The sequence below is a fragment of the Paraburkholderia sp. BL21I4N1 genome, assembly GCF_002973525.1.
GTDB lineage: Bacteria > Pseudomonadota > Gammaproteobacteria > Burkholderiales > Burkholderiaceae > Paraburkholderia.
The window spans coordinates 1-55,352 of record NZ_PVEN01000017.1 but is presented as its reverse complement, the minus strand read 5'-3'; the positions used below and the strand labels follow the sequence as shown (position 1 = coordinate 55,352).

Below are 55,352 nucleotides of genomic sequence, written 5' to 3'. Positions count from 1 at the left end.
CCGCCGCCGCATTCAACGGCGCCGGCCGCAGCGCGCTAAATATATTCAGCGTCGCGTTCACCACCAGCGAACTGGCATCGCGCTTGACCGTCACGTCGACGGGAACGGTCAGCACCGGCAAATCCGAGAGCCCACGCAGAAACGCCATCAGGTGGACGAAATCGGTGCGCGCGGTGAACTGCAGCGGGCGCATGCTCTCAGCGCCGACGCCGCTGGCGGCGCCGGGCTCGAGGCTCAATAGCGTGACGTCGTTCCGCGCGGCCAGTTCGGAAACGACGCGCACGTCGTCCGCCGACGTCCACGACACGCCCGGACGCACCGCGCCCAGTGCCGCAACCTCCCGCCGCAATGTGGGCAACTGCGCGAACGAATGCCGCGCATCGGCGAGGCGTTGCGCGCTCGCCGCCAACGCCGACCGGCTCGCGTCCACGCCAGAAAAATCCGCGACGATCCAGCCATGCGTGCCGAGAGCGAACACTATCGCGGCAATCAGCAAGGCAACCACCCAACGGCGACGTCTGCTCCACGCATCGAACGGCACGCGCGCACGCTTTATCCAATGCGAGAAGAAAGACCGCGCACTAGCCGCGCCGCCAAACTCAACGAATGTCGTGCTCATTTCACACCTCTCGATAGTTCGGACTTGAGAGCAAGTGATGGCGCGGAGCCCCCCTTGCCAGCCGTCTTCAACACCACGTCGTCCCAACGCAAATGCGCGCCGAACTCGACCGGGCCGGACACGCCAACAACAGCGCCGGCGCCAGCAACCGCGCGCCCCGCGGCCCGCGTCGCCGAGCTATGCAGGTCGCTCACCTCCGCGCCTTTCACGCCGCGAATGCCGCTCAAACGTTTGAGCCACGCCGCCGACGCCGCATGTCCATGCGACGTCGCCAGCATTTGCGTCTCGTGTTCACGCTGACGCATCTGCTTCAACACCACGCCCTCACCCGGCCCGGAACTCAGCGCATCGATCAGATCGCGCAAATGCGTAAGCGGGTCGGACAAACGCCTTGCGCGGGCGGCGTTCTTGCTCTGCTCGTCCCGCGCGCGCAGCAGGGTCGCGTGCTCCGCGAGCGGCGCGCTCAGACGCGTGAACGCTTGATCGATCGACGCGCGCCGCGCATCGAACTGCATGCGCTCGAACGTTTGCCACCCGTTCACCGGCAGCACCGCCGCGCAACCGGTGAACGCTGCGGCCGTCCATTCAAGCAGCCGACGCCGACGCGCAAGCCGGGCATTGCGCTGCCGATAAGGCAGCAGATTGAAACCCCCGAGCCACGACCGCACGAAACGCACACCGCGAGAAGGCGAAGACGAAGATGAAGGCGATGACGAAAACACCGGCGGATGCGAACCCGCTCCCAGCAACAGACCGCCCATCATTCGAACACCCCGCGCAACGCCAGCCCGAACGCTACTGCGCCTTCCGGCTCGTGCAACAACGCATCGGTCTGCGGCCGCTCGAGGCCGCCGAGCATCGCCAGGTCGAAGGGCAGTACCGGGCAGCTCAACACATCGGCGATATCCACCATCGAAAAGCCCACCCCATCGAGCAGATCGACTTCGCCGCTCAGGAACGCGCAACGGATCACTGCGTCATGACCCAGATCGCGCAACGCGTCGGCGAGATCCGTGTGTTCGGGCGCCGGATAACGCATCTCATGGACCAGACAGTCTTCGGCGAAACGCCATCCGTACACGCCGTCCGTACCGATCCACAGCGCAACGTACGGCTCGTGCGGATCGAGTTCGCAACTCGCCGCATAGCGCATGGCGCGCAGGGCCGCATGGGGCTCGCCGTCGACGGCGGTCAGCGAAATGCCGGCGGCCGCCGCGCATTCCATACGCGCCTCGAGATGCTGGCGCGCGGTCGCGGCAATCGTCACCGAGCGGCTCGTGCCGGGCCTGTCGTCGACGTACCAGTCGACCGCCAGCGCATGCCACTCGAGCCCCGCGATCCGCTCGACCTCGTTCATCACCGCCGGCTCCAGTTCAATCAGTTCATGGCCGCCGTCACCCGCGCCGCCGCTTTGCGCGGCAAGCCGCGCGAGCGGCACCGTGGTCATGAGCGTGGCCGATGCCGGCACCGCCATCGCGCAACGCAGCGCCTGCACGGCACACGCGCGCGGCAAACCGGCAAACGCTTCGCGCAACGCGCGCGCCACCGCATGCCGGTCGGCGATCTCGGTGCCCGCCATCGCGCCCGGCGCGAGCGGCACGGTCGACACGTATTCGATACGCAGCGCCGAAGCCGGCAACGCGCGATGACTGATCACGACCAGACGCACGCTTTGCGAACCCACATCGATCCCCGCCGCGAAACGCAACGAGCCTGCCTGCAAGGCCTCAAACCAGGAATTTTTTAACGACATATGCCCTCCCTCAAACTCGCGCGGCGAACCATTCGAACGCGAGTAGCGAGGAAGAATTGTGCGCAAGCGCAGCGTCGAGCGACACTCAGCCGAATGGCTAACGTTGCGTGGCGCACGCCCCACACGGCATCAAAGCGTCTACAGTGAAGTCAATCCCGCGTGGCGCGCCGGCTTGTCGGGCAACATCCGTAAGCCGGCCGAAAGCTGAAAAGCGAGGCGGCTATAATCGCGGGACTGTTTTTTGGTGCCACTATGCAATCCACGTCTCCTACGTCCCCGCCGCCCGCGCCGCAGAAGCGCAAACGCCCGTTGTGGCTGAAGCTCGTCATCGGCTTTGTCGGTCTGATCGTCGCAGGCATTCTGTGCGTGCTGCTGGTGCTCGGCTATGCGCTGGTCGTGGCCACGCCGAACCTGCCGTCGCTCGACGCATTGACCGACTATCGGCCCAAGGTGCCGCTGCGCATCTACACGGCGGACCACGTATTGATCGGCGAATTCGGCGAAGAACGGCGTGACATCGTCCATATCCAGGACGTGCCCGATAGCCTGAAAAAAGCGGTGCTCGCCATTGAAGACGCGCGCTTCTACGATCACGGCGGCGTCGACCTCACCGGTATCGCGCGCGCCGGTATCGTCGCGCTGACCAATGGCCATGCCACACAGGGCGCCAGCACGATCACCATGCAGGTGGCGCGCAACTTCTTCCTGTCGAGCGAGAAGACCTACACGCGCAAGATCTACGAGATGCTGCTCGCGTACAAGATCGAGTCGAAGCTGACCAAAGATCAGATTCTCGAGGTGTACATGAATCAGATCTATCTCGGGCAGCGCGCCTACGGTTTCGCGAGCGCGGCGCGCGTGTATTTCGGCAAGGACCTGAAGGATCTGACACTGGCCGAGTCGGCCATGCTCGCCGGTCTGCCGAAAGCGCCGTCCGCGTATAACCCGGTGGTCAATCCAAAGCGCGCGAAGGTGCGTCAGCAGTACATCCTGCAGCGCATGGTCGAGCTGCACTACATCACCCAGGAGCAGTACGACGAGGCGAGCAAGCAGCCGCTCGTGGTCAAGGGCGCGGGCAAGGAATTCAGCGTGCACGCCGAATACGTCGCGGAAATGGTGCGCCAGATGATGTACGCGCAGTACCGCGAAGAGGCGTACACGCGTGGCCTGAACGTGGTGACCACGATCGACTCGGCCGATCAGGACGTCGCCTACCGCGCGCTTCGCAAAGGGCTGATGGACTACGAACGGCGACACGGTTATCGCGGCCCGGAGGCATTCATCGACTTGCCGTCCGACGCGGACGACCGCGAACAGGCTATCGACGACGCGCTACTCGAACATCCGGACAACGGCGAAATCATCGCCGCGGTCGTGACCTCGGCGAATCCGAAACAGGTGCAGGCCACGTTCATCGACGGCAATGTCGCGACCATTCAGGGCGACGGCCTGCGCTTCGCGCAAGCCGCGCTCGGCCCGCGCGCGCAGCCGAATCAGCGGGTGCGGCCCGGTGCCATCATTCGCCTGATCAAGAACGACGACGGCAACTGGTCGATCACGCAATTGCCGCAGGTGGAAGGCGCGTTCGTTTCGGTGATCCCGCAAGACGGCGCGATTCGCGCGCTGGTCGGCGGCTTCGACTTCAACAAGAACAAGTTCAACCACGTGACCCAGGCATGGCGCCAGCCGGGTTCGAGCTTCAAGCCATTCATTTTTTCGGCGTCGCTCGAAAAGGGGCTCGGACCGGCCACCGTCATCAACGACGCGCCGCTCTTTTTCAGCGCCGCGGAGACCGGCGGCCAGGCGTGGGAGCCGAAGAACTACGGCGGCGGTTTCGACGGCCCGATGACCATGCGCACCGCGCTGCAGAAGTCGAAGAACCTCGTGTCGATCCGGATCCTGAACCAGATCGGCACGAAGTACGCGCAGCAGTACATCACGCGCTTCGGCTTCGACGCGGATCGTCACCCCGCCTATCTGCCCATGGCGCTCGGCGCGGGTCTCGTCACACCGCTGCAAATGGCGGGCGCGTTCTCGGTATTCGCCAACGGCGGTTATCGCGTCAATCCTTATCTGATCGCCGAAGTCACCGATCAGCGCGGCATCGTGGTGGCGCACGCGCAACCGCTGGTGGCCGCGCAAAGCGCGCCGCACGCAATCGAACCGCGCAACGCGTACGTGATGAACAGCCTGCTGCTGAGCGTCGCGCAACGCGGCACCGGCGCGAAGACCAACGTGTTGAAACGCACCGACATTGGCGGCAAGACGGGCACGACCAACGATTCGCGCGACGCGTGGTTCGCCGGTTATCAGCACACGCTCACGGCGATCGCGTGGATCGGCTACGACAATCCGCGCAGTCTCGGCGACCGGGAAACCGGCGGCGGCCTGGCGCTGCCGGTGTGGATCGAGTACATGAGCCGCGCGCTCAAGGGCGTGCCGGAGTACAAGATGCCGATGCCGGAAGGCATCACCGAAATCGGCTCGGAACTGTATTTCGACGACTTCACGCCGGGCAACGGTTTCGTTTCGACGGTGGGCATCAGTCAGGCGGCGCTCGACGCCGACGCGAGCGGTGCGTCGGCGGTTGCGCCGGAGCAGGTCGGCGAGCAGGAGAAGCAGGACATCATGAATCTGTTCCGCGGACACTGAGGCCGTTCTTCCTGGCTCTTCCTGGCTGGTGGTTTTTTAGCCCACCAGAAATACAAAAACCGCCGCGTTCGATACGCGGCGGTTTTCGTTTACGCAATTAGATGGCTGCCGCGCTTATGCTTCGAAGTGAACCGGCTCGCCAGCCTGTTGCGTCGCGTACTCCGACAGCGCGGAGAAAAACTCCGTGCCGTTGCGGGTATCGCGCCACTCGCCATCGACAAAACGGAAATGAAAACCGCCCGCTTTCGCGGCGATCCAGATCTCGCTCATGGGCGGTTGCAGGTTGACGATAATCTTCGTGCGATTCTCGAATTCGAGGGTCAGCACGTTGCCGCTGCGCTCGAGTTCGATGTCGGCGGCGATGTCGTCAACCGCGCGTTCGATGGCGGCTAGCGCGGCTTCCGCGCGGGTCAGGTAATCACTATCGGACATGCTAAACTCCATCGATTATTTATTCAGGGACAGTCATGCGAGTCGTATCTCGGATGCGCGCGGCGGCGCCCGGCCGCGCGATTGTAGCGGGTTTAGCCATTCTCGCAGGTTGTGCACTGGCCGGCTGCGGACAACGCGGTTCGCTCTATCTGCCGGCCGTACCGCCGCTCCCGGCCAAGCCGGCCGATCGTACGCAAACACCGCCGGCCGCGACCAACCCCGCAGTGAATCCGGGCACGCCGAGCCCCATGGGTGAAGTGCCGGACACCTCGGGCTCGCCGCTCTCGCTGGCGCCGGAAACCGAACTCGCCACGCCGCCCGCTTCCGCTGCCTCCGCTACGGCTGCACCGCTGCCTGCCTCCGCCGCCACACCCGTTCAATAAGACTTCCGCATGACTCGATCCGCATTTGACTACGTCGACGGCGTGCTGCACGCCGAAGGCGTGTCCGCCGTCTCCCTCGCCGAGCAGTTTGGCACGCCGCTGTACGTCTATTCGCGCGCCGCGCTGACTGCCGCGTGGAACGCGTACGCAGGCGCTTGCGCAGACCGTCGCGCAACCGTGCATGTGGCCGTTAAGGCCAATAGCAATCTCGCGGTGCTGAATGTGTTCGCGCGTCTCGGCGCGGGCTTCGACATCGTGTCGGGCGGCGAACTGGCGCGTGTGCTGGCCGCCGGCGGCAAAGCGGAAAACACCGTGTTTTCCGGCGTCGGCAAGCATGCGGACGAAATGCGCGACGCGCTCGCGGCCGGCGTCAAATGCTTCAACGTCGAATCGATTCCCGAACTCGACCGTCTGAATGCGGTGGCTGCGGCCATGGGCAAGAAGGCGCCGGTTTCGCTGCGCGTGAATCCCGACGTCGACGCAAAAACGCATCCGTATATTTCCACCGGACTGAAGTCGAACAAGTTCGGTGTCGCTTTCGAGGACGCGCGCGCCACCTATCAAGCCGCCGCCGCCATGGCGAACCTCGAGGTGGTCGGCATCGACTGCCATATCGGTTCGCAGATCACCGAAGTCGCGCCCTATCTGGACGCGGTCGGCAAAGTGCTGGAGCTGGTCGAGCAGATCGAGCAGGACGGCGTAAAGATTCGCCACATCGACGTGGGCGGCGGTCTCGGCATTACCTACGACGACGAAACGCCGCCGGAAATCGGCGAGTTCGTGCGCACGGTGCTGGATCGTATCGAAGCGCGTGGCCACGGCCATCGCGAAGTGTATTTCGAGCCGGGCCGTTCGCTGGTCGGCAATGCGGGCGTGCTGCTTACGCGCGTCGAGTTTCTGAAGCCGGGCGCGGAAAAGAACTTCGCCATCGTCGACGCGGCGATGACCGATCTCGCGCGGCCCGCCATGTACGAGGCGTATCACGCAATCGACCCCGTGCTGAAGCACGACGTGCCGGCTCATGTGTACGACGTGGTGGGTCCGGTGTGCGAAAGCGGCGACTGGCTGGGTCGCGAGCGCCTGCTCGCGGTCGAACCCGGCGACCTGCTGGCGATCCGCTCGGTCGGCGCGTACGGTTTCGTGATGAGCTCCAACTACAACACCCGTCCGCGTGCGGCCGAGGTGATGGTTGATGGTACACAGGTGCATCTGGTTCGTGCACGCGAAGAGGTCAAGCAGTTGTTTGCGGGCGAAACGATCTTGCCGGCGTAAACGTCAACGACCTGACGTTGCAAAGAAAAAGGGCAATGCCGCGAAACGGCATCGCCCTTTTTCTTTTGGCAGGTCCGGCGCGCGGAAGGAGATGAAGCTCGCCGCTTACCGCGCCGTCACTCTCCGTTCGCGCATCCACACGATCAACCGCCAGCCCAGCAGGGCCACCATGATCGCGCCGTAGATCTTCGGCAGCACCAGATCGTGTTTGCCCGCCTTCATCCACCAGAAATGCAGGATCGCGAGCGCGCCGATCGCATAGATCGAACGATGCAGCATCTGCCAGCGTCGCCCGAGCTTGCGCACCATCGCGCGCGGCGACGTCACGGCCAGCACGATCAGCAACACGAACGCCGCGAAGCCCACGGTGATGAACGGCCGCTTGCCGATGTCCTTCAGAATCGCGGCGACGTCGAACCACTTGTCGAACCAGAGGTAGGTCGTGAAATGCAGCGTCGCGTAGAAGAACGCGTAGAGCCCGAGCATGCGGCGAAAACGCACGAACGCGGCCACGCCGGTCAGCCTGCGCAACGGCGTCACCGCCAGCGTGACGCAGAGGAACACGAGCGTCCACAAGCCCGTGGAGCGCGTGATGAACTCGATAGGATTGGCGCCGAGCCGATCCGTCACGCCGAACAGCACGATGCGCGCGAGTGGATACCATGCGGCGATAAACACCACGATCTTCGCCGGTACGATCCAGCGCGCGCCGCCCGTGGGGCGTCTTGCCTGTGCCGACGCGGCAGCAGGCGCACGCGCCGCCTTACGCGGTTCGGCTTGTGTAGCCGGTTGCGTATCGGAAGCCATATCGTCGAAGTCGTTCGCTCAAAAGTTCTTCTTCAGGTCCATGCCCTGATACAGCGACGCGACCTGATCGCCGTAGCCATTGAACATCAACGTCTTGCGCTTGGGTGTGAAGAACCCGTCTTCACCGATACGCCGCTCCGTCGCCTGACTCCAGCGCGGGTGATCGACATTCGGATTTACGTTCGAATAGAAGCCGTATTCGTTCGTCGCATACGTGTTCCAGCTGGTCTTCGGCTGTTTGTCGAGAAAGCGGATTTTCACCAGCGACTTCGCGCTCTTGAAACCGTATTTCCATGGCACCACGATGCGCACTGGCGCGCCGTTCTGATTGGGCAGGATCTGGCCGTAAAGCCCCATGGTCAGCAAGGTGAGCGGATTCATCGCCTCGTCCATGCGCAGACCTTCGGAGTACGGCCAGTCGAGCACTGGCGTCGACAGTCCCGGCATTTGCGACGGATCGGCCAGCGTAATGAACTGCACATACTTGGCGTTGCCGGTCGGCTGCACGCGCTTGATCAACTCGGCGAGCGGCACGCCGATCCACGGAATCACCATCGACCACCCTTCGACGCAGCGCAGCCGGTAGACACGCTCTTCGAGCGGCGCGAGCTTCAGCAGTTCGTCGATGTCGTACACCTTCGGATTCTTGATCTCGCCCTCGACGCTCACCTTCCACGGATGCGGCCGCAACGTCCCCGCGTTCTGCGCGGGATCGGCTTTATCGGTGCCGAACTCGTAGAAGTTGTTGTACGTGGTGATGTCTTTGAACGGTGTGATCTTGTCGAGTGCGACGAATTTGGCGTTGGTCTTCGCCGCCAGTTTCTGCGCCTTCGGATCCGGCGACGTGTACGCCGCCAACGCCTCGCCGTTTGCGCCGATCAGACCGCCGAGCGCCATCGCGCCGGCCGCCTGCAACACGCGCCGCCGGTTCTCGAAGACGCGCCGCGGCGTGATTTCGCTGCGCGCGATATCGTCGCCGCTGAGTTGAATTCTGTCGCTTCGCTTGATCCACATCGTGCAGCTCCTTGCCGGTCGCGTGTCTGTCCGGGTTGTCCGGTCAGATGGCGAAATCGCCTGTTCGTTCGGGTATCTGTCCTGCCACACCGTAGGTACTCTCAGGACGAACACCCTGGATGCAGCAAATATTCCGCCAGCCATAAAAAAACCGCCGGTGCGAAGCACGCGGCGGTTTTTAGTCGGCTCGAAGCGGCAGATCTTACAGCTTGCCGTAGCTATGCAAGCCCGACAGGAACATATTGACGCCGAGGAACGCGAAGGTCGTGACCAGCAAGCCGGTCAGCGCCCACCATGCCGCGACCGCACCGCGCAGCCCCTTCATCAGACGCATATGCAGCCATGCCGCGTAGTTCAGCCAGACGATCAGCGCCCACGTTTCCTTCGGGTCCCAGCTCCAGTAACCGCCCCACGCTTCCGCGGCCCACAGCGCGCCGAGAATCGTCGCGATCGTGAAGAACGCGAATCCGACAGCGATCGACTTATACATCAGGTCGTCGAGCACTTCGAGCGGCGGCAGACGATCGGCCAGCACGCCGCGCTCTTTCGACAGATACGCGACCCCCACCATGGCCGACAGCGCGAAGCTGCCGTAACCGATGAAGTTCGCCGGCACGTGGATCTTCATCCACCAGCTTTGCAACGCCGGCACCAGCGGCTGGATCTGCTGCGCGTCGCGCGCGACCGAGTACCACATCAGGAAGCCGACGGCCGCGCTGATCACCAGCAGCACGAACGCGCCGAGCGCGCGGGTGCTGTAGTGCTGCTCGTAGTAGAGGTAGAACAGCGCGGTGATCAGGCTGAACAGCACGAACACTTCGTACAGGTTCGAAATAGGAATATGGCCGACGTCCGCGCCGATCAGGTACGACTCGTACCAGCGCACCATCAGACCGACGAAGCCCATCAGCACCGCGGCCCACGTCATCTTCGAGCCGATTGCGGCGCCGGTCGGCGAGCGCGACAGCAGGCCGATCCAGTAGAACACGGTGGCGAACACGAACAGCGCGCTCATCCAAAGAATCGCGGACTGGCTCGACAGGAAATACTTGAGGAAGAACGCGTTATCCGCGCGGCTCAGGTCGCCGTGGTAAATCTGAATGGCCAGCAACGACAGCGCCGTGATCCCCACCATCAGCAAACGCACCGGTTTCCAGCGCCAGCCGAGCACCATGAAGACCGGCACCGCGCACACGAGCACCAGCTTGTCGTAGTAATTCATGAACGGGTGATAGCGCGACAGCGCAAACCCGGCGCCCGCGACCATCGCGACGGCGAACAGCCAATCGACGACGCCGAGCCGTTTCAGGAACGGCCGTTCGTCGTATTGCGCGACATTCAGCGCATTGAACGACTCTTCCGCGTTCGCCTTTTTCGGGCGCGCGGGCGAGGAGGAGGAGGAAACCTGAGTCAAGTCCATGATCTTACCGGGTCGAATCTTGTGAGCTTGCGGACGGCGCGCCGGGGTGGCCGGGCTTGTCGGAGCCGCCGGATGCTTCAGTGAGTTTGGCGCCCAGTGCGGCGCCGACAGCGTCGCGCGTTTGGACGAACTCTTTCTCGAAGTCGAGCGTTTTACGTGCGCTCGACATGGCCATCACGATGTTCGTGCCGTGATCGGTGTCTTTGAGCCAGAACCACAGGCGCCGTTCGCGGACGTAGAACATCGAAAAGATGCCCAACACGAGAAGCAGGCTGCCAAGATACACGACTTTTTTGCCCGGCGCGCGCGTCAACTGAAATACCGAAGCTTGCACCTGCTTGAATGAGTCGAGCTGTAAATAGACCGGCGAACCATACAGAAAGCTGTCGGATATCGCGTTGATCGAGCTCTGGATGAATCGGCTCGCGTCCGCGTTGGCCGTCGCCGCGGGCTCGCCGAGTTGCTGACGGGACAGTTGCCACAGATCCCAGGTGGAGCCTTCCAGCATGCGCAGCAGCAGACCGGCGGCTTTTTCCTGCTCGCTCTTCGGCACGGAATGGTCGATAAAGCCGGCGATCGCCTGGAAGCCGCCGACCGGTTGGCCGTTCGGCAGCTTGATGCTGTTGTCCGCGCCGGCAAAGAGGGTCAGCACGCGCAGCGCGCTTTCTTCGAGGTGCTGCTGCAGTTCCGTGTTCGAACCCGGCACCGAGCGCAGCGCGAAGCTGTGCGCGGCCGCGGCGCGCATGGCCGGATCTTCCAGCGTGGCACGCAGGTTCATCCATTCCTTGACCGTGCCGCCGCTGTCGGCGGGAATCCGCAAATAGCGGAACGGATCGTCCGGATTCACGCGCATACCGGCAAGGAACATCCGCTCGCCGGCGACGTCCACCGGCAGCATGTAGTTGTTGTACTCGCGCGCCTGACCGTCTTTGTCGCGCACCTTGTACTGCACCGACGGGCCGACATTGTGCAGATCGAGCGGCTTCGACGATTTGGCGCCGGAGCCGAGCCGTTCGTCGAAGGCTTCCTTCAGCGTACGATGCGCGGCCACGCCACGTGCGTCGTTCTGGCCACTGCCGTTCGACACGTTTTCGACGTTGATCGCTCGGAAATCGGTGAACTCGACCGTCTGACCGTCGGCAAGCGGCGTTGCCGTGCTCAACGACGCATTGCCGCCGATCGTGCCGCCGAACGGCGCGGTCTTCGCGCTCGCGCCGCTCATCGGGTAGGCCGTCATCTGCATCTGCGAGCCGCCGTCCTGGAAGCTCGACTGATAGATCGAGACACCGTCGTAGGTGAACGGCTTGTTCACTTCGACGCGCGCCGGCACGCGCGCGCCGGTCTTGTGGTCGACCACGACGATGTCGCTCGCAAACAGCTTCGGCATGCCCGTCGAGTAATAGTCGACGATGAACTTGTTCAACTCGATCGAGAACGGCAGGTCCTGAATGAGCGAGCCGTCCGGCTGGTTCAGGATCGCCGTGGACACGTGCTGCCCTTCCGGCACCCACGCATAGCCGCGGAAGGTCGGGTTGGACTGCGACAGGCGATGTTCCGGCGGAATGTCGTTGATCACCGTGTTGGCGCGGATCGGCGACTTGTCGAACAGCCACATTTGCAGCTTGATCGGCAGATTGCTGTCGAGCAGACCGCCCAGGCAGATCACGACGATCGCGATGTGCGCCGAGATATAACCGAACTTGGTCAACGCCCCGCGCTTCGCGGCGATCAGCGTGGCGCCTTCCGACTCACGCGTGACGAATTTGTAGCCGAGCCTGGCCGAGAGCGTGGCGAGCACCATCGACGTCTGCGCGCGCGTGCCGTTCACCGCGAACTCGCCCTTGTGATGGAACGCGCGCAGGCTGCCTTCGCGAACCTTGTCCTTCCAGCTCTTCGCGTCGGCGAGCATTTTCGGCGCATTGCGGATCACGCACAGCGACACCGACACCATCAAGAAACCGAGAATCAGCATGAACCACCACGAGCTGTACACCGTGTACAAGCTCAACGAGCGGAAGATGTCCGCCCAGAACGGGCCGAACTGATTGACGTAGTTGGGATACGGATCGTCCTGCGTGAGAACGGTGCCGATGATGCTGGCGATCGACAGAATCACGAGCAACGAAATGGCGAAGCGCATCGAGCTCAAAACTTCGATGACATTGCGCGCAATGCGATTGCCCGACTTCGACTGCAAACCCGACGTGGTGACGCTCATTCATACTCCGACTGAACAGCAAAAAAGGGTGAAGGGCTGTCGTAGGCACGACGCCCCCACCCTTTTCTTGTTTTGCACCGGCCTCGGCGGGCCGGTTGCTTTGCGTGCGAACCCTTTAATGCAGGCCCGCGATGTAATCGGCGACTGCCTTTATCTCACTATCCGACAACCGTGTGGCAATGGCATGCATCGGCTCGTTGTTGTTGCGTGCGCCTGGACCTTGCGTGAACGCCAGCAGCTCCGTCACGGTGTACTCAGCCCATTGCCCCGACAGACGCGGATACTGCGATGGAATCCCCTGACCGGTCGGGCCGTGGCAGCTCGCACACGCCGGCACACCCTTGTCCGCGATCCCGCCGCGATAAATCTTCTGACCGAGCGGCACGGTGTCTTTGTTGTGCGCGTAGCCGGGCTTCGGCGTCTGCGTCGAAAAATAGGCAGCGACGTTGACCATGTCCTGATCGGACAGAGCGGCCGCCATGCCCGCCATGATCGCATTGTTGCGTGCGGGCTGCTTCGCGCCGGGCTGGGTCTTGAAGTCCTTGAGCTGCTTGACGAGATATTCGGGATGCTGGCCCGCCAGCTTTGGATACGCACCGCCGGCGCTGTTGCCGTCTGCACCATGGCATGACGCGCACACCTGTACCGCGATTGCCTGCCCCCGATTGATGTCCGGTTTTGCCGGATCTGCTGCTCGTGCCTGAATTGCCAAACCTGAAAGACCTGCCGCTACATGAAGCACCATCAGAGTCTTGCTCAGTCGATTCATTCGCACACCCTGTCTCGTCTTGTGGGATTTTTAGAGAGTCCCTGAGGGACTTTCTTCGGGGCGGAAAACCTGGGACAGCCCAGCGTTTTCTTGAAGATTTTGCAAACTACGACAGCGACCGACAGACCCGTGAAGAGCCGCCAAGGCACGCGGGCTGGCCCCCTCAGGTTTTCAGTAAACCATCGTATTGTACAATAACTCGCTAATCGCTAAGACGCCAGTCGGGCTTGACCCGTCCCCACTCCGGGTTCCCCGGCGTCTCGAATACCGGCCTGATCATGTCCTTCCTGCTCCACCAATCCCGCTTTTTCACGACCGTCAATCACTTGCGTGATCTGCCGGCTACCGCGCAACCCGAGATCTGCTTTGCGGGACGCTCGAACGCGGGTAAGTCCACGGCCATCAATATTCTGTGCAACCAGAAGCGTCTCGCTTTCGCCAGTAAGACGCCGGGCCGCACGCAGCACATCAATTATTTCTCGGTGGGCAAGGAAGAGGAGCCGACCGCGTATCTGGTCGACCTGCCGGGTTACGGCTATGCGGAAGTGCCGGGCGCCGCCAAGGCGCACTGGGAAGCGCTGCTATCCACCTATCTGCAATCGCGCTCGCAATTGCGCGGCATGATCCTGATGATGGACTCGCGCCGACCGTTGACGGATCTGGACCGGCGCATGATCGAGTGGTTCGCGCCGACCGGCAAGCCGATCCACACGCTGCTGACCAAATGCGACAAATTGACGCGCCAGGAAAGCGTGAACGCATTGCGCGCTACGCAGAAAGGTCTCGCTGAATACCGCACCGCTGGCTATCGGGGCGAGTTGACCGCGCAATTGTTCTCGGCACTCAAACGCGTTGGGATCGACGAAGCGCACGAGCTGGTTGAAAGCTGGCTGATCCCCAATGCGGCGGGCGAAGCGGACGCCGCGCAATAAACCTTGCGGGTGCCGGATCAAAACCAGACGGCATTTCCGGCCGCCCATAAAAAAACCCGCCGCTTTAACGGCGGGTCAAACAGCCTAATCGAAAAAACGACAGGCACCCGCTCAGGGAGGAGAAGCGGGGAGGTCAGCGCATGGCGCCTTGCTCGATCGGTATGATATACCATTGTCTCGAAAAGTTTCCGGGGCGGAGGCAGGCGTTACTTGCCCACTCCACACATCCACGATCTTCGAGTCGATATGAGCTTTTATCCGCACTACCGTCCGCGCCGCATGCGCCGTGACGATTTCTCGCGTCGCCTGATGCGGGAAAACATCCTCACCACCAACGACCTGATCTACCCCGTGTTTGTCGTCGAAGGCACCAACGTACGGCAAGCCGTGCCGTCGATGCCGGGCGTCGAGCGCGTGTCGGTCGATCTGCTGATGGGCGTCGCCGCGCAATGTGTCGAGCTGGGCGTGCCCGTGCTGTCGCTGTTTCCGGCGATCGAACCCTCGTTGAAAACGCCTGACGGCCGCGAAGCGATCAATCCTGCCGGCTTGATTCCGCGCGCGGTTCGCGAACTGAAGAAGCAGTTCCCCGAGCTGGGTGTGCTGACCGACGTGGCGCTCGACCCGTACACGAGCCACGGCCAGGACGGCGTGCTCGACGAAAACGGTTACGTCATCAACGACGAAACCGTCGAGATTCTCGTCGAACAGGCGCGTGTTCAGGCTGAAGCGGGCGTGGATATCGTCGCGCCGTCGGACATGATGGACGGGCGCATCGGTGCTATCCGCGAAATGCTCGAGAGCGAAGACCATGTCCATACGCGGATCATGGCTTATGCGGCCAAGTTCGCGTCGGCGTTTTATGGCCCGTTCCGCGATGCCGTCGGCTCCGCCACGAACCTGGGCAAGAGCAACAAGATGACTTACCAGATGGACCCGGCCAATTCGAATGAAGCGCTGCGCGAAGTGCAAGCCGACATCAACGAAGGCGCGGACATGGTGATGGTCAAGCCGGGTATGCCTTATCTGGATATCGTGCGTCGCGTGAAAGACGAGTTCCAGTTTCCGACGTACGTGTATCAGGTGAGCGGCGAGTACGCGATGCTGAAGGCGGCGGCGCAGAACGGCTGGCTTGATCACGACAAGGCGATGATGGAATCGCTGCTGGCGTTCAAGCGCGCCGGCGCGGACGGCGTGCTGACGTACTTCGCGCTGGATGCCGCCAGGATTCTGCGCTCGCAGAAGTGAATTGATGCGGCCGCGTTTTTTGGCGTGAGGTAAGGCTGAGAAAAGAACGGAGGCACGACCCTGAAGTCGCGCCTCCGTTCTTTTATGAGGCTCTCGCGGAGCGAGAGCTGGGTGCCGTGGGTGCCGTGTTGCGCGAAGCAAAAGCATGTTTGCGCGCATCATGCCGCTGTGACGAGGCGCTTGCCGTTGGCGGTTCGGCAGGCTTCTCCGCCCAGCCCAACGCCGATTAGTCAGCCTCGACCACCATTGCCTTGCGCTCGACACTCAACTCCAGCAGTTTGGTCTCTCGCTCGATCCCCAGCTTCACCGTAGTGGCCGGTTGACCTCGAATCAACGCGGTGATCTGCTCGAGCGACATCGCCGCCGTGGACTGACCGTCGATGCTCGTGATGCGATCGCCAGGTTTCACGCCAGCGAGTTGCGCCGGTGCGCCGGGAATCACCGCGCGCACCAACGCGCCCGTGTCGTTCACCGGCTTGGCAATGCCGATACCGATGCCAACCAGCGATTGCGTGGCCGCCGGCAGACGCAGCCATTTGTCGGGCATGCCGCTGTCGCAATCGGTACATCGCAGCGAACCGTCCGCCTCGCGCTGGAAGCGGAACAGCGGCCTGGCTGTCGACGCGCATCCCCGCGCCTGCGACGTATCACGCAGCACGAGACCCTGCTGGCTCTGGCAAGCCCGCAACGTATTGGGCATGGCCGGCAACTGCGGTCCCGCCAGGATACCGAACGACACGTAGGCAATATCGCCCTTCACTACTACCGCCGGCTGCGCGGGTTCGAGCAATTGCCCTTTGCGCCACGCGTCCCATGCCGTTTTCAGATCTGGATAGGGCGACGCCACGTAGGTGCCGTTCAACGGACCATTTGGATGAGTGGCGCGCTCGCGTAGTCCGGGCGGTAAGACGATGCTCGGCCGATAGCGCGGTGCGGCGTCCTCGCCTCGCAACTGGCCATTGCTGAACGTGAGTATGAACAGCTTGCCGTCGCGTTCGGCGAGGACCTGCCCGGATTCGTCGACATCACCTATCGCGTCATAGCTCGGAGACTTTGCCGGACGGCCATCGCCTTGGACGAAGCTGACCAGATCGTCTTTGCGCACCTGAATCAGGCCGATGGAGTCGAGCGTGTCGATTTTGACGCTTTGATACGCGAATGGCAGCACGACTTTGCCGGTTTTCGCGTCCAGCAATCCATATTGCGAGTCGAGCCGGCCTTCGGCGAGATCGGGGAAATTGTCGTGTGTTTCGATTTCCAGATCGTCGTAGCCGGTGGCGTTGAGCGGCGTGCCGTTCCGGTAGAGGTAATACTTGCCAGCGCGCTGGATTACTTCTGACGTGGACGCCGACGTGGTTGCGTTGGCGGACGGATCGGTTGATTCGCTTGCGGCCCACGCACAAGACGTGAACAGCGCTTGCGCCAGCAGAAGGGCGGCGATTAGCGTCCTCGCGGCCTTGGGTGAGCTTTCGATGCGATTGTGACGCGTTGCGTTGCTCGTCTTCGTGGGTCGCACCGGTTCGTCCTTTTTAAGGTGACGCAGTTGCCTTCTTGTTCCGACGTGCACTCATCAAACCCGGCCAGTCTCACTCAGGCCCCCGGCGCGCTCACCCGGTCCAGACTGCGCAAGAACTTATCCGCGGACTCGTAGCCAACCACCCGCAGCACTTCCTTCCCGCCCTGATCGAAGAAAATAATGCCGGGCGGCCCAAACAGGCTGAAACGCTTGAGCAGCATCTGATCGTCCGAATTGTTCGCGGTAACGTCGGCGCGCAGCAGATTCATCTGTTTCAATTTCGCCTGGACGCGTGGATCGCTGAACGTGAATTTTTCCATCTCTTTGCAGCTGACGCACCAATCCGCATAGAAATCGAGCATGGCGGGTTGAGCGGCCGTTTTAACGGCTTGGTCGAGCTCCGTCGATGAACGGACCGGCGCGAACGTCAGATCGTCCTGCTGCGCCGTACCGGGCTTATTGGACACATTGGCGACAGACGCCTCCTGCCCGCGCGCAGCCAGCACGGCAAGCGGCCGCAGCGGATCGGACGATCCGGCTGCAAGACCGACCAGCAGCACCGCAGCCCAGATGGCAAGCGCCGCACCGACACCCCGGCTCAACCGACGCCACACTGACGACTCGACGCCCGGTGCCGAGAACAAGCCGAGCGACGCCGCCGCGATCAGCAGCCAGAGCGCGCTCAATAGCATGGTCGCGGTCGCACCCAGCACCGGCCAGACGATCCACAACGCTGCCGCGAGCAGCACCACGCCGAAGAAGACCTTGACGCCGTCCATCCACGCGCCGGCTCGTGGTAACAGCGTGCCGGCGCCCAGCCCGAGGATCAGCAGCGGCACGCCGAGGCCGAGCCCCATCGAAAACAGCGCAGCGCCGCCGAGCACGGCGTCGCCGGTATGTGCGATAAACGCCAGCACGGCAAACAGCGGCGCCGTCATACAGGCACCGACCACCAATGCCGACAACGCGCCCATGACCGCGACCGCAGCGAACTTGCCGCCGGCACGCCCCGTGGAGGCGCGCGACACACCGTCCTGCCAACGCTGCGGCAACGCGATGTCGAAGCCCGCGATCAGCGTCAGCGCAAAAATGGTCAGCAGAACGCCGAACGCACCGAGCACCCACGGATTCTGCAGCCATGCGCCGAGACTCTGGCCGACCATCGCGGCGGCAACGCCCAGCGCGGTGTAGACCAGCGCCATACCGATCACATACGCCAACGACAAAGCGAAGCCGCGGGCACGTGTCACCCGCGCGCCCTCGCCGATGATGATGGCCGACAGAATCGGAATCATCGGATACGAGCACGGCAGCAAGCTGAGCACAGCGCCGGCAACGAAATAGAGCCCGATGATGGCGAAGAACCCACCGCCTTGAAGCAGCGACTGCGCATAGTCGGCGTTTGTGGCGCGCTCATACCAAGGCGTGCCGCTGGCTGCCGGGGATTGCGGGGCGGCGGCAGGAGTCGCTGTGCTCACGGCCGGCTGCAAGGCATCGCCGCTGACGTGGTAGACGCGCTCCATCGGCGGATAGCAAATGCCGGCATCGGCACAGCCTTGTGACGTCACGGCCAGATCAAAAGGGCCGGTCGCCTGCTTGATCGGGATACGGATCGTCAGCTCATTACGATACGTTTCGACATTCTTGTTGAAGGTCTGATCGAACTTGACGTGACCAGCCGGCAGTTGCGGCTCACCGATTGTGGTCGTGCCGTTGCGGGTCGCGAAGGCGAAACGCTCGCGGTACATGTAGTAGCCGTCCGCAATCTTGTAGGTGACATCGACTTCGCTTGGTTTCTCCGTCGCGCTGAATTTGAACGCAAGCGCAGGATCCAGAAAATCGTCCGCGGCGCGCGCGAGCGTGCCGAACTGCGCGAGTACGAGGCTGGCGAGCAGCAGGAATAGGGTGCGCAGCGCCACGCGCGCACGTCGGTCAAGACCGTTAAACATGGAGGGGACGTTGGGTTTCAGCGGTGATCCACTGGCTATAGGCGGCCGACGCCGTCGCTTGCCACGAGAGGATTTCCGGCGTGTCGTAGGGATGATGCGTGTGAATGTATTGTTCAAGTTCCAATGCACGTGCGACGCTGGTCTTGAACAGCAACTGGATCTCTTGCGCAGACTCGATCGTGCCCTGCCAGTGGTAACTGGACTGCACCGCGCCTAACTGCGTGACGCAGGCGCATAGCCGTGCGGCCAACGCATCCGTAGCAAGTTTCTGAGCGACGGCCGCATCCGGAACCGTGGTCAGAATCAAGGTCACACACTGGCTCACAACAGGCTCCGGCGACGCACGATTCAGGTGCCGTTATCGTATCACCTAGCCCCATGCTCTCGCAGACGAGACCACGGCGATCAGGCGGCCTTGGGCGTTTTGTCGCGGCGGATATCTGTCGACCACGCTTTCGGCTCCCGAAAACAAAAAAGCCAGGCTAGGTGCCTGGCTTTTCTTGGTTGCTAAAAGCTTACTCAGCTTCTTGCACTTCAACTTCTTCAACTTCCGGACGGTCGAGCAGTTCGACCAGTGCCATCGGCGCATTGTCGCCATTGCGGAAGCCGAACTTCAGCACGCGCAGGTAGCCGCCCGGACGGGTAGCGTAACGCGGGCCCAGAACTTCGAACAGCTTCGTAACCGAGTCACGATCGCGCAGGCGGTTGAACGCCAAACGACGATTTGCCAGCGACGGCTTCTTGCCGAGCGTGATCAGCGGCTCGACAACTTTACGGAGTTCTTTTGCTTTCGGCAGCGTGGTCTTGATGACTTCGTGCGCGATCAGCGAGTTGGACATATTACGGAGCATTGCCAGACGGTGGCTGCTCGTGCGGTTCAGTTTCCGCAAACCATGACGGTGACGCATGTTAATTCCTTCGATTCAGAGTTTTGGTCCAGCTCTTCTATCGCACTCGATTCACCAGAAGGTGTGAGTGCACGGGCCGGTAGTGAAAAAAGACAAGACGCGGATTTTAAAGGAAAATCCGCGTCTTTGCCAGTGCCGCAGCGGGTTCTGTCCCGGTATGACTCTCGACTTACTTGTCCAGACCTGCCGGCGGCCAGTTTTCGAGCTTCATGCCAAGCGTCAAACCACGCGACGCCAGTACTTCCTTGATTTCGTTCAACGACTTGCGACCCAGATTCGGGGTCTTGAGCAGTTCGTTTTCCGTGCGCTGGATCAGATCGCCGATGTAGTAAATGTTCTCGGCCTTCAGGCAGTTCGCGGAACGAACCGTCAGCTCGAGATCATCGACCGGACGCAGCAGGATCGGATCGATCTGCGGCGCACGCGACGGCGCTTCCGCCGTTGCCTCGGTACCTTCCAGAGCAGCGAACACCGACAGTTGATCGACCAGAATGCGAGCTGATTGACGGATCGCTTCTTCCGGCGAAATCACACCGTTCGTTTCGATGTTCATCACGAGCTTGTCGAGGTCAGTGCGCTGTTCGACGCGAGCGCTTTCAACGGCGTAGCTCACGCGGCGAACCGGCGAGAACGACGCGTCCAGCACGATACGGCCGATGATCTTGGCCGACTCTTCGCCATAACGACGTACATTGCCGGGCACATAGCCGCGGCCCTTTTCGACCTTGATCTGAACGTCGAGCTTACCGCCCTTCGACAGATGCGCAATCACGTGATCCGGGTTGATCACTTCGCAGTCGTGCGCGAGTTCGATGTCGCCAGCGGTAACAACGCCTTCGCCTTCCTTGCGCAGCGTAACCGTCACTTCGTCACGGTTATGCAGCTTGAAGACTACGCCCTTCAGGTTCAACAACAGGTTGACCACATCCTCTTGCACACCGTCGAGCGTCGAATACTCATGTACGACGCCTGCGATCGTCACTTCGGTCGGCGCGTAGCCGATCATCGACGACAACAGCACGCGCCGAAGCGCGTTACCCAAGGTGTGGCCGTAACCGCGTTCAAACGGTTCCATGACCACTTTCGCATGGCTCTCGCCAAGCGATTCAACTGCGATGATCTTGGGCTTCAACAAACTGGTTTGCATAGGTTTTCCTTTTCAATACCCTCGGCTCGTTACACCGATAAGGCTGACCGGTAACAACCTGAAAATAAACAGCCGAGACATCTCCTTGCGCAACGCAATCGAGGTGCCCCGGCCGTTAATCCGATTACCGCGAATACAATTCGACGATCAGGCTTTCGTTGATATCGCCGGCGATGTCGCTACGCTCCGGCTTCGACTTAAACGTGCCTTCGAACTTCTTCGAATCCACAGCGACCCAGCTCGGCAGACCGCCTTGCTCAGCCAGCGAAAGCGCTTCGAGAATACGCGCTTGCTTCTTCTTCTGTTCGCGCACGGCAACGATGTCGCCTGCCTTCACTTGCATCGACGGGATATTCGACACGACGCCGTTCACCGTGATCGCCTTGTGGCTAACCAGCTGACGCGCTTCAGCGCGCGTCGAGCCGAAGCCCATGCGATACACGACGTTGTCCAGACGCGACTCGAGCAACTGCAGCAGGTTTTCACCCGTGTTGCCTTTCAAGCGGTCGGCTTCGGCGAAGTAACGACGGAATTGACGCTCGAGAACGCCGTAAATGCGCTTCACTTTTTGCTTTTCGCGCAACTGCGTGCCGTAGTCGGACGTGCGTGCACCCGAGGTGCGGCCGTGTTGGCCAGGCTTGCTGTCAAGCTTGCACTTGTCAGCGAGCGAACGACGGGCGCTCTTCAGGAAGAGGTCAGTGCCTTCACGGCGGGACAGCTTGGCCTTAGGGCCGATATAACGTGCCACGTTGATTCCTTCTATGATTAATCACGCAGGTGCTTGCACCTACGCTAGTCCGAACCCTTTGGGTCGAACGGTGGGCTTAGTCAATTCAATAGCACAAGCGGCCTGCCGCCGCGCAGGGCGGCAACAGGCGCTCGTAAAATCGGCGTCTTAAATACGACGACGCTTCGGCGGACGGCAGCCGTTGTGCGGGACAGGAGTCACGTCGGAAATCGCGGTGATCTTGATACCAAGACCATGCAACGCGCGCACCGCCGACTCACGACCAGGACCAGGGCCCTTGATCCGCACTTCGAGGTTCTTCACGCCGTATTCCATCGCCACGCGGCCTGCCGATTCGGCTGCCACCTGAGCTGCAAACGGGGTCGATTTACGCGAACCCTTGAAGCCTTGACCACCCGACGTTGCCCAAGCAAGTGCATTGCCTTGACGATCGGTGATCGTGATGATGGTGTTGTTGAACGACGCGTGAACGTGAACCACGCCCTCGGCGACGTTCTTCTTGACCTTCTTGCGAACGCGTTGCGCCGCGGAGTTGTTCGAAGCCTTAGCCATTACGTTTTCCTGTAACTGTCAGTTCCGCTTACTTCTTCAGCGATTGCGCTGCACGACGCGGACCCTTGCGCGTACGGGCATTCGTACGCGTACGTTGGCCGCGCAGGGGCAAGCCCTTACGATGCCGCACGCCACGGTAGCAGCCGAGATCCATCAGGCGCTTGATGTTCATCGTCGTTTCACGGCGCAGATCGCCTTCTACGATGAACTTGCCGACTTCTTCACGCAGCTTTTCGAGGTCTGCGTCGTTCAGGTCTTTGACCTTCTTCGAAAATGCCACACCAGCAGCGACGCAAATGTCGCGCGAGCGCGTGCGGCCGACACCATAAATAGCCGTCAGGCCGATTTCGGTATGCTGGTGATTCGGGATGTTAACCCCTGCGATACGAGCCATTGTTTTTCCTCAAACAAAAAGCGCTAGCAAAAAGCGCGGCGTTCAGCCTTGACGCTGTTTGTGGCGCGGATCAGAGCTGCAAATCACGCGCACAACGCCTTTGCGCTTGATGATCTTGCAATTGCGGCAAATGCGCTTAACCGATGCCATCACTTTCATGATATTACCCTTTTTTCAAATCACTTCGCCCGGAACACGATCCGCGCACGCGACAGATCGTAAGGCGTCAATTCAACCGTCACCTTGTCGCCCGGCAAGATTCGGATGTAGTGCATCCGCATCTTGCCGGATATGTGTCCCAATACGACATGGCCGTTTTCCAGCTTCACCCTGAAGGTAGCGTTAGGCAGGTTTTCGATGACTTCACCCTGCATCTGGATAACATCGTCTTTGGCCATAAGTCCTTTCAACGCATCGGGACGCCGCCGCCTTTGAAATTAGCTTTCTTCAGCAGCGATTCATACTGTTGCGACATAACGTACGACTGCACCTGCGCCATGAAATCCATTGTGACGACGACAATGATCAGCAGCGACGTTCCACCAAAATAAAACGGCACGTTCCAGCGCAGTACCAAAAACTCGGGCAGCAGGCAAACAAACACGATGTAGATCGCACCAGCCAGCGTCAGACGTGTGAGGATGCGGTCAATGTATCGCGCTGTTTGATCGCCCGGGCGGATGCCTGGGACGAAAGCGCCACTCTTTTTCAGGTTGTCGGCCGTTTCTCTGCTGTTGAACACCAGTGCGGTGTAAAAGAAACAGAAGAAGACGATCGCCAACGCGTACAACAACACGTACACGGGTTGACCGGGCTTAAGAGCTTCGGCCACATTGTGCAACGTGTCTGCGAACCAGCTGGTACGCGACCCCGAACTAAACCAGTTCAGGATGGTTGCCGGGAAGAGAATGATCGACGATGCAAAGATCGGCGGAATCACGCCCGACATGTTCAACTTCAGCGGTAGATGCGAAGACTGTCCGCCGTATATCTTGTTGCCGACTTGCCGCTTGGCGTAGTTCACAAGAATCTTGCGCTGGCCGCGTTCAATGAACACCACCAGATACGTTACTGCAGCAATCAGCGCGACCACGATAATCGCCGAGATGATGCTCATCGAGCCGGTTCGCACCAGTTCGAATAGACCACCGATTGCGTTCGGGAAACCCGCCGCAATACCGCCGAAAATGATGATCGAGATACCGTTGCCAAGCCCGCGCTCCGTGATCTGCTCACCCAGCCACATCAGGAACATCGTGCCGGTCACCAATGTCACGACCGTCGTCAAACGAAACACCATCCCCGGATCGATCACCAGGCCCGGCTGATTTTCCAGCGCCACGGCAATGCCGAACGCCTGGAACGTCGCCAGCAGAACCGTAAAGATACGCGTGTACTGCGTGATCTTCCGCTGCCCCGCCTGCCCTTCCTTTTTCAGCGCTTCCAGCTGCGGCGACACAATCGCCAACAACTGCATGATGATCGACGCCGAAATGTACGGCATGATCCCCAGCGCAAAAATCGTGAACCGCGAAAGTGCGCCACCCGAAAACATGTTGAACATGCCAAGGATGCCGCCCGACTGGCTTTGGAACAACTTTGCCAGCTGGTCCGGATCAATACCCGGCACCGGAATGTGCGCGCCGATACGGTAGACGATCAACGCCAGCAGCAAAAACACTGCTCGCCGACGCAGATCGCCAAACTTCGCCGCGCCGCGACCGGGTTTTGCGAGAATCGGGCTGTTAGCCAAGTAACTTCTCCGATGCTAATGCTAGTGACGGCAAAATCGACTTGCGCGTTACTCGGCGAACGAGCCGCCGGCTGCTTCGATAGCAGCGCGCGCACCCTTCGTCGCACCCAGACCCTTCACAACGACCTTGCGCTTCAGCTCGCCGGTTTTGATGATCTTGGCGCTCGTGATCATCTCGCCAATCAGACCAGCTTGCTTCAGAGCCAACAGATCGATTTCGTCGACCGGCAGCTTCTCCAGATCAGAGAGGCGCACTTCACCGACGAACTCCTTCGTCAGCGAGGTAAAGCCGCGCTTCGGCAGGCGACGTTGCAGCGGCATTTGACCGCCTTCGAAGCCAACCTTGTGAAAGCCGCCCGAACGCGACTTCTGACCTTTATGACCACGGCCAGCGGTCTTGCCGAGGCCAGAGCCGATGCCGCGACCAACGCGACGCTTTGCGTGCTTCGCGCCTTCAGCCGGCTTCAGGTTATTCAATTCCATTATCAACTCCTTGAGTCCTGGTCAGCCGCTTAGCTGATGACCTTAACGAGGTACGAAACCTTGTTGATCATGCCGCGCACAGCCGGCGTGTCCTGCAACTCGCTAACCGAGTTGAGTCGGCGCAGGCCCAAGCCACGCACCGTTGCACGGTGCGTTTCACGGGTGCCGATCAGGCTCTTGACGAGCTGGACCTTGACAGTTTTATCAGACATGGTGTCCACCTTAGCCCAGAATATCTTCGACGGACTTGCCGCGCTTCGCCGCGATATCGCCCGGCGTCGACTGCTTGCGCAGACCGTCGAGCGTTGCGCGAACGAGGTTATACGGGTTCGTCGAACCGTGGCTCTTGGCCACAACGTTCTGCACGCCCATCACGTCGAACACTGCGCGCATCGGACCGCCAGCGATCACACCGGTACCATCCTTGGCCGGAGCCAGGAGGACCATCGATGCGCCATGCTTACCGTGCACTTCGTGTTGCAGGGTACCGTTCTTCAACGGCACCTTGAACATGTTGCGGCGAGCCTGTTCCATCGCCTTCTGAACAGCGACCGGCACTTCCTTCGCCTTGCCCTTGCCCATACCGACGCGGCCATCACCGTCGCCAACCACGGTCAGAGCGGCGAAGCCGAGAATCCGGCCACCCTTCACGACCTTGGTCACGCGGTTGACCGAAATCATTTTTTCACGAAGGCCGTCGTCGCGTTCGTCAGCCTGAACTTTCGCTTGCATCTTTGCCATGACGAATTCTTCCCTTAGAACTTGAGTCCGGCTTCGCGCGCCGCATCGGCCAGCGCTTTCACGCGGCCGTGGTAACGGAAACCCGAACGGTCGAAGGCGACGGATTCGATGCCGGCAGCCTTAGCCTTTTCTGCGATGCGCTTACCAATCAGAGTCGCAGCAGCGACGTTGCCGCCTTTGCCCGTCTGATCAGCGAGTTGCGCACGCACTTCGGCTTCGAGCGTCGACGCGCTAGCGAGCACCTTGGTGCCGCACGGCGAGAACACTTGCGCATAAATGTGCGTGTTCGTGCGATGCACGGCGAGACGCGCGACCTGCAGCTCAGCGATCTTGATACGCGTCTGACGAGCGCGGCGCAGGCGAGATTGAGTCTTATCCATGATTGCGCACCCTTACTTCTTCTTCGTTTCTTTGAGGATCACAACCTCGTTGGCGTAACGCACACCTTTGCCCTTGTAGGGCTCCGGTGGGCGATAGCCGCGCACTTCTGCAGCGACTTGGCCAACTTGTTGCTTATTGATCCCCTTGATCACGATTTCGGTTTGCGTCGGGGTTTCAGCCTTGACGCCTTCCGGCATCTGGTGCACCACAGGGTGCGAGAAACCCAGCGACAGGTTCAGCTTGTCGCCTTGCGCCTGTGCGCGGTAGCCGACGCCAACCAGCGTCAGCTTGCGCTCGAAACCCTTCGTCACGCCGTTCACCATGTTCGCAACCAGTGCGCGCATCGTGCCCGACATCGCATTCGCTTCGCGGCTTTCGTCAGTCGGCTCGAATTTAAGCGTGCCGTTGTCGTTCACCACCTTCACAAGGCTGTTAGCAGCCTGCGAAATCGTACCCAGCGGACCCTTGACGGTAATGCGTTCGTCGCTCAGGGCCACTTCTGCGCCTTGCAGCGCGATCGGGCTTTTACCTACTCGAGACATGTTTCTCTCCTTTCGGCCTTAAGCGACGTAGCAGATGACTTCGCCGCCAACGCCCGTTGCACGCGCCTTACGGTCCGTCATCACGCCCTTCGGCGTCGACACGATTGCCACGCCGAGGCCATTCATGACCACGGGGATGTCGTTACGGCCGCGATACACACGCAGGCCAGGCTTCGAAACGCGCTCAATGCGCTCGATCACCGGACGGCCAGCGTAGTACTTCAACACGATGTTCAATTCAGATTTCGCACCTTCGGACTTCACTGCGAAATCATCGATATAGCCTTCGTCCTTAAGGACTTGCGCAATCGCAACCTTGACTTTCGACGAGGGCATAGTCACCGAGACTTTCTCAACCATCTGCGCATTGCGGATGCGAGTCAGCATATCGGCGATAGGATCACTCATGCTCATTTACGTTTCTCCTATTACCAGCTCGCCTTGGTCAGGCCAGGGATCTCGCCGCGGAACGCGATTTCGCGAATCTTGTTACGCGCCAGCCCGAATTTACGGAACGTACCGCGCGGACGACCGGTAATTGCGCAACGATTGCGCTTACGGGTCGGGTTAGAGTTGCGCGGCAGTTGCTGCAGTTCAAGACGTGCTGCGTAATGCTCTTCGTCCGACTTGCTCATATCGCCAATGATCGCCTTCAGTTCTGCACGCTTGGGAGCGTACTTAGCAGCGAGGCGAGCACGCTTCTTTTCACGTTCGATCAGTGCCAGTTTAGCCACGGTAACCTCAGTTTCTGAACGGGAACTTGAAGCTGGCGAGCAGAGCCTTTGCTTCGTCGTCGGTCTTCGCAGTTGTCGTGATGCTGATGTTCAGCCCACGCAGCGCGTCGATCTTGTCGTAGTCGATTTCGGGGAAAATGATCTGCTCTTTCACACCGATGTTGTAGTTGCCGCGACCATCGAACGCACGACCCGAGACGCCACGGAAGTCGCGCACACGGGGGAGCGCAACCGTCACGAAACGATCCAGAAATTCGTACATCGCCTGACCGCGCAACGTCACCATTGCACCGATCGGATAGCCTTGACGGATCTTGAAGCCAGCGATTGCCTTGCGTGCCTTCGTGATCACCGGCTTCTGGCCTGCGATCTTCGTCAGGTCGCCAACGGCGTTTTCGATGATCTTCTTGTCAGCGACCGCTTCGCCAAGACCCATGTTGAGGGTGATCTTGGTAATACGCGGCACTTCCATCACGGACTTGTAACCGAACTTCTCGATGAGGCCGGGTACAACCTTTTCTTTGTAAAACTCTTGCAAACGAGCCATTTTTTTACTCCGCAGCGTCAGGCGCTCAGCTCGGCACCGGTCGTTTTAAGGAAACGGACTTTCTTGTCTCCTTCGACCTTGATGCCTACACGCGACGCCTTGCCATTCGCGTCGACCAATGCGACGTTCGAAATTTGCAGCGGCATCGTCTTGGCTTCCACACCGCCCGTCGTACCCTTCATCGGGTTCGGCTTGACGTGTTTCTTGACGAGATTGATGCCCTCGACAATCACTTTGCTTTCGCCAACGGACAGCACGACGCCGCGCTTGCCTTTATCTTTGCCGGTGATGACGATAACTTCGTCACCCTTGCGAATCTTGTTCATCGCGACTCCTTACAGCACTTCAGGTGCCAGCGAAACGATCTTCATGAATCGTTCGCTACGCAACTCGCGCGTGACAGGCCCGAAAATACGGGTGCCAATAGGTTCGAGCTTGGCATTCAACAACACGGCGGCGTTGCCATCAAACTTGATCAGCGAGCCGTCCTGACGACGCACACCCTTGGCGGTACGAACCACCACGGCGTTGTAAATCTCGCCTTTCTTCACGCGCCCGCGCGGCGTTGCTTCTTTGACGGTCACCTTGATGATGTCGCCAATGCTGGCATAACGACGCTTCGAGCCGCCGAGCACCTTGATGCACATGACTTCACGCGCACCCGTGTTGTCGGCCACTTCAAGCCGAGTTTCGGTCTGGATCATGGTTTATCTTTCCCAACTTAATCCGGCCACACCACCATGGCGTACCCGGTCAGTCTTGGTCCCGTCAGCCAATCGGCTGCTTGGGTATGAACAGCAGCGACGGCAAACGAAACCCGCCATCGCAATCCGGTGAATCCTACGGAACAGACTGGCGCCCGAACCGCTTCCCCCACCAACTTCGCCCGCGACGGGGCTCCCATAAAAGAGGGAAGACCGAGATCATATCACATAATCTCGGTCTTGCAAGCGAAACCTACTGCGATTTCAATTACTTCTACAACTTTGCGGCGTCAGATGACGCGAGCAGCCTCGACCAAGCGAGCCACAACCCAAGCTTTCGTCTTCGAAATCGGACGCGTTTCCTGGATTTCAACGAGGTCGCCCTCGTTGTACGTGTTCGCATCGTCGTGCGCGTGGTACTTCTTCGAACGCACGACGTACTTGCCGTAGATCGGGTGCTTCACGCGGTGCTCAACCAGCACGGTGACCGTCTTGTCCATCTTGTTGCTGACGACCTTGCCGACCAGCGTCCGCTTGAGCGAGGTTTTTACGCTATCGTTCATTTCTGGTTCGCCTTCTCAGTCAGGACGGTCCGCACACGTGCGATGTCGCGACGAACCTTCTTCAGCTGGCTCGTGTTCGTGAGCTGCTGGGTCGCGAGTTGCATGCGCAGGCCGAATTGCGCCTTCAACAGGTCCGACAGCTCCTTGTTGAGCGCGGCCTGATCTTTCTGGTGAAGTTCGGAAGCCTTCATCATTTGCTCCTTAGGCGCCGAGCTGACGCACGATAAACGTCGTCTTAAGCGGCAGCTTAGCTGCAGCCAGACGGAACGCTTCGCGTGCCAGCTCTTCGGTTACGCCGTCCATTTCGTACAGCATCTTGCCCGGTTGAATCTCTGCGACGTAGTACTCAGGGTTACCCTTACCGTTACCCATCCGTACTTCAGCCGGCTTATGCGAGATCGGCTTGTCCGGGAAAATGCGGATCCAGATACGGCCACCACGCTTGATGTGACGCGTCATTGCACGACGCGCCGCTTCAATCTGGCGTGCAGTCAAACGACCACGACCGATAGCCTTCAGGCCGAACTCACCGAACGACACTGCGTTACCGCGGGTGGCGACGCCGGTGTTACGACCCTTCTGTTCTTTGCGATACTTTCTGCGTTTCGGTTGCAGCATCGTTATTCTCCAGTCTTACCGTCACCGCCAGCACGACGAGGAGCGCCACGGCGTGCACCTGCCGGACCAGCACCTTCACCATCGCGACGCGGACGGCGATCGCCACCCGGACGTGCATTGCGGCGCGGACGCTTTTCTTCGGCGACTTCTTCAACCACCGGTGCGTCATTGCGGCCGAGCGTATCGCCCTTATAGACCCACACCTTCACACCGATGATGCCGTACGTCGTCTTCGCTTCCGAAGTTGCGTAGTCGATATCAGCACGCAGTGTATGAAGCGGCACGCGACCTTCGCGATACCATTCCGTACGAGCGATTTCGATACCGTTCAGGCGGCCTGCGCTCATGATCTTGATGCCTTGAGCACCCAGACGCATTGCGTTTTGCATAGCACGCTTCATTGCGCGGCGAAACATAATCCGGCGCTCGAGCTGCTGCGTGATCGAATCCGCGATCAGTTGCGCATCGGTTTCCGGCTTGCGGATTTCTTCGATGTTGACGTGGACCGGAACGCCCATGCGACGTTGCAGTTCCGACTTCAACAACTCGATATCCTCGCCCTTCTTACCGATGACGACACCCGGACGCGAGCTATAAATCGTGATGCGCGCGTTTTTCGCCGGACGCTCGATAACGACGCGACCAACCGAAGCATTCTTCAGCTTCTTCTTCAGGTATTCACGAACACCGATGTCTTCCTGCAACATCGCCGCGAAATTGTTGTTGTTCGCGTACCAACGCGACGCCCAATTGCGGCTGACGGCCAAACGGAAGCCAGTCGGATGAATTTTCTGTCCCATCGTATGACCCCTTAATTCCCGACCGTCACAGTGATGTGACAGGATTGCTTCTCGATGCGGTTACCGCGGCCTTTAGCGCGCGCAGTAAAACGCTTCAGCGAGGCAGCCTTGTCGACCATGATGCTCGTTACCTTGAGCTCGTCGATATCAGCGCCTTCGTTATGCTCCGCATTCGCGATCGCCGACAGCACAACCTTTTTCACGATTCCCGCAGCCTTCTTCGGCGAGAACGTCAGAACGTTCAGCGCCTTGTCGACCGGCAAACCGCGGATCTGGTCAGCCACAAGGCGCGTTTTCTGCGCCGAGATGCGGGCACCGCGATGAATTGCTTTCACTTCCATCATGAGCCCCTTATTTCTTAGCCTTCTTGTCGGCTGCATGACCCTTAAACGTACGGGTCAGTGCGAACTCGCCAAGCTTGTGGCCGACCATGTTTTCCGAGACATACACCGGAACGTGCTGACGGCCGTTGTGGACGGCGATCGTCAGACCGATGAAATCCGGGAGGATCGTCGAGCGACGCGACCAGGTTTTGATCGGCTTCTTATCCCGCGAAGCTGCTGCCGCCTCAACTTTCTTCAGCAAATGGGCGTCGCAGAACGGACCTTTTTTTACAGAACGTGCCATTGCCTACTCCTTAACGCTTGTGACGGCGCTGGACGATCATGCTCGTCGTGCGCTTGTTGCTGCGGGTGCGATAACCCTTAGCAGGCGTGCCCCACGGGCTCACCGGATCGCGACCTGCAGCCGTCTTGCCTTCACCACCGCCGTGCGGGTGATCAACCGGGTTCATTGCAACGCCGCGCACCGTCGGGCGGATACCGCGCCAGCGGTTCGCGCCAGCCTTACCGATTTGACGGAGGCTGTGCTCTTCGTTGCCAACTTCACCAATCGTCGCGCGGCATTCAACGTGAACGCGGCGGATTTCACCAGAGCGCAGGCGGACCTGTGCGTAGATTCCTTCACGAGCCAGCAACATCGCGGATGTGCCAGCCGAACGCGCCATTTGCGCACCCTTGCCTGGCAGCATTTCGATGCAGTGGATCGTCGTACCGACCGGAATGTTGCGGATCGGCAGCGTATTACCAGCGCGGATCGGAGCCTCGGAACCCGACATCAGTTGCTGGCCGACAGTGAGACCCTTCGGAGCAATGATGTAACGTCGTTCGCCGTCTGCGTACAGAACCAGCGCAATGTTCGCGCTACGGTTCGGATCGTACTCGAGGCGCTCAACCTTCGCCGCGATGCCGTCCTTATTGCGACGGAAATCGACAACGCGATAGTGATGCTTGTGACCGCCGCCTTTGTGACGCGTGGTAATGTGGCCGTTGTTATTACGGCCGGCGGTCGAGGATTGCGCGTCGAGCAGCGGTGCGAACGGCTTGCCCTTATGCAGATCCTTATTGACCACCTTGACCATCGCGCGGCGACCCGGCGAAGTCGGCTTAACTTTAACGATTGCCATGATTACTTGGCCTCCGCTTCAAAGTTGATTTCCTGGCCGGGCTTCAGGCAGACATATGCCTTCTTCACGTCTTTGCGCTTACCCATGAAACGACCAAAGCGCTTCGCTTTGCCCTTCGAGACCAGCACGTTGACGGAATTGACTTCCACCTTGAACAGCAGCTCGACTGCAGCCTTCACTTCCTGCTTCGTGGCATCGGGCGCGACTTCGAACACTACTTGCTCGTTCTTGTCGGCCACCAGCGTCGCCTTTTCGGAGATCACCGGCGCGAGCAGGACCTGCATCAAACGATGATCGTTTTTGCGAATCTCGCTCATGACAGCAACTCCTCGATCTGGGCGACCGCAGCCTTCGTGATCAGGATCTTCTTGAAGTAGATCAGCGACAGCGGGTCGGCGTAACGCGGCTCGACAACCGCCACATGGGCGAGGTTGCGCGACGCGAGGTACAGGTTTTCGTCAACCGTGTCGGTAATCACCAGCACGGAATCGAGACCCATCGCCTTGAATTTTTCGGCCAGCAGCTTCGTCTTCGGCGCTTCGAGCGTCAGCTCGTCGACCACCGAGATGCGGCCTTCGCGGGCCAGCTGCGAGAAGATCGAGCAGAGACCTGCGCGATGCATCTTCTTATTAACCTTGTGCGAAAAGTTTTCTTCCGGCGAATTCGGGAAGATACGGCCACCGCCGCGCCACAACGGGCTCGACGACATACCGGCACGAGCACGGCCCGTACCCTTTTGGCGCCACGGCTTTTTGGTCGTGTGCTTGACTTGCTCACGATCCTTCTGCGCGCGGTTGCCGCTACGGGCATTCGCCTGGTACGCAACCACGACCTGGTGAATCAGCGCTTCGTTGTAATCGCGACCGAACACAACGTCCGACGCGCTAACGCCCGCACCTTCCTGACCATTGGCATTCAGGAGCTTAAGTTCCATTATTTCGCTCCTTTCACAGCACGCGTCTTCACGGCCGGCGTAACGAATACCTTGCCACCCTTCGCACCCGGAACGGCGCCCTTGACCAGCAACAGCTTGCGGTCAGCGTCGATACGAGCGATCTCGAGGTTTTGCACCGTCACCGTGTCGTCACCCATGTGACCGGTCATGCGCTTACCCGGGAAAACACGACCCGGATCTTGCGCCATACCGATCGAACCCGGCACGTTGTGCGAGCGCGAGTTACCGTGCGATGCACGGCCGGATGCGAAGTTGTAACGCTTGATGGTACCGGCGTAGCCCTTACCGATCGACACGCCTTGCACGTCGACCTTCTGGCCTACTTCGAACAGCTCGGGGCCAACCACGGTGCCGCTCGACAACTCGGCAGCCTTAGCGGCATCGATCTGGAATTCTTTGAGGATTTCACCGGCTTGAACACCGGCTTTGGCGAGATGACCGGCCAACGGCTTCGTCACGCGCGATGCACGGCGCGTACCGAATGCAACCTGCACGGCCGTGTAGCCGTCGGTTTCAACAGTCTTGATCTGCGTCACGCGGTTGTCGGACACGTCCAGCACGGTAACGGGAATCGAATCCCCTTCTGCCGTGAAGATACGGGTCATGCCAACCTTGCGACCTACGAGTCCAAGGCTCATCGTTTTCTCCATTCCCGACTGCGATTGGTCGGGGCTAATTTACAAAATGCCGGTGCCGTTTCGGGCATGAATTCATGCTGCAGCACACCGACTTTTTTGCGCAAATGCGCGAAAAGCCCACTATTATAGCGAGACCTTTCGTTTTCCGCAAGCAATCAATGACTTAGCGTTACCCTGCGGACTGGGCAACCGCTGGAAGCCTTATTGCAGCTTGATTTCAACGTCCACACCAGCCGGCAGATCCAGCTTCATCAGTGCGTCGACAGTCTTATCCGTCGGATCGACGATGTCCATCAGACGTTGGTGCGTACGGATTTCGAGCTGATCGCGCGACGTCTTGTTGACGTGCGGCGAGCGCAGGATGTCGAAACGTTGGATGCGGGTCGGCAGGGGCACCGGGCCGCGAACGATTGCACCGGTCCGCTTTGCCGTGTCGACAATTTCCGCTGCCGATTGATCGATCAGACGATAGTCGAAAGCCTTCAGGCGAATGCGGATTTTCTGGTTCTGCATGACAATTCCTTGGAAAGAGCGAGGCGGTATTGCGCCGCCAGATAGTAAAAGAACGTAGAGCCGGGCGCCCGCCGTGGGCCGGCGCCCGGCTCCGGGCACCACTTACTGCAAGTTCAACCCGCGATTTTACTCGAGAATCTTAGCAACCACACCAGCGCCGACCGTACGGCCGCCTTCGCGAATTGCGAAACGCAGACCTTCTTCCATCGCGATCGGGTTGATCAGCTTCACCGTGATCGACACGTTGTCGCCCGGCATGACCATTTCCTTGTCCTTCGGCAACTCGATCGAGCCCGTCACGTCCGTCGTACGGAAGTAGAACTGCGGACGATAGTTGTTGAAGAACGGCGTGTGACGGCCACCTTCGTCCTTGCTCAGCACATACACTTCCGCCGTGAAGTGCGTGTGCGGGTTGATCGAACCCGGCTTCGCCAGAACCTGGCCACGCTCCACGTCTTCACGCTTCGTGCCGCGCAACAGGATACCAACGTTGTCGCCTGCCTGACCCTGGTCCAGCAGCTTGCGGAACATTTCCACGCCCGTGCAGGTCGTCTTCACCGTCGGCTTGATACCGACGATTTCGATTTCTTCGCCGACCTTCACGATGCCGCGCTCAACGCGACCCGTCACCACCGTGCCACGACCCGAGATCGAGAACACGTCTTCCACCGGCATCAGGAACGCGCCATCAACTGCACGCTCCGGCGTCGGGATGTACGTGTCCAGCGCATCGGCCAGGTTCATGATCGCCACTTCGCCGAGCTCGCCCTTGTCGCCTTCCAGCGCCAGTTTGGCCGAACCCTTGATGATCGGTGTGTCGTCGCCCGGGAAGTCGTACTTCGACAGGAGTTCGCGAACTTCCATCTCGACCAGTTCCAGCAACTCAGCGTCGTCCACCATGTCGCACTTGTTCAGGAACACGATGATGTACGGAACGCCAACCTGACGCGCCAGCAGGATGTGCTCACGCGTTTGCGGCATCGGGCCGTCTGCAGCCGAGCACACCAGGATCGCGCCGTCCATCTGCGCTGCGCCCGTGATCATGTTCTTCACATAGTCAGCGTGGCCCGGGCAGTCGACGTGTGCGTAGTGGCGGTTAGCCGTTTCGTACTCGACGTGTGCCGTGTTGATCGTGATGCCACGTGCCTTTTCTTCCGGCGCCGCGTCGATCTGGTCGTACGCCTTCGCTTCGCCGCCAAACTTCTGCGTCAGAACCGTCGTGATCGCTGCCGTCAGCGTGGTCTTGCCGTGGTCAACGTGACCGATCGTGCCGACGTTCACGTGCGGCTTGGTCCGTTCGAATTTACCTTTAGCCATGTTTCTCTTCTTTCAAAAAGTTAATCGTTGAATGACTTTGCCGCGCGATTATTTCGACTTGGCGTTGATGATCGCTTCCGACACATTGCGCGGTGCTTCAGCGTAATGCTTGAACTCCATCGTGTACGTTGCACGACCTTGGCTCAGCGAACGCAGCGATGTCGAGTAGCCGAACATTTCCGACAGCGGGACTTCGGCACGAACGATCTTGCCGCCGCCAATCATGTCTTCCATGCCCTGAACAATACCGCGACGGCCCGACAGGTCGCCCATCACGTTGCCCATGTAATCTTCCGGCGTTTCGACTTCAACAGCCATCATCGGTTCGAGGATGACCGGTTGAGCCTTGCGCATCGCTTCCTTGAACGCCATCGAACCGGCCATGCGGAACGCATTTTCGTTCGAGTCAACGTCGTGGTACGAACCGAACGTCAGGTGAACCTTCACGTCAACGACCGGGAAGCCTGCCAGCACGCCAGCCTTCAGCGTTTCCTGGATACCCTTGTCGACTGCCGGGATGTATTCACGCGGAATCACGCCGCCCTTGATTTCGTCCAGGAACTCGTAGCCCTTGCCTTGTTCGTTCGGCTCGAGCGTGATGACCGCGTGACCGTACTGGCCGCGACCACCCGACTGCTTGACGAACTTGCCGTCGACGTCTTCCGCCTTGCCGCGGATCGTTTCGCGGTAAGCCACTTGCGGCTTGCCAACCGTTGCTTCGACGCCAAACTCGCGCTTCATCCGGTCGACCAGAATTTCCAGGTGGAGCTCGCCCATACCCGAAATAATGGTTTGACCCGATTCTTCGTCCGTTTGAACGCGGAACGACGGATCTTCCTGAGCCAGACGGTTCAACGCCAGACCCATCTTTTCCTGGTCGGGCTTCGTCTTCGGCTCAACAGCCTGCGAAATAACCGGCTCCGGGAAAATCATGCGCTCGAGCACGATCGGATGCAGCGGGTCGCACAGCGTGTCGCCCGTCGTTGCATCTTTCAGGCCGACTGCAGCAGCGATGTCGCCCGCGTGCACTTCCTTGATTTCTTCGCGCTGATTTGCGTGCATCAGCAGAATACGACCGAGACGTTCCTTCTTGTCTTTGGTCGCGTTCAGGAGCGTGTCGCCCGACTTCGTCGTGCCCGAATAGACACGGAAGAAGATCAGTTGGCCGACAAACGGGTCGGTCATGATCTTGAATGCGAGGGACGAGAATTTCTCGTCGTCAGCTGCGCGACGTTCAGCCTTTTCACCGTTTTCGAGTTCACCCGTAACCGGCGGAATGTCGATCGGCGACGGCAGGAAGTCGAGCACAGCGTCAAGCATCCGCTGCACGCCCTTGTTCTTGAACGCAGTACCGCACAGCATCGGCTGGATTTCGCAAGCGATCGTACGGTCGCGCAGGCCCTTGACGACTTCAGCTTCCGTCAATTCGCCTTCTTCGAGGTACTTGTTCATCAGCTCTTCGCTCGACTCCGCGGCAGCTTCGATCATCTTCTCGCGCCATTCGTTGCACGTGTCGACGAGTTCTGCCGGGATTTCTTCGTACGAGAACTTCGTGCCTTGGGACGCTTCGTCCCAAATGATCGCCTTCATCTTCAGCAGATCGACGACGCCCGTGAAGTTTTCTTCCGCGCCGATAGGCACCACGACCGGAACCGGGTTCGCCTTCAGACGCAGCTTGAGCTGATCGTAGACCTTGAAGAAGTTCGCGCCGGTACGGTCCATCTTGTTGATGAACGCGAGACGGGGAACCTTGTACTTGTTAGCCTGACGCCACACGGTTTCCGACTGGGGCTGCACGCCGCCCACAGCGCAGTACACCATGCACGCGCCATCGAGCACGCGCATCGAACGCTCAACTTCAATCGTGAAGTCGACGTGACCCGGGGTGTCGATGATGTTGATACGGTGCTCAGCGCGGTCGCCGGCCATGCCTTTCCAGAACGCCGTGGTAGCAGCGGACGTGATCGTGATGCCGCGTTCCTGCTCCTGCTCCATCCAGTCCATGGTCGCAGCGCCGTCGTGAACTTCACCAATCTTGTGGTTCACGCCGGTATAGAACAGGATGCGCTCGGTCGTCGTCGTTTTGCCGGCGTCGATGTGAGCGCTAATACCGATGTTACGGTAGCGCTCGATAGGTGTCTTGCGAGCCACTTTGATCCTCTATTGGGATGACGCGATGCGAGAAAATACCCATCGCGCTGTAACACAAACGGGCGAGGCGCTTTGTAAGCGCACCCGCCCGGAATTTCTTTCCGCTTTTTCTGCTAACCCGAAGCCGGGAAGCTTAGAAACGGAAGTGCGAGAACGCCTTGTTGGCTTCTGCCATCCGGTGAACTTCGTCGCGCTTCTTCATCGCGCCGCCACGGCCTTCGGCCGCTTCGGAGAGTTCACCTGCGAGACGCAGGGCCATCGACTTCTCGCTGCGCTTCTTCGCGGCTTCACGCAGCCAACGCATCGCCAATGCCATACGACGCGACGGGCGCACTTCGACCGGAACCTGATAGTTCGCACCACCAACGCGGCGGCTCTTCACTTCGACCACCGGCTTGACGTTGTTGAGCGCTACCGTGAACACTTCCAGCGGGTCCTTGCCACCCTTGGTCTGGATCTGTTCGAAAGCGCCGTACACAATGCGCTCAGCAACCGACTTCTTGCCGGAGAGCATCAGCACGTTCATGAACTTAGCTACATCAACGTTACCGAATTTCGGATCCGGCAACACTTCCCGCTTGGGGACTTCGCGACGACGCGGCATGTTTCTTCCTTTAACTTTTCAGTTGGAGCTTTTGAGCCCCGCGGCCACCAACTAACCCGATTCATCTCTTACGACTTACCAGCCCGGTCGGGTGACCACTTACTCGACAGCACCGGCGATTCCGGCACCACCGCTAATACCGCCCTTGCAGGCGACCTTAAACTACCGACCGGCTAATTACTTGCCAGCCTTGGCACGCTTCGCACCGTACTTCGAGCGAGCTTGCTTACGATCCTTGACGCCCTGGGTATCCAGCGAGCCGCGAACCATGTGGTAACGCACACCCGGCAAGTCCTTGACACGGCCGCCGCGAATCAGCACGACCGAGTGTTCCTGCAGGTTGTGGCCTTCACCACCGATGTACGAAATAACTTCGAAGCCGTTCGTCAGACGAACCTTGGCAACCTTACGCAGTGCCGAGTTAGGCTTCTTAGGCGTCGTGGTGTACACACGGGTGCACACGCCGCGACGCTGGGGGCAGTCCTGCAAAGCCGGGCTCTTGCTCTTCGTCGTTTCCGACGCGCGGCCTTTGCGAACCAGTTGATTGATGGTTGGCATTGTTTATTCCTGAAATTGAACAAAATCGACGCATCTGTTTCCGGGCAAAGCAGAAACGATTGCGCATCGAACTTCCGGACCCGGTCGTCAGCGCACGAATTAACTCCGCGCGCAGGCATCCCAAGAACCGGAACCTAGCATAATATTCCGAAAATACTAAGGGAGTCAACAGGTTGCGATGTTTCGCACCCCTGCCGGACGCCGGGGACGGCAGTCAAACCTTAGTCCGCCGCGACGACTTCCAGCAATTCGTCGCCGAAACGGTCGAGTTTGCGCACGCCCATACCCGGAATGCCACGTAGATCCTCAATGGAATCGGGGCCGTTACGGGCGATCTCCGCGAGCGTCGCATCGTGGAAAATCACGTAGGCGGGCACGCCGTCGCTCTTCGCCGTTTCGGTACGCCACGCACGCAGACGCTCCCAGCGGGCGCGTTCGCGCGGCCCCATGCCGATCGTCGGGTCAGCGCGCTCACTGGTACGGGCGGACGACTGACGGCTACGCGTCGGTTTCACGTAACGGCGCATGGTGACGTTCTGTTCACCTTTGAGCACCGGCTTGCTGGCCTCGGTCAGGACCAGCGAGCCGAAACCTTCATGGTCCACAGTCAGATAGCCGAATGCGACCAGTTGGCGGAACACCGCACGCCACTCCGGCTCGCCCAACGCCGCGCCGATTCCAAACGTGGTCAGCTTCTCGTGGCCGCGCTGCATGATTTTTTCGCTGCGGTTGCCGCGCAGGATGTCGATCAGATGCCCGGCGCCAAAATGAAATCCGCTCGCCCGTTGCGCGCGAAATACGCAGGACAGCGCCATTTGCGCCTCGCGCGTGGCGTCCCACGTGTCCGGTGGCTCGATGCAGTTGTCGCAGTTGCCGCAAGGCTTGCTCGTCTCGCCGAAATACGCCAGCAAACGCACCCGGCGGCAGGTCGCGGCTTCACACAGCCCGAGCAACGCGTCCAGCTTGCCGGTTTGCACCCGCTTGTGGGCGTCGTCCGCGTCGGACTCGTCGATCATCTTGCGCTGCTGCACGACGTCGCCGAGACCGTAGGCCATCCACGCGTTCGCCGGCATGCCGTCACGGCCTGCGCGCCCAGTTTCCTGGTAATAGCCCTCGACGCTCTTCGGTAAGTCGAGATGCGCGACGAAGCGCACGTCCGGCTTGTCGATGCCCATGCCGAACGCAATCGTCGCGCACATCACGATGCCTTCTTCGCGCTGAAACATCTCCTGATGCTTCTGGCGAATCTCGAACTCCATGCCGGCGTGATAGGGCAGCGCGCGCATGCCCTTCTCTTTGAGCCATTCCGCCGTTTCTTCGACCTTGCGACGCGACAAGCAATAGACCACGCCGGCGTCGGTGGTGCCGTCCGGCTTCGAGTGCTCGGCGCGGATGAAGTCGAGCAACTGCGTACGTGCGTTGTCCTTTTCGACAATGCGGTAGCGAATGTTCGGCCGGACGAAGCTCGACACAAAAATGCGCGCATCATCCAGCGCCAGACGATGGATGATCTCGTCGCGAGTAATGTCGTCCGCGGTAGCTGTGAGGGCGATGCGCGGCACATCCGGGAAACGTTCGTGCAGTACCGATAGCTGAATATATTCAGGCCGGAAATCATGCCCCCATTGCGACACGCAATGCGCTTCGTCGATCGCGAACAGGCCGATACGCGTGCGCTCCAGCAGCTCCTGGAAACGCGGCGTCATCAATCGCTCCGGCGCGACGTAAAGCAGGTCGATCTCGCCTTCCCGCAACGCGCGCTCGGTCGCCATGGCCTCGGCGCTCGACAGCGTCGAATTCAGATAGGCCGCGCGAACACCTACTTCAGTGAGTGCGGCGACCTGGTCCTGCATCAGCGCGATCAGCGGAGAAACGACAATGCCCGCGCCGAAGCCGCCTTCACGCCGGACCAGAGAGGGAATCTGATAACACAACGATTTGCCGCCGCCAGTGGGCATTAGCACCAGACAGTCGCCGCCGGCCGAGACATGCTCGACAATTTCGCCCTGCTGCCCTCTGAACGCGGGATAGCCGAAGACTTCGTTGAGGATCTGGAGCGGACGGGACATGAGATAGAGGTTGAACAGCGCGATGCCGGTGGACGGATTTTACCAACCCGTCGGCGCGCCGCCCGAAACGTTTGCACACGTTAGCCGTTCGGCTTAGGAAATCGGAAGACACGTGGATGCGAATCGCCCGTTCCTCGCCATGCATGTATTTGGTGCCGGTTACGACCATCACGATCGACGCGCTAGATGAAGGGCGAAAAAAAACCGCCCGGTCGAAACCGGGCGGTTTTGTCAGCGTTCAGCAAAAGCGGCTCTCGCCGCCTGCACTTATTCGCCGGAGTGCTGCTGTTCGGCGGCCGGGGTTTCCGGCGTACCGAACTCGAACGACTCTTCCGCTGCGATCTGATCGAAACGCTCGCGGTCGGACAGTTCCTTGCTCTTGCGTGCCTTGTGGAACGCGAGACCCGTACCGGCCGGAATCAGACGGCCGACGATCACGTTTTCCTTCAGACCACGCAGGTCGTCGCGCTTGCCCATGATCGCCGCTTCGGTCAGCACGCGGGTCGTTTCCTGGAACGATGCCGCCGAGATGAACGAATCGGTGGACAGCGACGCCTTCGTAATACCGAGCAAGACGTTCTCGTACGTTGCCGGGATCTTGTCTTCCGCAGCCATCCGGTCGTTCTCGTCGAGCATATCCGAACGCTCGACTTGTTCGCCCATGATGAAGCGCGTGTCACCGTTATCGACGATCTGCACGCGGCGCAGCATCTGACGGACGATCACTTCAATGTGCTTGTCATTGATCTTCACGCCCTGCAGACGATACACGTCCTGCACTTCGTCCACGATGTAGCGCGCCAGCGCTTCGACGCCTTGCAAACGCAGAATGTCGTGCGGATCAGCCGGCCCGTCGACAATCATTTCGCCCTTGTTGACGACTTGACCATCGTGCACCAGAACCTGCTTTTCCTTCGCGATCAGGAACTCGTGCTGGTTGCCCTCGAGGTCCGTGATAACGAGACGCTGCTTGCCCTTCGTGTCCTTACCGAACGACGTCGTGCCCGTGACTTCCGCCAGAATACCGGCGTCCTTCGGCGAGCGCGCTTCGAACAGTTCGGCCACACGCGGCAGACCACCGGTAATGTCACGAGTTTTCTGCGATTCAACCGGGATCCGTGCGAGCACTTCACCGACCTGCACTTGCTGACCGTCCTTCACGGTGATCAGAGCGCCGACCTGGAAGCCGATCTGCACAGAGTGCTCGGTGTTCGGGATCTTGACTTCCTCGCCGTTCGCGTCGAGCAGCTTGACCTGCGGACGCACCGTCTTCGCTGCTTGCGAGCCACGACGCTTCACGTCGATCACGACCAGCGTGGACAGACCCGTCACATCGTCGATCTGCTTCGCAACCGTCACGCCTTCCTCGACGTTTTCGAACTTCACCGTACCGCCCCACTCGGTGATGATCGGACGCGTCAGCGGATCCCACTGCGCCAGTTGCGTGCCGGCCTTGATCTGCGCGCCGTCCAGCTGCAACAGCGTCGCGCCATACGGCACCTTGTGACGTTCACGCTCGCGACCATGGTCGTCGGTGATCATCGCTTCGCCCGAACGCGAGATGACGATCTGCTCGCCCTTCGCGTTGGTGACGTAACGCATCGTTGCCGTGAAACGCACCGTACCGTTCGACTTCGCTTCAACCGACGAGGCCACTGCCGCACGCGACGCCGCACCACCGATGTGGAACGTACGCATCGTGAGCTGCGTGCCCGGTTCACCGATCGACTGAGCAGCGATCACGCCGACTGCTTCACCGACGTTGACCGACGAGCCGCGGCCCAAATCGCGACCGTAGCAGGCTGCGCACAGGCCGTAACGCGTTTCGCAAGTCAGCGGCGTACGCACGCGCACTTCGTCGATGCCGAGGCGTTCGATTTCCTCGACCGAGTCTTCGTCGAGCAGAGTGCCCGTTTCGTACAGCGTTTCCTGCGTTTCCGGATTGACGACGTCAGCCACCGTCACGCGACCCAAGATACGGTCACGCAGCGCTTCAACGACTTCACCGCCTTCGACCAACGCCTTCATGGCAACGCCGTTGGACGTACCGCAATCGTCCTCGACCACCACCAGATCCTGCGTCACGTCAACCAGACGACGCGTCAGGTAACCCGAGTTTGCCGTCTTCAGTGCCGTATCAGCCAGACCCTTACGTGCACCGTGGGTCGAGATGAAGTACTGCAACACGTTCAGGCCTTCACGGAAGTTCGCCGTAATCGGCGTTTCGATGATCGAGCCGTCCGGCTTCGCCATCAGGCCACGCATACCGGCCAGCTGACGAATCTGAACCGCGGAACCACGAGCACCCGAGTCCGCCATCATGTAAATCGAGTTGAACGATTCCTGACGCGTTTCGTTGCCGTCGCGGTCCACCACCGGTTCTGTCGACAGCTGTTCCATCATCGCCTTACCGACCGCTTCCGACGTTGCCGACCAGATGTCGACCACGTTGTTGTAGCGCTCTTGCGACGTGACGAGACCCGACATGTACTGGCGGTCGTACTCTTTCACCTTCTTCGCGGCGTCGCCGACGATGGTTTCCTTCTGCGGCGGTACGAGCATGTCGTCGACGCAGATCGAGATACCGGCGCGCGTTGCCAGACGGAAACCCGACTGCATCAACTGATCGGCGAAAATCACCGTTTCGCGCAGACCACACTTGCGGAATGCGGTGTTGATGAGGCGCGAGATTTCCTTCTTCTTCAGCGGCTTGTTCAGCACCGAGAACGGCAGACCCGGCGGCAGAATTTCCGACAGAATCGAACGGCCGACCGTAGTTGCGTACAACGTGATCTTCGGCACGAACGCCGGCGCGCCTTCCGACTTGTCTTCGTTGTGGACCATTTCCGTGATCCGAACGTTGACGCGCGAAGCCAGCTCGACTTCCTTGTTCTCGTAAGCACGCAGCGCTTCCGAAACGCCCGTGAACGTCAGGCCTTCGCCCTTGGCGTTCACAGCTTCGCGAGTCGCGTAGTACAGACCGAGCACGATATCCTGCGACGGCACGATCGACGGATCGCCGTTGGCCGGGAACAGGACGTTGTTCGACGCCAGCATCAGCGTGCGCGCTTCCATCTGCGCTTCCAGCGACAGCGGCACGTGAACAGCCATCTGGTCACCGTCGAAGTCGGCGTTGAACGCCGCGCAAACGAGCGGGTGCAGCTGAATTGCCTTACCTTCGATCAGCACCGGCTCGAAAGCCTGAATGCCAAGACGGTGAAGAGTAGGCGCACGGTTCAGCATCACCGGATGTTCGCGGATCACCTCTTCGAGGATGTCCCACACCACCGGCGTCTGGTTCTCGACTTCTTTCTTCGCAGCCTTGATGGTGGTAGCAACACCCATCACTTCGAGCTTGTTGAAGATGAACGGCTTGAACAGTTCGAGCGCCATCAGCTTCGGCAGACCGCACTGATGCAGCTTGAGCGTCGGACCGACCACGATCACCGAACGGCCCGAATAGTCAACGCGCTTACCGAGCAAGTTCTGACGGAAACGACCGCCCTTACCCTTGATCATGTCAGCGAGCGATTTCAGCGGACGCTTGTTCGCACCCGTCATGGCCTTACCGCGACGACCGTTGTCGAGCAGCGAATCGACGGCTTCCTGCAACATCCGCTTTTCGTTGCGGACGATGATTTCAGGCGCCTTGAGTTCGAGCAGACGCTTCAACCGGTTGTTACGGTTGATCACGCGGCGATACAGGTCGTTCAGGTCCGACGTCGCGAAACGACCGCCGTCCAGCGGCACCAGCGGACGCAGTTCCGGCGGCAGCACCGGCAGCACTTCGAGCACCATCCAGTCAGGCTTGATGCCCGAACGCTGGAAAGCCTCGAGCACCTTCAGGCGCTTCGCGTACTTCTTGATCTTCGCTTCCGAACCCGTGTTCTTGAGTTCGGTGCGCAGCATCTCGACCTGTTCGTCGATGTTGATCGCGCGCAGCAGCTCGCGAACGCCTTCCGCGCCCATCTCGGCACGGAATTCGTCACCGTATTCTTCGACCTTGTTGTAGTAATCCTCTTCGGTCATGATCTGCCGCGCTTTCAGCGGCGTCATGCCCGGATCGATCACCACGTATGCTTCGAAGTACAGCACGCGTTCGATGTCGCGCAGCGTCATGTCGAGCACCATGCCCAGACGCGACGGCAGCGACTTCAGGAACCAGATGTGCGCGACCGGCGAGGCCAACTCGATGTGGCCCATCCGTTCACGACGCACCTTCGCCAGCGTCACTTCGACGCCGCACTTCTCGCAGATCACGCCACGGTGCTTCAGGCGCTTGTACTTGCCGCAAAGGCATTCGTAGTCTTTGATCGGCCCGAAGATCTTTGCGCAGAACAGACCATCGCGTTCCGGCTTGAACGTCCGGTAGTTGATGGTTTCCGGCTTCTTCACTTCGCCGAACGACCACGAACGGATCTTGTCCGGCGATGCCAGACCGATCTTGATCGCGTCAAAAACTTCGGGTTGTTGGACTTGCTTGAATAGATCGAGCAGAGCTTTCATTGCCTTCTCTCCGTAGTCCGATTAGTTGCGGTCGAGGTCGATGTCGATACCCAGCGAGCGGATTTCCTTCACCAACACGTTGAAGGATTCCGGCATGCCTGCATCGATCACGTGATCGCCCTTGACCAGGTTCTCATACACCTTGGTCCGGCCTGTCACGTCATCCGACTTCACCGTCAGCATTTCTTGCAGCACGTACGATGCGCCGTACGCTTCGAGCGCCCACACTTCCATTTCACCGAAACGCTGGCCACCGAACTGCGCCTTACCGCCCAACGGCTGCTGCGTCACGAGCGAGTACGGGCCCGTGGAACGCGCGTGCATCTTGTCGTCGACCAAGTGGTGCAGTTTCAGGTAATGCATGTAGCCGACCGTCACCGTACGTTCAAACATCTCGCCCGTGCGGCCGTCGTACAGACGAACCTGATTCTTCGACGGCGTCATGCCGAGGTTCTTCGCGATGTCGTCCGGGAATGCCAGATCCAGCGCGCGCGACATTTCTTCTTCCGTCGCGCCGTCGAACACCGGCGTTGCGAACGGCACGCCTTCGCGCAGGTTCTTTGCCAGCTCGACGATTTCGTCGTCGGTGAAACTGTCCAGCTCTTCGGCGCGGCCCGACTCGTTGTAGATCTTGATCAGGAATTCGCGCAGTTCAGCGATCTTCGCCTGACGTTGCAGCATTTCGCCGATACGCCAGCCCAGACCCTTCGCGGCCCAACCCAGATGCACTTCGAGAACCTGACCCACGTTCATCCGCGACGGCACGCCGAGCGGGTTCAGAACGACGTCAGCCGGACGGCCGTCGGCCATGTACGGCATGTCTTCGATCGGCACGATCTTTGACACGACACCCTTGTTACCGTGACGACCAGCCATCTTGTCGCCAGGCTGCAGACGACGCTTGACCGCCAGATACACCTTGACCATCTTCAGCACGCCCGGCGGCAGTTCGTCGCCTTGCGTGAGCTTCTTGCGCTTTTCTTCGAACGCCAGATCGAACTGATGACGCTTCTGTTCGATCGAGTCCTTGATGGCTTCGAGCTGAGCCGCTGCTTCTTCGTCCGCGAGGCGAATGTCGAACCAGTGGTAGTGATCCAGATCTTGCAGGTAAGCCTGTTCGATCTTCGTGCCCTTCGCCAGCTTCTTCGGACCGCCGTTCGCGACCTTGCCGTCGAGCATACGTGCGAGACGCTGGAACGCGTCGCCTTCCACGATGCGCAACTGGTCGTTCAGGTCGAGGCGATAACGCTTCAGTTCATCGTCGATGATCTGTTGCGCACGTTTGTCGCGCTGAATGCCTTCACGCGTAAACACTTGCACGTCGATGACCGTGCCGCTCATGCCCGACGGCACGCGCAGCGACGTATCCTTCACGTCCGAAGCCTTTTCACCGAAGATCGCGCGCAGCAGCTTTTCTTCCGGCGTCAGCTGGGTTTCGCCCTTCGGCGTGACCTTACCGACCAGCACGTCGCCTGCTTCGACTTCAGCGCCGATGTAGACGATGCCCGACTCATCCAGACGGCCGAGTTGCACTTCAGCCAGGTTCGAGATGTCGCGCGTGATTTCTTCCGGTCCGAGCTTCGTGTCGCGAGCCACGACGTTCAGTTCTTCGATGTGGATCGAGGTATAGCGGTCGTCAGCAACCACCTTTTCCGAGATCAAGATCGAATCTTCGAAGTTGTAGCCGTTCCACGGCATGAACGCGACCAGCATGTTCTGACCGAGAGCCAGTTCGCCGAGGTCGGTCGATGCGCCGTCAGCCAGCACGTCGCCACGCGACACGATGTCGCCGACCTTCACGATCGGGCGCTGGTTGATATTCGTGTTCTGGTTCGAACGCGTGTACTTGATCAGGTTGTAGATGTCCACACCGACGTCGCCGGCAACGGCTTCATCGTCGTTCACGCGAATCACCATACGGCCTGCGTCGACGTAATCGACCACACCACCGCGGAATGCCTGAACCGTCGTGCCCGAGTCAACGGCCACCGTGCGTTCGATACCCGTACCGACCACGGCCTTTTCGGGACGCAGACACGGCACAGCCTGACGCTGCATGTTCGAACCCATCAATGCGCGGTTCGCGTCATCGTGCTCCAGGAACGGGATCAGCGATGCTGCCACCGACACGATCTGCGACGGCGCCACGTCCATGTACTGGATGCGGTCCGGCGTGACCATCAGCGTTTCGCCCGCTTCACGCGACGACACCAGTTCGTCGGTCAGGGAACCGTCGGCAGCCACTGCCGCGTTCGCCTGAGCGATCACATAACGGCCTTCTTCGATCGCCGACAGATAGTCGATCTGATCCGTCACCTTGCTGTCCACGACCTTGCGATACGGCGTTTCGAGGAAGCCGTATTCGTTCAGGTGCGCGTACAGAGCGAGCGAGTTGATCAGGCCGATGTTCGGACCTTCAGGCGTTTCAATCGGGCACACGCGACCGTAGTGAGTCGGGTGCACGTCGCGGACTTCAAAGCCAGCGCGCTCACGCGTCAAACCGCCCGGGCCAAGTGCCGAAACACGGCGCTTGTGGGTGATTTCCGACAGCGGATTCGTTTGGTCCATGAACTGCGACAGCTGCGACGAACCGAAGAACTCGCGAATCGCCGACGAAATCGGCTTCGAGTTGATCAGGTCGTGCGGCATCAGGTTTTCGCTTTCGGCTTGGCCGAGGCGTTCCTTCACAGCACGTTCGACACGCACGAGACCCGCGCGGAACTGGTTTTCCGCCAGTTCACCGACGCAACGCACACGACGATTGCCCAAGTGGTCGATATCGTCCACTTCGCCCTTGCCGTTACGCAACTCGACCAGGATCTTGATCGTGGCGAGGATGTCGTCGTCTTGCAGCGTCATCGGCCCGATGATCTCGTCGCGACCCACGCGACGGTTGAACTTCATACGACCCACCTTGGACAGGTCGTAAGCGTCTTCGCTATAGAACAGACGGTTGAACAGCGCCTCGACTGCTTCTTCGGTCGGCGGTTCGCCCGGACGCATCATGCGGTAGATCGCGATACGTGCCGCCATCTTGTCGGCGGTTTCGTCGATACGCAGCGTCGACGAGATGTACGGACCTTGATCCAGATCGTTCGTGTAGAGCGTCTGGATGTCTTTGATCTTCGATTCGCGGAGCTTTTCGAGGACGGTTTCAGTGATTTCGTCGTTCGCGTTCGCGATGACTTCACCGGTGTCGCCGTCGACAACGTTCTTCGCAAGCACGCGGCCGAGCAGGTAATCTTCCGGCACCGAGATGAACTTGGTCTTTGCGTTGTCCAGATCGCGAATGTGCTTCGCGTTGATCCGCTTGTCCTTCTGGACGATCACGTTGCCATCACGGTCCGTGATGTCGAAACGCGCGACTTCGCCACGCAGACGCTCGGGCACGAATTCCATCTGCGCGCCTTCCGGCATCAGCGTGAAATTGTCGAAGACGAAGAAGTTTGCGAGGATCTGTTCCGGCGTCAGGCCGATTGCCTTCAGCAAAATCGTGACCGGCATCTTGCGACGACGGTCGACGCGGAAGTACAGCACGTCCTTCGGGTCGAACTCGAAATCGAGCCACGAACCGCGGTAAGGAATGATCCGTGCCGAAAACAGGAGCTTGCCCGAGCTGTGCGTCTTGCCCTTGTCGTGTTCAAAGAACACGCCCGGCGAACGGTGGAGCTGCGAAACAATCACACGCTCCGTACCGTTGATGACGAACGAACCAGTCGGCGTCATGAGCGGAATTTCGCCCATGTAGACTTCCTGCTCCTTCACTTCCTTGACGACCGGCTTGCTCGGCGATTCCTTGTCGAGCAGCACCAGGCGCACTTTCGCGCGCAGTGCCGAACAGTACGTCAAACCGCGCTGCTGACATTCTTTGATGTTGAATGCCGGCGGCGACAGCATGTAGCTGACGAACTCCAGACGAGCGAATCCGTTGTGCGAAACAATCGGAAAAACGGAAGTAAACGCAGCTTGCAGGCCTTCCGGCTTGCGTTGCGTGGATGACGTGTCTGCTTGCAGAAACGTGCTGAATGATTCAAGCTGGGTAGCCAGCAGGAAAGGTACTTGGTGAACGATGGGGCGCTTCGCAAAACTCTTGCGAATGCGCTTCTTCTCGGTGAAGGAATATTGCATACGATCTCCGAATCACGGCGGGCATTGTTGTCGAGGCAGGATACCTTGATGAGACAACCCGAGTGTTCACCGACTGAGACCCGATGGCCGTCCGATGGCTTGAACGAGCCTAGAAGCTTGGTGGTTGGCCGCTACCAACCGCTGGCTGACGGCAGCGGATGCCTATGTTGCCCGCTACCCGACCAAACTTGCCTTCTGCAGTCGCTTCAGAAGACAAAGAGAAACGCCGGTCAATGTTGCCGATAGGCGATTTTCTTTGACTTCTGGGAATCACGTTCTTGCCGAAATTGCCATGCAAAAACGCGCCCCCCACAAAGCACAAAAAGGCCGGCGGTGGAAAACCGCCAGCCTTCGCACAACGCGCTGAAACTTACTTGATTTCAGCCTTCGCGCCGGCTTCTTCCAACTTCTTCTTGGCTTCTTCAGCAGCAGCCTTCGGTACCGATTCCTTAACAGGCTTCGGTGCGCCGTCGACCAGGTCCTTCGCTTCCTTCAGGCCGAGACCCGTCAGTTCACGAACAGCCTTAATGACCGAAACCTTGTTCGCGCCGACTTCCGTCAGGTTGACCGTGAATTCGGTTTGCTCTTCAGCAACAGCCGCAGCTGCGCCTGCCGGGCCTGCCACTGCAACAGCAGCTGCCGACACGCCAAACTTTTCTTCGAACGCCTTAACCAGCTCGTTCAGTTCCAGAACCGACATCGAGCTTACTGCCTCGAGGATGTCTTCTTTTGCGATTGCCATTTGAAATACTCCTAAATTGAATTCGGATACAGCCAGCGATCAATCACGCTCGACTGAAGTGCGTTACGCAGCGGTTTCTTCGCCTTGTTTCTTTTCTGCCAGCGCGGCCAAAGCGCGCGCAAAGCCAGAAACAGGTGCTTGCATAACGTACAACAGCTTGGAGAGCAGTTCTTCGCGGCTCGGGATGTTTGCCAGCGCTTGCACGCCAGCCTTGTCCATCACCTTGCCTTCGTAGGAACCAGCCTTGATGATCAACTTGTCATTGGTTTTGCCGAAGTCGTTGACGACCTTAGCAGCTGCAATTGCATCTTCCGAGATGCCGTAGATCAGGGGACCAGTCATCTGCTCTGCCAGCGAAGCAAACGGGGTACCTTCGACAGCGCGACGCGCCAACGTGTTCTTCAACACGCGAAGGTAAACCTGTTGCTCACGCGCTTTCGCGCGCAGCTTGGTCAGATCGCCAACCGCGATTCCACGATACTCAGCCAGAACCACGGTCTGAGCTTTCGCGACTTGCGCGGCAACCTCAGCGACGACGGCCTGCTTGCTTTCTTTGTTAAGTGGCACGGTTAACCTCCAGATTCGATACACGCAGCGTGCGCCTTGTGTACCGCGTTCAATAACGGCGTCCGACCAGTCAGGAGTATTTCGACCGCCTGACACCCGCTTTGCCGCGGATATCAACCAGCTTCATCACTACAAAACCTTTTCGGGTTCGCCATCTGCGTTGGCTTTGCATTAAGGACTCGCCTACGTGATGCGTGCCCGCCAACGGTCTTTGACAACCGGTTGCTCAATGCAGACTGCCATTTCGCAACCGCCCAAAGCCCATAAAACCACCTCGATTTTTGTCGAGGCGGTGAAATTTCTTACTGTGCTGCGATCGATGCCTGATCGACGCGAACACCAACGCCCATCGTGCTCGACAGCGCGACCTTGCGCAGGTAGACACCCTTGCTCGTTGCCGGCTTCGCCTTTTGCAGCGCGTCGACGAGAGCATTCAGGTTGCTGCGCAGAGCCGTCGGTTCGAACGAAGCGCGGCCGATGGTTGCGTGGATGATACCGGCCTTGTCAACACGGAATTGCACCTGACCAGCTTTGGCGTTCTTCACTGCGGTTGCGACGTCAGGCGTAACCGTACCGACCTTCGGATTCGGCATCAGGCCGCGCGGGCCAAGAATCTGACCGAGCGTACCGACAACGCGCATCGTGTCCGGCGAAGCGATCACGATGTCGAAGTCCAGTTTGCCGGCCTTAACCTGTTCAGCCAGATCTTCCATACCAACGATTTCCGCACCAGCTGCGCGTGCCTGTTCGGCCTTTTCGCCCTGAGCGAACACAGCGACGCGAACCGACTTACCGGTACCTGCCGGCAGCACGACCGAGCCACGAACCACCTGATCCGATTTTTTCGCGTCGATGCCGAGCTGCACTGCGACGTCGATCGACTCATCGAACTTCGCGCTTGCGCATTCCTTCACGAGCGACAGAGCTTCGTCGATTGCGTACAACTTTTGACGATCAACCTTGGCTGCAAATGCTTGCAGACGCTTCGAAAGCTTAGCCATTTACACGCCCTCCACGGTGATGCCCATCGAGCGGGCGCTACCAGCGATCGTACGAACCGCTGCGTCCAGATCAGCTGCCGTCAGATCAGGCATCTTGGTCTTGGCGATGTCTTCCGCTTGAGCACGGGTGATCTTGCCAACCTTGTCGGTATGCGGCTTGCTCGAACCCTTGTCGATCTTCGCTGCTTTCTTGATCAAAACCGTAGCCGGCGGCGTCTTCAGAACAAACGTGAAGCTCTTGTCCGCGAACGCGGTAATCACGACCGGAATCGGCAGACCCGGTTCCATCGCTTGAGTCTGCGCGTTAAACGCCTTGCAGAACTCCATGATGTTCAGGCCGCGTTGGCCCAGTGCCGGACCGACCGGCGGCGACGGGTTGGCTTTACCTGCAGGAATCTGCAGCTTGATAAAGCCGATGATTTTCTTTGCCATGTTGAAAACCTCGTTGGAACGCTGCTTTGATGCATGCAAGCGTTCAGTGAGTAGTAGCGCGCGTTCGTCTAAAAATTGACTACTTGCGCTCCTCAACGGTCATTACGCGGACCGTAAGCGCGAAATACGGGGCGCGCCGTCTGGCGCACCCCGTAGAAATCTGGATCACAACTTTTCGACTTGGCCGAATTCCAGCTCGACCGGCGTTGCGCGGCCGAAGATTGTAACGGAAACACGGACGCGCGACTTTTCGTAATTCACTTCTTCGACGCTGCCGTTGAAATCCGTGAACGGACCTTCCTTCACCCGCACCATCTCGCCTACTTCGAACAGGGTCTTCGGGCGCGGCTTTTCCACACCCTCCTGCATCTGCGACATGATTTTTTCAACTTCTCGGGGAGAAATCGGACTTGGCCGATTGCGCGCACCGCCAACGAAGCCCGTGACCTTTGCCGTGTTTTTCACGAGGTGCCACGTTTCGTCTGTCATTTCCATCTCAACGAGCACATAGCCCGGAAAAAAACGACGTTCGGTCACCGATTTGTGACCGCCCTTCACTTCGACAACTTCTTCGGTTGGCACGAGAATTTGACCAAACTGGTCTTGCATGCCAGCGCGCTCGATGCGCTCTTGAAGCGCACGTTGCACGCTCTTCTCCATTCCGGAGTAGGCGTGCACCACATACCAACGCTTGCCGCTCGGGGATGCCGGAGTATCACTCATATCATTTCCAACCCAGAATCACCGAGAAAATCGCCCATTCAATGGATTTATCACTCACCCAAAGAAAGATAGCCATGACGAACACGAAGCCGAATACCACAAGCGTTGTCTGGGTAGCCTCTTTGCGAGTCGGCCACACAACTTTACGGACTTCCTTGTACGAATCTTTGGCGAAAGCGATGAAACCCTTGCCAGGCGCGGAGAGAAGACCGACTGCAACACCCGCGATCGCACCAACAGCCAAGGCGGCTCCGCGGATGTACCATTCCTGGCCGTTGAGCCAGAAGAACCCCACGAACCCGGCCAAGACCAACAATACGCCCGCGACGAGCATCAGCTTGTCGCTGGATGTATTTACAGTTTCGACTGAAGGATTCGCCATAACACCTTAACGAAGCGCCAAATGAGACGCGAGATTTTGGCAGGGGCAGAGGGAATCGAACCCCCAACCTTCGGTTTTGGAGACCGACGCTCTGCCAGTTGAGCTATGCCCCTAAACCATTTTGGGGTTGACGACACCGCCAACCCCCAAACTACAGATCAACGAGAACTATCTGGCGTTACTCGAGAATCTTAGCAACCACACCAGCGCCGACCGTACGGCCGCCTTCGCGAATTGCGAAACGCAGACCTTCTTCCATCGCGATCGGGTTGATCAGCTTCACCGTGATCGACACGTTGTCGCCCGGCATGACCATTTCCTTGTCCTTCGGCAACTCGATCGAGCCCGTCACGTCCGTCGTACGGAAGTAGAACTGCGGACGATAGTTGTTGAAGAACGGCGTGTGACGGCCACCTTCGTCCTTGCTCAGCACATACACTTCCGCCGTGAAGTGCGTGTGCGGGTTGATCGAACCCGGCTTCGCCAGAACCTGGCCACGCTCCACGTCTTCACGCTTCGTGCCGCGCAACAGGATACCAACGTTGTCGCCTGCCTGACCCTGGTCCAGCAGCTTGCGGAACATTTCCACGCCCGTGCAGGTCGTCTTCACCGTCGGCTTGATACCGACGATTTCGATTTCTTCGCCGACCTTCACGATGCCGCGCTCAACGCGACCCGTCACCACCGTGCCACGACCCGAGATCGAGAACACGTCTTCCACCGGCATCAGGAACGCGCCATCAACTGCACGCTCCGGCGTCGGGATGTACGTGTCCAGCGCATCGGCCAGGTTCATGATCGCCACTTCGCCGAGCTCGCCCTTGTCGCCTTCCAGCGCCAGTTTGGCCGAACCCTTGATGATCGGTGTGTCGTCGCCCGGGAAGTCGTACTTCGACAGGAGTTCGCGAACTTCCATCTCGACCAGTTCCAGCAACTCAGCGTCGTCCACCATGTCGCACTTGTTCAGGAACACGATGATGTACGGAACGCCAACCTGACGCGCCAGCAGGATGTGCTCACGCGTTTGCGGCATCGGGCCGTCTGCAGCCGAGCACACCAGGATCGCGCCGTCCATCTGCGCTGCGCCCGTGATCATGTTCTTCACATAGTCAGCGTGGCCCGGGCAGTCGACGTGTGCGTAGTGGCGGTTAGCCGTTTCGTACTCGACGTGTGCCGTGTTGATCGTGATGCCACGTGCCTTTTCTTCCGGCGCCGCGTCGATCTGGTCGTACGCCTTCGCTTCGCCGCCAAACTTCTGCGTCAGAACCGTCGTGATCGCTGCCGTCAGCGTGGTCTTGCCGTGGTCAACGTGACCGATCGTGCCGACGTTCACGTGCGGCTTGGTCCGCTCAAACTTACCCTTGGCCATTTCCGACTCCTAAGAGGATTTATCCGTACGTTGCGCCGCGCGCAAACAATCACCGAGTACTACTGGTGCCCATGGGCAGGATCGAACTGCCGACCTCTCCCTTACCAAGGGAGTGCTCTACCACTGAGCCACATGGGCGCTACTTCTATGTTGCTGGAGCGGGTGAAGGGAATCGAACCCTCGTCGTAAGCTTGGAAGGCTTCTGCTCTACCATTGAGCTACACCCGCAAGAACTCATGGATTCCCAACAACTACTACTACAGCTTGCATTCTGGTGGAGGAGGTTGGATTCGAACCAACGTAGGCGTAAGCCAACAGATTTACAGTCTGCCCCCTTTAGCCACTCGGGCACCCCTCCGCAGAGAACTGATGATTATGAGGGAACAACCGCTTGCTGTCAAGGCTCGCTTGACTGTTCCAAACTCATGGCTCTCACTTATAGTGAGATTTTCCCCTGCCGTAAACGCAGAAACCCCACCTTCTGGGGTGGGGTTTCTGTTTTCTGCAGGGGAGCCTGACGATTACCTACTTTCACACGGGCAATCCGCACTATCATCGGCGTGGAGTCGTTTCACGGTCCTGTTCGGGATGGGAAGGGGTGGTACCGACTCGCTATGGTCATCAGGCATGACTTGT

At 59.7% G+C, this 55,352-nt stretch carries 61 protein-coding genes, 4 tRNA genes and 1 rRNA gene (1 of these 66 running past the window's edge); 6 read left to right on the top strand and 60 right to left on the bottom strand.

Features of this window, described 5'->3' with window-relative positions; translation table 11 throughout:
* The 3 genes from B0G83_RS30675 to pilM form a co-directional block, all read right to left on the bottom strand.
* On the bottom strand, positions 1-619 hold the 5' portion of the coding sequence (locus tag B0G83_RS30675) for a hypothetical protein (RefSeq protein ID WP_105511103.1). Its footprint begins 302 nt before the window's first position; 619 of the gene's 921 nt are visible here — the first part of the coding sequence; the start codon lies at positions 617-619; its stop codon lies beyond the left edge, outside the window.
* A complete protein-coding gene (locus B0G83_RS30670; protein WP_308701514.1) occupies positions 616-1,287 on the bottom strand; it encodes a fimbrial assembly protein in 672 nt (223 codons plus the stop codon). The genes B0G83_RS30675 and B0G83_RS30670 overlap by 4 nt, the downstream gene beginning before the upstream one ends.
* A 92-nt stretch (positions 1,288-1,379) precedes the next feature.
* Entirely contained in the window at positions 1,380-2,372 is a 993-nt protein-coding gene (gene pilM / locus B0G83_RS30665) for a type IV pilus biogenesis protein PilM (RefSeq protein ID WP_105511101.1), read from the bottom strand.
* Positions 2,373-2,624: 252 nt separating this feature from the next.
* Between pilM and B0G83_RS30660 the strand changes: the two genes are divergently transcribed.
* Positions 2,625-5,024 (top strand): penicillin-binding protein 1A, encoded by a 2,400-nt coding sequence (locus B0G83_RS30660; protein WP_105511100.1) that lies wholly within the window; start codon positions 2,625-2,627, stop codon positions 5,022-5,024.
* Positions 5,025-5,138: 114 nt separating this feature from the next.
* On the opposite strand, the gene cyaY is transcribed toward B0G83_RS30660, so the two are convergent.
* A complete protein-coding gene (gene cyaY / locus B0G83_RS30655; protein WP_105511099.1) occupies positions 5,139-5,456 on the bottom strand; it encodes an iron donor protein CyaY in 318 nt (105 codons plus the stop codon).
* Between the two features lie 35 nt (positions 5,457-5,491).
* Between cyaY and B0G83_RS30650 the strand changes: the two genes are divergently transcribed.
* Both B0G83_RS30650 and lysA read left to right on the top strand, forming a co-directional pair.
* A complete protein-coding gene (locus tag B0G83_RS30650; RefSeq protein WP_105511098.1) occupies positions 5,492-5,839 on the top strand; it encodes a lipoprotein in 348 nt (115 codons plus the stop codon).
* Between the two features lie 9 nt (positions 5,840-5,848).
* Positions 5,849-7,111: a diaminopimelate decarboxylase gene (gene lysA, locus B0G83_RS30645; RefSeq protein WP_105511097.1), complete on the top strand. Its 1,263-nt coding sequence runs from the start codon at positions 5,849-5,851 to the stop codon at positions 7,109-7,111.
* A 105-nt stretch (positions 7,112-7,216) separates the two neighbouring features.
* On the opposite strand, the gene msrQ is transcribed toward lysA, so the two are convergent.
* From msrQ to B0G83_RS30620, 5 genes are all read right to left on the bottom strand, one after another.
* Positions 7,217-7,918, bottom strand: a complete 702-nt coding sequence (gene msrQ, locus B0G83_RS30640; protein ID WP_105511096.1) for a protein-methionine-sulfoxide reductase heme-binding subunit MsrQ — start codon at positions 7,916-7,918, stop codon at positions 7,217-7,219.
* A gap of 18 nt (positions 7,919-7,936) precedes the next feature.
* The gene (gene msrP / locus B0G83_RS30635; RefSeq protein ID WP_105511095.1) at positions 7,937-8,932 is read right to left on the bottom strand and encodes a protein-methionine-sulfoxide reductase catalytic subunit MsrP; all 996 of its coding nucleotides are present in this window, start codon (positions 8,930-8,932) and stop codon (positions 7,937-7,939) included.
* 202 nt (positions 8,933-9,134) lie between these two features.
* On the bottom strand, positions 9,135-10,352 hold the full coding sequence (gene ccsB / locus B0G83_RS30630) for a c-type cytochrome biogenesis protein CcsB (RefSeq protein ID WP_105511094.1): 1,218 nt from the start codon (positions 10,350-10,352) through the stop codon (positions 9,135-9,137).
* A gap of 4 nt (positions 10,353-10,356) precedes the next feature.
* Complete coding sequence (locus tag B0G83_RS30625; protein ID WP_105511093.1) at positions 10,357-12,570, bottom strand: cytochrome c biogenesis protein ResB; 2,214 nt, start codon at positions 12,568-12,570, stop codon at positions 10,357-10,359.
* A gap of 115 nt (positions 12,571-12,685) precedes the next feature.
* A complete protein-coding gene (locus tag B0G83_RS30620; protein WP_105511092.1) occupies positions 12,686-13,339 on the bottom strand; it encodes a cytochrome c in 654 nt (217 codons plus the stop codon).
* 278 nt (positions 13,340-13,617) lie between these two features.
* Between B0G83_RS30620 and yihA the strand changes: the two genes are divergently transcribed.
* Positions 13,618-14,271, top strand: coding sequence for a ribosome biogenesis GTP-binding protein YihA/YsxC (gene yihA, locus B0G83_RS30615; RefSeq protein WP_105511091.1), 654 nt, complete (start codon positions 13,618-13,620; stop codon positions 14,269-14,271).
* 246 nt (positions 14,272-14,517) lie between these two features.
* Positions 14,518-15,516, top strand: coding sequence for a porphobilinogen synthase (gene hemB / locus B0G83_RS30610; protein WP_105511090.1), 999 nt, complete (start codon positions 14,518-14,520; stop codon positions 15,514-15,516).
* A gap of 226 nt (positions 15,517-15,742) precedes the next feature.
* On the opposite strand, the gene B0G83_RS30605 is transcribed toward hemB, so the two are convergent.
* The 39 genes from B0G83_RS30605 to rpoB all read right to left on the bottom strand — a co-directional run bounded on the left by B0G83_RS30605 (position 15,743) and on the right by rpoB (position 49,500).
* On the bottom strand, positions 15,743-17,032 hold the full coding sequence (locus B0G83_RS30605; protein ID WP_105511089.1) for a PDZ domain-containing protein: 1,290 nt from the start codon (positions 17,030-17,032) through the stop codon (positions 15,743-15,745).
* Between the two features lie 74 nt (positions 17,033-17,106).
* Entirely contained in the window at positions 17,107-18,981 is a 1,875-nt protein-coding gene (gene dsbD / locus B0G83_RS30600; RefSeq protein WP_105511088.1) for a protein-disulfide reductase DsbD, read from the bottom strand.
* Positions 18,974-19,306, bottom strand: a complete 333-nt coding sequence (gene cutA / locus B0G83_RS30595; protein ID WP_105511087.1) for a divalent-cation tolerance protein CutA — start codon at positions 19,304-19,306, stop codon at positions 18,974-18,976. The genes dsbD and cutA overlap by 8 nt, the downstream gene beginning before the upstream one ends.
* A 190-nt stretch (positions 19,307-19,496) precedes the next feature.
* On the bottom strand, positions 19,497-19,889 hold the full coding sequence (gene rplQ, locus B0G83_RS30590) for a 50S ribosomal protein L17 (protein WP_035554761.1): 393 nt from the start codon (positions 19,887-19,889) through the stop codon (positions 19,497-19,499).
* A gap of 169 nt (positions 19,890-20,058) precedes the next feature.
* Positions 20,059-21,036 carry a DNA-directed RNA polymerase subunit alpha gene (locus tag B0G83_RS30585; RefSeq protein WP_006052226.1) on the bottom strand — a complete coding sequence of 326 codons (978 nt, stop codon included), beginning with the start codon at positions 21,034-21,036 and terminating at the stop codon, positions 20,059-20,061.
* Positions 21,037-21,160: 124 nt separating this feature from the next.
* The gene (gene rpsD, locus B0G83_RS30580) at positions 21,161-21,784 is read right to left on the bottom strand and encodes a 30S ribosomal protein S4 (protein WP_105511086.1); all 624 of its coding nucleotides are present in this window, start codon (positions 21,782-21,784) and stop codon (positions 21,161-21,163) included.
* A 147-nt stretch (positions 21,785-21,931) separates the two neighbouring features.
* Positions 21,932-22,336, bottom strand: coding sequence for a 30S ribosomal protein S11 (rpsK, locus tag B0G83_RS30575; RefSeq protein WP_006052224.1), 405 nt, complete (start codon positions 22,334-22,336; stop codon positions 21,932-21,934).
* Positions 22,337-22,364: 28 nt separating this feature from the next.
* The gene (gene rpsM, locus B0G83_RS30570; RefSeq protein WP_012434566.1) at positions 22,365-22,730 is read right to left on the bottom strand and encodes a 30S ribosomal protein S13; all 366 of its coding nucleotides are present in this window, start codon (positions 22,728-22,730) and stop codon (positions 22,365-22,367) included.
* A gap of 42 nt (positions 22,731-22,772) precedes the next feature.
* A complete protein-coding gene (rpmJ, locus tag B0G83_RS30565) occupies positions 22,773-22,889 on the bottom strand; it encodes a 50S ribosomal protein L36 (protein ID WP_004199844.1) in 117 nt (38 codons plus the stop codon).
* 20 nt (positions 22,890-22,909) lie between these two features.
* Positions 22,910-23,128, bottom strand: coding sequence for a translation initiation factor IF-1 (infA, locus tag B0G83_RS30560; RefSeq protein ID WP_004521905.1), 219 nt, complete (start codon positions 23,126-23,128; stop codon positions 22,910-22,912).
* 8 nt (positions 23,129-23,136) lie between these two features.
* Complete coding sequence (gene secY, locus B0G83_RS30555; protein ID WP_105511085.1) at positions 23,137-24,483, bottom strand: preprotein translocase subunit SecY; 1,347 nt, start codon at positions 24,481-24,483, stop codon at positions 23,137-23,139.
* A gap of 48 nt (positions 24,484-24,531) precedes the next feature.
* On the bottom strand, positions 24,532-24,966 hold the full coding sequence (gene rplO / locus B0G83_RS30550; protein ID WP_035554754.1) for a 50S ribosomal protein L15: 435 nt from the start codon (positions 24,964-24,966) through the stop codon (positions 24,532-24,534).
* 29 nt (positions 24,967-24,995) lie between these two features.
* Positions 24,996-25,178 (bottom strand): 50S ribosomal protein L30, encoded by a 183-nt coding sequence (rpmD, locus tag B0G83_RS30545; protein ID WP_007180126.1) that lies wholly within the window; start codon positions 25,176-25,178, stop codon positions 24,996-24,998.
* A 10-nt stretch (positions 25,179-25,188) separates the two neighbouring features.
* Complete coding sequence (gene rpsE / locus B0G83_RS30540) at positions 25,189-25,707, bottom strand: 30S ribosomal protein S5 (protein ID WP_006052219.1); 519 nt, start codon at positions 25,705-25,707, stop codon at positions 25,189-25,191.
* A gap of 14 nt (positions 25,708-25,721) precedes the next feature.
* Complete coding sequence (gene rplR / locus B0G83_RS30535; protein WP_006052218.1) at positions 25,722-26,087, bottom strand: 50S ribosomal protein L18; 366 nt, start codon at positions 26,085-26,087, stop codon at positions 25,722-25,724.
* Positions 26,088-26,099: 12 nt separating this feature from the next.
* Positions 26,100-26,630, bottom strand: coding sequence for a 50S ribosomal protein L6 (rplF, locus tag B0G83_RS30530; RefSeq protein ID WP_105511084.1), 531 nt, complete (start codon positions 26,628-26,630; stop codon positions 26,100-26,102).
* Positions 26,631-26,648: 18 nt separating this feature from the next.
* Positions 26,649-27,044, bottom strand: a complete 396-nt coding sequence (gene rpsH, locus B0G83_RS30525; protein WP_006052216.1) for a 30S ribosomal protein S8 — start codon at positions 27,042-27,044, stop codon at positions 26,649-26,651.
* A 14-nt stretch (positions 27,045-27,058) separates the two neighbouring features.
* The gene (gene rpsN, locus B0G83_RS30520) at positions 27,059-27,364 is read right to left on the bottom strand and encodes a 30S ribosomal protein S14 (protein WP_006052215.1); all 306 of its coding nucleotides are present in this window, start codon (positions 27,362-27,364) and stop codon (positions 27,059-27,061) included.
* A 7-nt stretch (positions 27,365-27,371) separates the two neighbouring features.
* Positions 27,372-27,911, bottom strand: coding sequence for a 50S ribosomal protein L5 (rplE, locus tag B0G83_RS30515; protein ID WP_006052214.1), 540 nt, complete (start codon positions 27,909-27,911; stop codon positions 27,372-27,374).
* A 17-nt stretch (positions 27,912-27,928) separates the two neighbouring features.
* Positions 27,929-28,237, bottom strand: coding sequence for a 50S ribosomal protein L24 (gene rplX / locus B0G83_RS30510; RefSeq protein WP_035554751.1), 309 nt, complete (start codon positions 28,235-28,237; stop codon positions 27,929-27,931).
* Between the two features lie 9 nt (positions 28,238-28,246).
* Positions 28,247-28,615, bottom strand: coding sequence for a 50S ribosomal protein L14 (gene rplN / locus B0G83_RS30505; protein ID WP_006052212.1), 369 nt, complete (start codon positions 28,613-28,615; stop codon positions 28,247-28,249).
* Positions 28,616-28,905: 290 nt separating this feature from the next.
* Positions 28,906-29,178: a 30S ribosomal protein S17 gene (gene rpsQ, locus B0G83_RS30500; RefSeq protein ID WP_007180129.1), complete on the bottom strand. Its 273-nt coding sequence runs from the start codon at positions 29,176-29,178 to the stop codon at positions 28,906-28,908.
* A complete protein-coding gene (gene rpmC, locus B0G83_RS30495) occupies positions 29,175-29,369 on the bottom strand; it encodes a 50S ribosomal protein L29 (RefSeq protein WP_007180130.1) in 195 nt (64 codons plus the stop codon). Before rpmC ends, rpsQ begins: the two co-directional genes overlap by 4 nt.
* A gap of 10 nt (positions 29,370-29,379) precedes the next feature.
* Positions 29,380-29,796, bottom strand: a complete 417-nt coding sequence (gene rplP, locus B0G83_RS30490) for a 50S ribosomal protein L16 (protein ID WP_013340739.1) — start codon at positions 29,794-29,796, stop codon at positions 29,380-29,382.
* Positions 29,797-29,798: 2 nt separating this feature from the next.
* A complete protein-coding gene (gene rpsC / locus B0G83_RS30485) occupies positions 29,799-30,596 on the bottom strand; it encodes a 30S ribosomal protein S3 (RefSeq protein ID WP_105511083.1) in 798 nt (265 codons plus the stop codon).
* Positions 30,597-30,607: 11 nt separating this feature from the next.
* The gene (rplV, locus tag B0G83_RS30480) at positions 30,608-30,940 is read right to left on the bottom strand and encodes a 50S ribosomal protein L22 (RefSeq protein WP_197070230.1); all 333 of its coding nucleotides are present in this window, start codon (positions 30,938-30,940) and stop codon (positions 30,608-30,610) included.
* 7 nt (positions 30,941-30,947) lie between these two features.
* Positions 30,948-31,223 carry a 30S ribosomal protein S19 gene (gene rpsS / locus B0G83_RS30475; protein WP_035554748.1) on the bottom strand — a complete coding sequence of 92 codons (276 nt, stop codon included), beginning with the start codon at positions 31,221-31,223 and terminating at the stop codon, positions 30,948-30,950.
* Positions 31,224-31,233: 10 nt separating this feature from the next.
* On the bottom strand, positions 31,234-32,061 hold the full coding sequence (rplB, locus tag B0G83_RS30470) for a 50S ribosomal protein L2 (protein WP_035554746.1): 828 nt from the start codon (positions 32,059-32,061) through the stop codon (positions 31,234-31,236).
* Positions 32,062-32,063: 2 nt separating this feature from the next.
* Positions 32,064-32,378 (bottom strand): 50S ribosomal protein L23, encoded by a 315-nt coding sequence (gene rplW / locus B0G83_RS30465; protein WP_007180135.1) that lies wholly within the window; start codon positions 32,376-32,378, stop codon positions 32,064-32,066.
* On the bottom strand, positions 32,375-32,995 hold the full coding sequence (rplD, locus tag B0G83_RS30460) for a 50S ribosomal protein L4 (RefSeq protein ID WP_007180136.1): 621 nt from the start codon (positions 32,993-32,995) through the stop codon (positions 32,375-32,377). Before rplD ends, rplW begins: the two co-directional genes overlap by 4 nt.
* The gene (gene rplC, locus B0G83_RS30455) at positions 32,995-33,654 is read right to left on the bottom strand and encodes a 50S ribosomal protein L3 (protein ID WP_035562616.1); all 660 of its coding nucleotides are present in this window, start codon (positions 33,652-33,654) and stop codon (positions 32,995-32,997) included. The genes rplD and rplC overlap by 1 nt, the downstream gene beginning before the upstream one ends.
* A gap of 201 nt (positions 33,655-33,855) precedes the next feature.
* Positions 33,856-34,167, bottom strand: a complete 312-nt coding sequence (gene rpsJ, locus B0G83_RS30450) for a 30S ribosomal protein S10 (RefSeq protein ID WP_006998489.1) — start codon at positions 34,165-34,167, stop codon at positions 33,856-33,858.
* A 126-nt stretch (positions 34,168-34,293) separates the two neighbouring features.
* A complete protein-coding gene (gene tuf, locus B0G83_RS30445) occupies positions 34,294-35,484 on the bottom strand; it encodes an elongation factor Tu (protein ID WP_105511076.1) in 1,191 nt (396 codons plus the stop codon).
* A 48-nt stretch (positions 35,485-35,532) separates the two neighbouring features.
* Entirely contained in the window at positions 35,533-37,635 is a 2,103-nt protein-coding gene (fusA, locus tag B0G83_RS30440) for an elongation factor G (protein ID WP_105511082.1), read from the bottom strand.
* Between the two features lie 133 nt (positions 37,636-37,768).
* Positions 37,769-38,239, bottom strand: a complete 471-nt coding sequence (rpsG, locus tag B0G83_RS30435; protein WP_006053291.1) for a 30S ribosomal protein S7 — start codon at positions 38,237-38,239, stop codon at positions 37,769-37,771.
* 177 nt (positions 38,240-38,416) lie between these two features.
* A complete protein-coding gene (gene rpsL, locus B0G83_RS30430) occupies positions 38,417-38,797 on the bottom strand; it encodes a 30S ribosomal protein S12 (RefSeq protein WP_006998493.1) in 381 nt (126 codons plus the stop codon).
* 221 nt (positions 38,798-39,018) lie between these two features.
* The gene (gene recQ, locus B0G83_RS30425; protein ID WP_105511081.1) at positions 39,019-40,866 is read right to left on the bottom strand and encodes a DNA helicase RecQ; all 1,848 of its coding nucleotides are present in this window, start codon (positions 40,864-40,866) and stop codon (positions 39,019-39,021) included.
* A 267-nt stretch (positions 40,867-41,133) separates the two neighbouring features.
* A complete protein-coding gene (gene rpoC, locus B0G83_RS30420) occupies positions 41,134-45,372 on the bottom strand; it encodes a DNA-directed RNA polymerase subunit beta' (RefSeq protein ID WP_105511080.1) in 4,239 nt (1,412 codons plus the stop codon).
* 21 nt (positions 45,373-45,393) lie between these two features.
* Positions 45,394-49,500 (bottom strand): DNA-directed RNA polymerase subunit beta, encoded by a 4,107-nt coding sequence (rpoB, locus tag B0G83_RS30415; protein ID WP_105511079.1) that lies wholly within the window; start codon positions 49,498-49,500, stop codon positions 45,394-45,396.
* A gap of 124 nt (positions 49,501-49,624) precedes the next feature.
* Here rpoB and B0G83_RS38320 point away from each other — a divergent pair, with 124 nt between their 5' ends.
* Positions 49,625-49,867 (top strand): hypothetical protein, encoded by a 243-nt coding sequence (locus B0G83_RS38320; RefSeq protein ID WP_146120318.1) that lies wholly within the window; start codon positions 49,625-49,627, stop codon positions 49,865-49,867.
* Between the two features lie 3 nt (positions 49,868-49,870).
* On the opposite strand, the gene rplL is transcribed toward B0G83_RS38320, so the two are convergent.
* The 12 genes from rplL to rrf all read right to left on the bottom strand — a co-directional run bounded on the left by rplL (position 49,871) and on the right by rrf (position 55,342).
* On the bottom strand, positions 49,871-50,242 hold the full coding sequence (rplL, locus tag B0G83_RS30410) for a 50S ribosomal protein L7/L12 (protein ID WP_105511078.1): 372 nt from the start codon (positions 50,240-50,242) through the stop codon (positions 49,871-49,873).
* 63 nt (positions 50,243-50,305) lie between these two features.
* Complete coding sequence (rplJ, locus tag B0G83_RS30405) at positions 50,306-50,809, bottom strand: 50S ribosomal protein L10 (protein ID WP_035554729.1); 504 nt, start codon at positions 50,807-50,809, stop codon at positions 50,306-50,308.
* A gap of 302 nt (positions 50,810-51,111) precedes the next feature.
* Positions 51,112-51,810, bottom strand: a complete 699-nt coding sequence (gene rplA / locus B0G83_RS30400; protein WP_035554727.1) for a 50S ribosomal protein L1 — start codon at positions 51,808-51,810, stop codon at positions 51,112-51,114.
* Positions 51,811-52,242: a 50S ribosomal protein L11 gene (gene rplK, locus B0G83_RS30395; RefSeq protein ID WP_042329781.1), complete on the bottom strand. Its 432-nt coding sequence runs from the start codon at positions 52,240-52,242 to the stop codon at positions 51,811-51,813.
* Between the two features lie 165 nt (positions 52,243-52,407).
* Positions 52,408-52,965 carry a transcription termination/antitermination protein NusG gene (gene nusG, locus B0G83_RS30390; RefSeq protein WP_075303275.1) on the bottom strand — a complete coding sequence of 186 codons (558 nt, stop codon included), beginning with the start codon at positions 52,963-52,965 and terminating at the stop codon, positions 52,408-52,410.
* 1 nt (position 52,966) lies between these two features.
* Positions 52,967-53,347 (bottom strand): preprotein translocase subunit SecE, encoded by a 381-nt coding sequence (gene secE / locus B0G83_RS30385; protein ID WP_105511077.1) that lies wholly within the window; start codon positions 53,345-53,347, stop codon positions 52,967-52,969.
* Positions 53,348-53,384: 37 nt separating this feature from the next.
* Positions 53,385-53,460, bottom strand: a tRNA-Trp gene (locus B0G83_RS30380).
* Positions 53,461-53,525: 65 nt separating this feature from the next.
* Positions 53,526-54,716, bottom strand: coding sequence for an elongation factor Tu (gene tuf, locus B0G83_RS30375; RefSeq protein ID WP_105511076.1), 1,191 nt, complete (start codon positions 54,714-54,716; stop codon positions 53,526-53,528).
* 63 nt (positions 54,717-54,779) lie between these two features.
* Positions 54,780-54,854, bottom strand: a tRNA-Thr gene (locus tag B0G83_RS30370).
* 16 nt (positions 54,855-54,870) lie between these two features.
* A tRNA-Gly gene (locus tag B0G83_RS30365) sits at positions 54,871-54,944 on the bottom strand.
* 44 nt (positions 54,945-54,988) lie between these two features.
* Positions 54,989-55,074 (bottom strand) — tRNA-Tyr (locus tag B0G83_RS30360).
* A 154-nt stretch (positions 55,075-55,228) separates the two neighbouring features.
* Positions 55,229-55,342: ribosomal RNA gene (gene rrf, locus B0G83_RS30355) — 5S ribosomal RNA — on the bottom strand.
* Between the last annotated feature and the right edge of the window lie 10 nt (positions 55,343-55,352).

What these genes read in the sequence shown, in the direction of transcription:
- pilM (WP_105511101.1), bottom strand. Translation starts at nt 2,372, where the DNA reads ATGTCGTTAAAAAATTCCTGGTTTGAGGCCTTGCAGGCAGGCTCGTTG.
- B0G83_RS30660 (WP_105511100.1), top strand. Translation starts at nt 2,625, where the DNA reads ATGCAATCCACGTCTCCTACGTCCCCGCCGCCCGCGCCGCAGAAGCGC.
- cyaY (WP_105511099.1), bottom strand. Translation starts at nt 5,456, where the DNA reads ATGTCCGATAGTGATTACCTGACCCGCGCGGAAGCCGCGCTAGCCGCC.
- B0G83_RS30650 (WP_105511098.1), top strand. Translation starts at nt 5,492, where the DNA reads ATGCGAGTCGTATCTCGGATGCGCGCGGCGGCGCCCGGCCGCGCGATT.
- lysA (WP_105511097.1), top strand. Translation starts at nt 5,849, where the DNA reads ATGACTCGATCCGCATTTGACTACGTCGACGGCGTGCTGCACGCCGAA.
- msrQ (WP_105511096.1), bottom strand. Translation starts at nt 7,918, where the DNA reads ATGGCTTCCGATACGCAACCGGCTACACAAGCCGAACCGCGTAAGGCG.
- msrP (WP_105511095.1), bottom strand. Translation starts at nt 8,932, where the DNA reads ATGTGGATCAAGCGAAGCGACAGAATTCAACTCAGCGGCGACGATATC.
- ccsB (WP_105511094.1), bottom strand. Translation starts at nt 10,352, where the DNA reads ATGGACTTGACTCAGGTTTCCTCCTCCTCCTCGCCCGCGCGCCCGAAA.
- B0G83_RS30625 (WP_105511093.1), bottom strand. Translation starts at nt 12,570, where the DNA reads ATGAGCGTCACCACGTCGGGTTTGCAGTCGAAGTCGGGCAATCGCATT.
- B0G83_RS30620 (WP_105511092.1), bottom strand. Translation starts at nt 13,339, where the DNA reads ATGAATCGACTGAGCAAGACTCTGATGGTGCTTCATGTAGCGGCAGGT.
- yihA (WP_105511091.1), top strand. Translation starts at nt 13,618, where the DNA reads ATGTCCTTCCTGCTCCACCAATCCCGCTTTTTCACGACCGTCAATCAC.
- hemB (WP_105511090.1), top strand. Translation starts at nt 14,518, where the DNA reads ATGAGCTTTTATCCGCACTACCGTCCGCGCCGCATGCGCCGTGACGAT.
- dsbD (WP_105511088.1), bottom strand. Translation starts at nt 18,981, where the DNA reads ATGTTTAACGGTCTTGACCGACGTGCGCGCGTGGCGCTGCGCACCCTA.
- rplQ (WP_035554761.1), bottom strand. Translation starts at nt 19,889, where the DNA reads ATGCGTCACCGTCATGGTTTGCGGAAACTGAACCGCACGAGCAGCCAC.
- B0G83_RS30585 (WP_006052226.1), bottom strand. Translation starts at nt 21,036, where the DNA reads ATGCAAACCAGTTTGTTGAAGCCCAAGATCATCGCAGTTGAATCGCTT.
- rpsK (WP_006052224.1), bottom strand. Translation starts at nt 22,336, where the DNA reads ATGGCTAAGGCTTCGAACAACTCCGCGGCGCAACGCGTTCGCAAGAAG.
- rpsM (WP_012434566.1), bottom strand. Translation starts at nt 22,730, where the DNA reads ATGGCTCGTATCGCAGGGGTTAACATCCCGAATCACCAGCATACCGAA.
- rpmJ (WP_004199844.1), bottom strand. Translation starts at nt 22,889, where the DNA reads ATGAAAGTGATGGCATCGGTTAAGCGCATTTGCCGCAATTGCAAGATC.
- infA (WP_004521905.1), bottom strand. Translation starts at nt 23,128, where the DNA reads ATGGCCAAAGACGATGTTATCCAGATGCAGGGTGAAGTCATCGAAAAC.
- rplO (WP_035554754.1), bottom strand. Translation starts at nt 24,966, where the DNA reads ATGGAATTGAATAACCTGAAGCCGGCTGAAGGCGCGAAGCACGCAAAG.
- rpmD (WP_007180126.1), bottom strand. Translation starts at nt 25,178, where the DNA reads ATGTCTGATAAAACTGTCAAGGTCCAGCTCGTCAAGAGCCTGATCGGC.
- rpsE (WP_006052219.1), bottom strand. Translation starts at nt 25,707, where the DNA reads ATGGCAAAGATGCAAGCGAAAGTTCAGGCTGACGAACGCGACGACGGC.
- rplR (WP_006052218.1), bottom strand. Translation starts at nt 26,087, where the DNA reads ATGGATAAGACTCAATCTCGCCTGCGCCGCGCTCGTCAGACGCGTATC.
- rplF (WP_105511084.1), bottom strand. Translation starts at nt 26,630, where the DNA reads ATGTCTCGAGTAGGTAAAAGCCCGATCGCGCTGCAAGGCGCAGAAGTG.
- rpsH (WP_006052216.1), bottom strand. Translation starts at nt 27,044, where the DNA reads ATGAGCATGAGTGATCCTATCGCCGATATGCTGACTCGCATCCGCAAT.
- rplE (WP_006052214.1), bottom strand. Translation starts at nt 27,911, where the DNA reads ATGGCTCGTTTGCAAGAGTTTTACAAAGAAAAGGTTGTACCCGGCCTC.
- rplX (WP_035554751.1), bottom strand. Translation starts at nt 28,237, where the DNA reads ATGAACAAGATTCGCAAGGGTGACGAAGTTATCGTCATCACCGGCAAA.
- rplN (WP_006052212.1), bottom strand. Translation starts at nt 28,615, where the DNA reads ATGATCCAGACCGAAACTCGGCTTGAAGTGGCCGACAACACGGGTGCG.
- rpsQ (WP_007180129.1), bottom strand. Translation starts at nt 29,178, where the DNA reads ATGAACGATAGCGTAAAAACCTCGCTCAAGCGGACGCTGGTCGGCAAG.
- rpmC (WP_007180130.1), bottom strand. Translation starts at nt 29,369, where the DNA reads ATGAAGGCTTCCGAACTTCACCAGAAAGATCAGGCCGCGCTCAACAAG.
- rplP (WP_013340739.1), bottom strand. Translation starts at nt 29,796, where the DNA reads ATGCTGCAACCGAAACGCAGAAAGTATCGCAAAGAACAGAAGGGTCGT.
- rpsC (WP_105511083.1), bottom strand. Translation starts at nt 30,596, where the DNA reads ATGGGACAGAAAATTCATCCGACTGGCTTCCGTTTGGCCGTCAGCCGC.
- rplV (WP_197070230.1), bottom strand. Translation starts at nt 30,940, where the DNA reads ATGATGGAAGTGAAAGCAATTCATCGCGGTGCCCGCATCTCGGCGCAG.
- rpsS (WP_035554748.1), bottom strand. Translation starts at nt 31,223, where the DNA reads ATGGCACGTTCTGTAAAAAAAGGTCCGTTCTGCGACGCCCATTTGCTG.
- rplB (WP_035554746.1), bottom strand. Translation starts at nt 32,061, where the DNA reads ATGGCAATCGTTAAAGTTAAGCCGACTTCGCCGGGTCGCCGCGCGATG.
- rplW (WP_007180135.1), bottom strand. Translation starts at nt 32,378, where the DNA reads ATGAGCGAGATTCGCAAAAACGATCATCGTTTGATGCAGGTCCTGCTC.
- rplD (WP_007180136.1), bottom strand. Translation starts at nt 32,995, where the DNA reads ATGGAACTTAAGCTCCTGAATGCCAATGGTCAGGAAGGTGCGGGCGTT.
- rplC (WP_035562616.1), bottom strand. Translation starts at nt 33,654, where the DNA reads ATGAGCCTTGGACTCGTAGGTCGCAAGGTTGGCATGACCCGTATCTTC.
- rpsJ (WP_006998489.1), bottom strand. Translation starts at nt 34,167, where the DNA reads ATGCAGAACCAGAAAATCCGCATTCGCCTGAAGGCTTTCGACTATCGT.
- tuf (WP_105511076.1), bottom strand. Translation starts at nt 35,484, where the DNA reads ATGGCTAAAGGTAAATTCGAACGGACCAAGCCGCACGTGAACGTCGGC.
- rpsG (WP_006053291.1), bottom strand. Translation starts at nt 38,239, where the DNA reads ATGCCGCGTCGTCGCGAAGTCCCCAAGCGGGAAGTGTTGCCGGATCCG.
- rpsL (WP_006998493.1), bottom strand. Translation starts at nt 38,797, where the DNA reads ATGCCAACCATCAATCAACTGGTTCGCAAAGGCCGCGCGTCGGAAACG.
- recQ (WP_105511081.1), bottom strand. Translation starts at nt 40,866, where the DNA reads ATGTCCCGTCCGCTCCAGATCCTCAACGAAGTCTTCGGCTATCCCGCG.
- rpoC (WP_105511080.1), bottom strand. Translation starts at nt 45,372, where the DNA reads ATGAAAGCTCTGCTCGATCTATTCAAGCAAGTCCAACAACCCGAAGTT.
- rpoB (WP_105511079.1), bottom strand. Translation starts at nt 49,500, where the DNA reads ATGCAATATTCCTTCACCGAGAAGAAGCGCATTCGCAAGAGTTTTGCG.
- rplL (WP_105511078.1), bottom strand. Translation starts at nt 50,242, where the DNA reads ATGGCAATCGCAAAAGAAGACATCCTCGAGGCAGTAAGCTCGATGTCG.
- rplA (WP_035554727.1), bottom strand. Translation starts at nt 51,810, where the DNA reads ATGGCTAAGCTTTCGAAGCGTCTGCAAGCATTTGCAGCCAAGGTTGAT.
- rplK (WP_042329781.1), bottom strand. Translation starts at nt 52,242, where the DNA reads ATGGCAAAGAAAATCATCGGCTTTATCAAGCTGCAGATTCCTGCAGGT.
- nusG (WP_075303275.1), bottom strand. Translation starts at nt 52,965, where the DNA reads ATGAGTGATACTCCGGCATCCCCGAGCGGCAAGCGTTGGTATGTGGTG.
- secE (WP_105511077.1), bottom strand. Translation starts at nt 53,347, where the DNA reads ATGGCGAATCCTTCAGTCGAAACTGTAAATACATCCAGCGACAAGCTG.
- tuf (WP_105511076.1), bottom strand. Translation starts at nt 54,716, where the DNA reads ATGGCCAAGGGTAAGTTTGAGCGGACCAAGCCGCACGTGAACGTCGGC.